Genomic DNA, 57,671 nt, shown 5'->3' with positions numbered 1-57,671 from the left:
GCACAGACAAGCTTTGACAACAAAATTGCTACACGCATGAACGAATGCGTACGACCCTAATGATCAAGAATATACTCTTGTGTTAAAGGAGATTGCGCATTTTCAAATATTTCTTGAGTGCTTCCAGATTCAACAACTTTGCCATTGTGAAAGAAAGCTACACTATCAGATAGCTTTTTAGCTTGTTTCATCGAGTGAGTTACCATAATTATGGTAAATCTTAATTTTAACTCTTGTATCAAATTTTCAATTGCACTGGTTGCCATTGGGTCAAGTGCAGAACATGGCTCATCCATTAGTAAAATAGTTGGCTTCACTGCAATTGCGCGTGCAATGCATAATCTCTGCTGTTGACCGCCGGATAAATCAAGTGCACTATCTTTGAGTCTATCTTTCAACTCTTCCCACAAGCCAACCTTGGTCAGGCTATTTTCCACAATTTCATCTAGTTTCTGTTTATTTTTTACCATACCATGCAGTTTTGGACCATAAGCAACGTTGTCGTATATTGATTTTGGAAAAGGATTTGGTTTTTGAAATACCATGCCCACTTTTGCTCTGAGCAAAACAACATCCATATCTCGTGCATATATATTACCAAGTCCATCAATATCTAGCTCACCTGTAACTTTGCACCCAGGCACATAGTCGTTCATGCGATTAAAACAGCGCAACAATGTCGATTTGCCACACCCAGATGGTCCTATGAAAGTAGTAACTTTTTTCTTATAAATATCTAAGCTTATATCGAATAAAACTTGTTTAGCGCCATACCAAAGGTTAAGCTCTTTAACGAAAGCGTGTATATCGCTCATACTACGTCCTGCATTGAGTATAGTCCTAGCGTTTCTCTTTTATTTTCATATAGCCATATTGCTGCTTGAATAGCGCCACTGGCAAATATTTTACGATCAATTGCTTTATGATTTAATTCTATTCGCTCACCTGAATTCACAAACATTACACTATGATCTCCTATCACTCCACCTCCGCGGGATACTGCAAAACCTATACTATTTTTTTCTCTTGTAGTTGAATTACTGTTCGAGTGGTGGTTAATGTGAAAATCCATTTTAAAAGTATCAGCTATCGTTTTACCAAGCTCTATAGCCGTCCCAGATGGAGAGTCCTTTTTTAAATTGTGATGCATTTCCCAAATTTCAATATCATATTCACTCCCTAAAAGTTCAGCAGCCTTTTTTACCAATTTTAATAATGCATTAACTCCAACACTCATGTTTGCTGACCACAATATCGGAGCTTTAGCAGCATACTCTTTTAAATCTATACCTTCTATTCCAGTTGTGCCACTAACCAACGGTTTCTTAAACTGCGCAGCTGCTATAAGGCATTCTAACATACATTCTTTAGTTGTAAAATCTATCACTACGTCAGATGATTTAAATACATCGTTAATAGAATTTGTAATTTTTACTCCTATACCAGAGTTACAACTTAAAATAAAGCCAATGTCTGAACCGATATGTGTACGTGCCGCTACACTTGCTATTTCTACTTTATCATTTGTAATCAATTCATTTATGATTGTCCTACCCATTTTACCAAGGCAGCCTATAACTCCAATTCTGATTTTCATAAAGCTTTTTGTACTCATTAAACATATTAGGTCTTTTTGTAATAAGGCTGCAAGAGAAGTTTGATAGCCAAATACATTTTTCTTTGATATAATCTTAAAAAACTTTCTACATAAGATGAAAATCAAAAGAGCTTTAATATCGGTTTATGATAAAACAAATATAATCGACCTTGCCTCCTTTCTGGTGCAGCAACAAATAGAGATTCTCTCAACAGGTAATACATATAAAGTTTTGTCTGATGCTGGAATAAAAGCGCAGGAAGTTTCAGATTATACACAATTTCCAGAGATATTGGGCGGTAGGGTTAAAACTTTACATCCTAAAATTCATAGCGGAATACTTTGTGATAGAGAAAAACATAAAACCGAAATGCAGGATCTAAATATTGAACCGATAGACCTGCTTATAACTAACTTATATCCATTCTTTGATACGGTAAATAGCGGTGCAAGTGAAGAGCAAATCATAGAGCAAATTGACATTGGCGGAGTGGCGCTAATCAGAGCTGCAGCGAAAAATTTTCGTTTTACTCTAGTTGTCTCTAGCATTCAAGACTATGAAACATTAAAAGCTGAGATGATAAAAAATAACAATGAAACAACGCTAGAATATAGAAAGCACCTAGCAACTAAAGCATTTGCTCTTACCGCACACTACGATTCTAATATCTATAGTTGGTTTTTATCTCAGAATGAAAGTAATGAGTTGCCAGAGTTTTTTACGCTTTATGGCAATAAAGCGCAAGAGTTAAGATATGGTGAAAATCCAAACCAAAAAGCTGCATTTTATAGTAATCAATCCACCCAATACCCGCTCAAAAAAATACATGGAAAAGAGTTAAGTTATAATAATACAGTAGATATAGAGTCTGCACTTAACATAATTTCTGAATTTGAAGAATGTGCAGCGGTAATAATAAAACACAATAACCCGTGCGGAGCTGCAATTGGTAATAATGCGTTGGAAGCATATCAAAAAGCTTTATCATGTGATGAAGTAAGCAGTTTTGGTGGCATTGTTGCCTTTAACCAAGAAATAGATTTAAAACTCGCGGAAGAATTAAATAAGATATTTTTAGAAGTAGTAATAGCGTCATCAGTAAATGATGAGGCGCTAAAGATTTTGCAAAAAAAGAAGAACTTAAGAGTAATTATTTGCAAATCTTTTCGGCAAAATGCGGAATATCAAATTAAAAATGTTATTGGGGGATTTTTGATACAAGAAAATAATAATTACAAGATAAAATCAGAAGAAATTACCCAAGCAACAGAATGTGCTGCAACAGAAAAAGAAAAAGCAGACCTTATTTTTGCCTGGAAAATATGTAAATATGTAAAATCCAATGCAATAGTCATAGCAAAAGATGGGTGTGCTGTTGGCATTGGTGCAGGGCAAACAAGTAGAATAGATAGCGTAAATATTGCAATAAAAAAAGCAGGTGAGAAATGCAAAGGCGCAGTGCTCGCATCAGATGCATTTTTTCCTTTTGTAGATAGCATAATAGAAAGTGCAAAGCATGGAATTACAGCAATAATACAACCTGGCGGTTCATTGAAGGATCAAGAAGTAACAGCAACTGCAAATGAAAGTAAAATTGCTATGTTTTTTACTGGTATTCGTACTTTTTTTCATTAGAGTACCATAGAGCATTCATTTGAGGTGAGTGGCAAAAAGTACGTGACAACTTCAACCACGCTAATCCTATTCCATGGTGAGTTATGCTGGCCTTCTTACTGAGCTCTGCTCTAATACCCATGGTGCATTCTGTGATAGCCACTCTGCAGCAGATAATTTTTTCTGTGTGCGTTGTTCAGGATTAGAATTCATATTAATACAAGTGCTTGGACTATCTGCTTGTACCTTATTATGAGGAAGTTTATTACCAAATACATCCATACTGTCAGGTAGAGATTCCATTGGTACGTAACTAGCTTGCTTGGGTTTTTGACTTCCAAGTACAAGATGACTGTTTTCAGTGCATATAACTTGATCAGGAAGTTCATTGCCGTACAAATCCATACTATCAGGTAGAGATTTCATAACAATTTTTGCGGGAATTTCATTGCTTGGCCCACTAATAATCGGATCACCAAGCGCATTTATGGAGCCACCAAGTGATCCTTCCTCCATTCGTTTACATTCTCTTGCGTTTGCTAAATCTTCTTGTCTTTGAAATTCAGTCTCTTTCTGTTCTTTTGCAGATATTACAGTGTTTTCTTTTTCTTCTTCTTCAGGATCATCTTCAGTGCCATATCCTGGGTCTATACCATCTTCCGAAATGTCAGGTTGCTCTTCAGTTTTAGCGGAAACATCATTCTTCTCAGCTCGAAATTTCTTAATAAATGAAGGTATTGAAAGTCCCAGGTAAGTAAATATAACAGCAGCAACAACAACAGCGATAATGGCTATTTTCATAACAATACTAATGGCTGTTAACATCACCAGAGCTGAAAAACCTGTAACTACTAAAGCGATAGCAATAGCAACAGCAATAACTTTGCCCTTACCTTGTATCATATTGTTTAAAACCTTCACCATAATAACCTACCCAACACTATACCTAGTATTATTATACGTAAATTTTCTTATGATTGCAACTTTGTGGAAATATTAATTTCTTTACGTGAAATTTTAAAGATTATATAAGGGTTAATTAATATGCAATGTATCTCAACTATAATATTGTACAAACGCGCATATTCAGTTAACATTCAACATGCAGAGCTTACTTATAGAGCGAAACAGGGCGGTGATATTATTGCTTATAGTAATTTTTATCTTCGGTTCGTACGCTTATGTAAAAATGCCAAGGGAAAGCAACCCTGACATACAAATTCCTATAATCAGCGTGTTCGTTGGACTTTCTGGGATTTCTGCTCAAGATAGTGAAAAGCTATTAGTGCTTCCAATAGAAAATGAACTAAGGTCTATCGAAGGTGTAAAAGAATTGAAAGCTTTTGCAACTAATGATGGCGCTCATATGATACTCGAATTTGGAACAGAGTACGATAATAAAGAAGTGCTCGATAACGTTCGTTCAAAGCTTTCAAACATAAAGGCAAAGTTACCTGTTGAAGCAGAATCTCCGATAATAAATGAAATAAATTTGAGTCTATTTCCCATACTAAATGTTGGCTTAATTGGTAGTCTGCCAGAAAGAGCTTTAACTGAAATAGCGCGTAAGTTGAAGAAAGAAATTGAATCATTACCTAATGTTTTAAAAGTTGAAGTAGCAGGCGTTCGTAAAGAGACAGTGGAAGTAATAGTTGAACCTGCAGTCCTAACAAAATACAACATTCAATCAAGCGAAATATTTCACGCTATATCAAACAATAATAGGTTAGTGGGAGCTGGATCACTAGAAAATGATACAGGTAAATATTCAATTAAAATATCAGGGTTATTGAAAAACATAGAAGAGATCATGAGCATCCCTATCAGATCTCAAGGTGATGCTGTTCTGAGAATAAAAGATGTAGCAAAAGTGTACCCTAGGTTTGAGGATCACGAAGGATTTGCGCGCATTAATCGACTATCTAGTGTCGTGTTAGAAATTTCAAAACGCAACGGAAAAAACATAATAGATACAGTAAATCAAGTAAAATATTTAATGAATCAGGCAAAAGATCAATTACCTGAAAATTTAAAAGTGGTGTACTTAAATGACCAGTCAAAAAACGTACGTGATGTGCTCGATGACCTGGAAAATGGAATAATATTCGCTGTGCTATTAATATTGGTCATAATAATGTTCTCCATGGGAACAAGAATAGCTATTCTTGTGGCACTTTCGATACCTGGTTCTTTTCTAATTGGCATAATAGCTCTTTATTTTTTGGATATTACTTTAAATATAGTTGTTCTCTTTAGTTTGATTATGGCTGTTGGCATGCTGGTTGATGACGCAATTGTAATCAGCGAATACGCTGATAGAAAGATGATTGCTGGCATGGATAAAGTGAAAGCCTTTCATACTTCAGTGCATGATATGTTCTACCCAGTCCTATCGTCAACGTTGACTAAATTGGCAGTGTTTTTTCCTCTGTTGTTCTGGCCTGATACTGTGGGAAAATTCATGCAATATATACCAATTACAATAATTTTAACTTTAACTGGGTCGCTCATTATGGCTTTGGTTTTTATACCAACACTTGGTGCAATCTTTGGTAAGCCATCAGTAACCTCAAAAGAAGAAATTGAAAAAATGAATGCCATAGAGAGTGGTGAGATAAAAAATGCTGGACCAGTAATAAGAGCTTACGTACGCATGCTAGAGAAGGTCTTAAATCATCCTAAAAAATTTGTATGTGTTGTCATATCTGTTTTGTTTTCATTTAGTGTATTATATTTTAGCTTCGGTCCCGGTGTAGAATTTTTTCCGAAAGTGGACCCGGATAATATCCTAGTTAGTGTTAGAGCAAAGGAAAGCCTTTCGGTTGAAGAGAAAGATAAAATACTCAAAGAAGTAGAAGAGCGTATTTTAAACGTTGAAAAAGAAATTGATGTTTCTTATTCCAGATCAGGAGCATTTTCAGATAATGTTATTGCCAAAATTCAATTAGAACTTACGGATTGGCGTTTCAGACGCAAAGCCAAGCACATATTAAACGATATAAGAAGTAGCATGCAGGATATAAAAGGAATAATAATTGATGTTCAGGAAGAAAAGGCAGGGCCGTCGGCTAACAAGCCAATACAAATTAACCTCAGTGGCAATGCATCCAGCTTGGATTTAGCAGTAGAAAAGATGCTAAAAATTATGAATCAACCTTCATCTGGATTTATAAACATTCAAGATAGCAGATCATCATCTGAAATTGAGTGGAATGTGAGTGTTGATAAGAACAAGGCTATAAACACAGGAATAAATATTTCAACTATAGGTGATTTTATAAGAATGGTCACAAGCGGAGTACTCATTGGAAAATATAGGCCAAATCATCTTGATGAAGAAATTGATATTGTACTGCGTTTTCCTGGAAAGGATCGTAATATGAAAACCATAGATAGTCTCTTCATTAATACAATAAATGGTCCTTACCCCATGAGCAGCGTAGTAAAATATGCTCCAGAAAAAAAGATAAATAAATTAAGTAGGATTGATGGATCACGTACAGTGACAATTTCAGCTGATGTAGATACTGGCTATCTTGTTGATGAAAGAATTAAATTCATTCAGAGTAGGGTTGCACAGGACTGGGATAAAGGAGTAAAGATTGATTTTAAAGGCGATAAAGAAGGTCAACAGAAATCAGGAGCATTTTTATTACAAGCTTTTATATTGGCAATTACGTTAATGGTATTGATATTAATAACACAATTTAATAGTGTATATCATACATTCATTGTAATGACAGCAGTGTTTTTATCAACCACATGTGTGTTTTTTGTTTTCTTTCTTACTCAACAAGTTTTTGTAGTCGTCATGTGCGGCGTGGGAATAATTGCACTTGCTGGGATTATAGTAAACAATAATATACTATTACTTGATGCCTTTCATCACCAAGTTAAGGTACACAAAAATGACATTAAGCGATGTGTAATAAACGCTTCAATTTCACGTGTCAGACCAATATTACTTACAGTTGCAACTACAGTTCTTGGTTTAATCCCTATGATCACCAGACTCAATATCAATTTTTTTACGCTGCAAATCACGTATGATGCACCATCAAGCCAGTGGTGGGTTGACATTTCAACAACTATCTCAAGCGGAATATTGGTTGCAACAGCTCTAACTCTATTTTTCACACCTGCACTGCTTGTGATGCAAAGACATGAAAAAACTTGACTTTAATTAGCAATTATTTAATATTTAAGATAGCGTTATTCGCTCATTGAAGCTATAACTATAAACTAATTAGATTGGATTTATTTATATGATTGCTAATCGCAAAAGCAGTGTTAAGCAAAAAAGTAACAAGAATAATATGGTTGGAAGTCCTGGAATAATAAGTACAGCAAGGGAGCTTTCAGAGCAAAAAGGTTTAGATTTTGAGGTGATAATAAAAGCATTAGAGAGCTCTATAGAAGCCGTAGCTCACCAAAAATATGGTAACAGAAGTAAAATTATAGTGAATATTGATAGGAATACAGGCAAGATTGCTGCGCACAGAAAATTAGAAGTTATTGATGATGAGTCAGGCGAAGATAATGAATCAAATGACAGTTACTCTGGTGGGAGAAGAAATTCAAGCGATGCAAAATGTGAATTAATCACGCTTTCCCAGGCTAGATTAATTAAAAAAGAGGATGTAAGAGTTGGTGACATTATTCATGAACCACTTTCTCTTAACACTGATCTTGCTTCAGCAAGGATTGCCCAGCAAAAGATTGCTCAAATAATGAAAGATGAAGAGTTAAAAAAGCAATATGAAGAGTTTAAAGATAAAGTAGGAGAAGTAAGGTATGGCATTGTAAAACAAGTAGAATATATAGATCTGATTATAGACATAAATGGCACTAGGGCATGCCTTCCATTGCGTAATTTAATTGGTAATGAGTTGTTTCGCGAAGGCGATAAAGTTAAAGCTTATATAGAGAGTGTTAAACGCTCTGACGATGGACGTCAGATTATTCTTTCTAGAACTCATGAAGGCTTTTTAGAAGCTTTACTAAAGCAGGAAGTACCAGAAATTTCTGATGGTTTAGTGATAATTAAAGCTATAGCCAGAGATGCTGGTTCAAGATCTAAAGTTGCTGTTTTCTCTCCTGATAGAAATATTGATCCAGTAGGTGCTTGCGTTGGAATTAAAGGCGATAGAATAAAAACCATCATACACGAATTAAATGGCGAAAAAATTGATGTTATAAATTACTCTTCAGATTTGGGTCAATTCGTTATTAAAGCCATTACTCCTGCAGAAGTATCAAAAGTTATTATTGATGAAGATGAAAATTGTATAGAATTAATAGTTGCTGAAGATCAATTGAGTTTAGCTATAGGTAAAAAAGGTCAGAATGTAAGGTTAGCTTCAGCGCTTGTCGGGTGGAAAATTGAGATATTAGGTGCTCAGCAAGAATCAGAAAGACGAGGTAAACAACTTAGTCAATGTTCAGCTTTATTTGCTGAGGCTTTAAATTTAGAAGAGATTATGGGTCAACTGTTAGTGACCGAGGGCTTCTCAACTGTAGAAGATATAGCTAATGCTTCAATTAAAGAACTTGCTTCAATAGAAGGTTTTAATGAAGATATCGCAAATGAATTGCGCAGTAGAGCAAATAAATATCTGAAAGAAGAAAATGATAGAAAGATTGAAGAGCTAAAAAGCTTAGGTATGGAAGATGATGTAATAGATTTGCCTTTATCAATAGATAATAAAATTGCCCTTAGCAAGCATGGTATTAAAACGCTAGAAGATGTAGCAGATTTATCAAGTTATGAACTTTGCAGCATAATTTCTTCTTTAGCCGATAGTAAAGAAAATTTAAAAGATACAGCAAACTCAATAATCATGGAAGCTCGTAAAAAGCTTGGGGTAATATAATAAAATCATATGAATAATGAAGACATTAGCAGTAAAAAATTAACGCTTCAAGGCTTGAGCAAGTTTAAATTGAGTCTGGATTTAAGTGCTTCAACTAGTTCAAGTGCTGGAGCCACAATAGTAAAAAAAAGAAGAAAAAAGTCCCATGATACAGAAGAACATGATTTTTTTGATAGTAGTAAATTAGGTTCTTTAACAGAAAAAGAACAAATTTCCCGAATCAATGCTGTACAAAATGCTGCTTTACTCAAAGGAAAAAGTAGTAAATTAGAAGAAGATATAGTAGTCGAAAAAAATGATGAAGATGAGAATAGTGATTCAGATACTATCCTCGAAGAAATTGGTAAGGAAGTTTTAGAAGATTCTGATTTAATTAAACAAAAAGAAGATGATCAAGATGTCAAGAAAAAATCCTTAAAAGTTAGTAAAGATACATATTCTAAACATTCAAAACTGGTAATTGCACAGGCAATAGATGAAAAAGCTGAGCAACCTCCTGTGTTTAGGCAAAGATTTGGTATCAGAAATAGGAAATCAAAGTTCGCCAAAGGTAGCAACATATCAAGGGAAGTGATTATACCAGACGAAATTACAGTCAGGGAGTTATCTATTCGCATGGCAGAAGATAGCAAGCGTGTATTAAAGATGTTAAAGGAAGAAGTGGGTGAAAGCTACAGGGTAAACGATTTAGTGGATCCAGATATAGCATGTGAAATAGTAAAAAAGTTCAATCATACAGTCAAGCGAGTGAGTGATTCTGATAAGGAAAAGGATTTATTTTTTGTAGAAGGCAGGGAAAACTTGCCTAAAAAGCCCAAACCACCAGTTGTTACTTTTATGGGCCATGTGGATCATGGTAAAACTTCATTGCTTGACGCATTTCGTGAATCTAATGTTGCAGAAAGAGAGTCAGGTGGCATAACTCAGCACATAGGCGCTTATCAAATAATGACAAAAGGTAAGCAAAAAATCACTTTTATTGATACACCAGGGCATGAAGCATTTACTGCAATGCGTGCATGCGGTGCTAACATAACTAATATAGTTGTGATAGTAGTAGCAGCTGATGATGGGATAATGAAACAAACAGTTGAAGCAATAAATCATGCAAAAGCAGCAAATGTTTCTATTATAGTTGCTATTAATAAGATTGATAAATCTGAGCCTGGTGATGTAGAGAAAATAATGGGTAGCTTACCTCAATATGACCTAATCCCTGAGGACTTGGGTGGTGATGTAATGATTGTACCAGTATCAGCAAAAAAGAGAATCAATTTAGATAAGCTGGAAGAAACGATTTTGTTAGTCGCTGAATTTCTGGAGCTAGAAGCAGTAGAGGATTGTCGAGCACTCGGATGGGGAATAGAGTCTAAAATAGATAAAACAAAAGGGATATCAGCAACATTGATAGTTGAAGAAGGAACGTTAAAAATCGGTGATATGTTGGTGGTTGGTACAACATATGGTAAAGTACGCAACATGGTCAATCATCTTGGTCAAAGGGAAAAATTTGCTCTGCCATCCACTCCAATTGAAGTTACTGGTTTAAATGGTGCACCAAATGCTGGTGATAAATTTGTTGTTGTAAATTCTGAAAAACAGGCACGCGAAATTATTGAACACAGATTAGAGTTAATTAAGAAAAAAGAAGAAAATTTAGATGAGGATAATTTAGATATATTTAGCCGTAATAACAATGAAATAGAAGAGTTATCTGTAGTTTTAAAGTGTGATGTAACTGGATCTATTGAAGCAATATCAAGTTCAATTGATAAGCTCGGTAAAGATCAGGTAAAATTAAATATTCTACACAAAGCTGTAGGAGGAATAACAGATTCTGATGTGTTGCTTGCAGAAGCATCTGGTGCAGTAATTTTAGCTTTTAATGTCAAAGTAGATTCAAAAATAAGGGATTTGGCGAAACAGAAAGGTGTAGAAATACATACTTATAACATAATATATGAACTTATTGATGATATGAAAATGTACTTAACTAAAATGTTAAAGCCTATTACACGTGAAGTCCGTGTTGGTTCTGTATCTGTAAGGCAAATATTTAATGTATCTAAAGCAGGCAATATTATTGGATGTTATGTAAGTGATGGAGTTATCAAAAAAGACTCTTTGATCAAGGTGATGCGCAGTGATAAATTGATATATGAAGGAAAATTAAAGGCTCTACGTAGATTTAAAGATGACGTTAAAGAAGTAGGTGTAAACTTTGAATGTGGAGTATCGCTTGATGGTAATGTCGATGTTAAAGTTGGTGATATATTAGAGGCTTATCAATTAGTACAAGAAGAAAGGGTGCTCTAGTGCAGAATACGAGAAAAGAAATTAGAAGTCTTAAGATAGCATCAGTATTACATAGAGCAATATCTAAAATCTTCATGGAAGGTAAAATTTTTAATAAAAACGTAGTAGTATCTGATGTAAAGTTAAGTAAAGATCTAACTAAAGCAGATGTCTATATTGTTTTATCTTCGTTGAATGAGCCTCTTCCTATCATCCAAGTAGCCGACTACTTGGATCCAGAAAGAAATATGCAGTCACACGCTGGAGTGACATCAGAGGAGCCCCAAGATGATTATGATATTCATTATATTGTTAACGAAATGAACAAGTCTGCATGGTCAATACGTAAGTCTATACTTCGTTATGTTGATTTGCGTTTTATACCTGAATTAGTTTTCAAACATGATCTAGGATTCGATAATTTTGTTAATGTAAATGAGATATTGCATAATTATAATGATTAAGAACCAATGCATCTAAACTCTTACTTTTCATTGATGAGAATGCATAGTTTAACAGGTTTGTGGCTTGTGCTATTTCCTAGCTTGAGCGGCATTCTTTTAGCTTCAACTTCTTTGTCGTGGCATACTTTTTTTTACCTTATTTTATTTACTGTAGGTGCATTTTTAATGAGACCTGCTGGATGTATAATCAATGATATTTTTGATAAAGAAATAGATGCACACGTTGAGCGAACAAAATTTAGGCCACTTGCAAGTGGTGCACTAAACGTAAAGCAGGCCTTGATTTTGCTTTTATTATTACTGTCTATTGCTTTTGTAATCTTATTACTAACTAATAAAACTACGCTTATACTTGGAATCATTTCAATGTGTATGATAGCTATTTACCCTTTATTAAAACGTTATGTTTGGTGGACACAATTGTTTTTAGGGTTTACTTTCAATATGGGGTCGCTAATGGGTTCAGCAGCAATAAAGAACCAGATTACTATAGAATCTATACTCTTTTATGCAGGATGGATTTTTTGGACACTTAGTTACGACACTATATACGCCCATCAGGACAAAAAAGATGATGAAAAGCTTGGTATGAAATCGACTGCATTATATTTTGGTGATACAACAAAATCTTGGTTGAAAAGATTTTATTTAATAACTCTTATGTTATGGCTATACGCTGGCATCTTATCATCATTAAACAACATTTTTTACATTGCCTTACTTGCTGTAGGATTTATATTTCACCGTCAATACAAAAATTTTAATCCTGACGATCCCACTCAATGTATGTCCATATTTAAAAATAATTCCTATGTTGGATTACTAATTTTTTTCAGCATTCTTTTCGATAGAATCTTAATGTGATAATGCTTTCATGGTCTATTTTAGCGATTTTTTCACAAATTTTTACCGTAACCGTTCACACAATGGCATCAATTTAAGAGAAAATATCAGCAATTCACGGAGTGTTTCCCAACTAAGCAGGAAAATAGTAATAAACTCTGTAGTTTGTGGAAAGGATTCTGGCCATTGACGGCAAATGCCGTGGCTCAATATTTAAGCCATGGAACTTATTGTGTAAATTAGGGGGTTGTAGGAGCAGCGCCGATTTTAGCGTCTTTAGCTGGTTCAGGCGCTTGTGTTTTGCTAAGCTTACTTGCTACTTTCTCACCAGCCCAAATAAATGGTGTTATAAGCGATGCAATGGTCCAAATAACAAAAGCGAAAGCATAACTTAAAGTTTTGTTAATAAATTCACCAACTTTTCTGCTATGCGTTTCTGCCTTGTTTGATAACATGTTTGAATAATTTACCAGTGATTCTGTTTTATCTTTAAGATCAAACTTATCTGTTATTTTTGCTAGCCCCTTTGCTAGCCAATATGACAAGCATGCAAAAGCAAGATACAAAGGCTGTAAAGCTATATTAGTCAATGCAAAAACAGCTGGTCTAATTATACCAGTAATGGTATGAGTCCTGCTATTTATACCATAATCGCTTCTGTTAACGCCAAACACTACATCCTTTACTCGACCTACAACACTGTCAACATAATGCACAGATTTAAAAAAGCAATTTTTTGGGGCAAATTCTTTGTTGTTGAATGAAAAGCTTGGTTCTTTAACGCCTTCTCTCAACTTAGCAGGAACAACTCCATACTCAGCATGATTCGTAAAATTTTCTAATATATTTAACATATTATCTCCTTTGATTAATGATTATTTAACTATTGTAATTTAATTTATAAATAATGTCAACACTTTACACTCACTGATAAGTATTGCTTAAGGTATTTACCCGTTACACTCTCTGATATATCTGTTACTTCTTCTGGTGTTCCAGTTGCAACTACCCTTCCACCTTTGACGCCACCTTCTGGGCCGATATCTATTATGTAATCTGCAATTTTTATAACATGCAAATTGTGCTCAATCACTATGACAGTGTTTCCCAAATCAACCAATTTATGGAGTATTTTTAGCAAATTATTTATATCTTCAAAATGTAACCCAGTTGTCGGTTCATCAAGAATATATAATGTTCTTCCGGTAGATCGCTTTGATAGCTCTTTGGAGAGCTTTATTCGTTGTGCCTCGCCACCGGAAAGCGTTGTTGATGATTGGCCAAGTTTTATATATCCAAGTCCCACTTCTTGCAAAGAAACCAACTTTTCTTTTATTAGTGGAAGATTCTCAAAAAAATCACTAGCTTGGTCGATCGTCATATCAAGTACATCAGATATAGACTTTCCTTCATAAAGAACCTCAAGTGTTTCTCGGTTATATCTTCGCCCTTTACAATGTTCACATTTCACATAAACGTCAGGAAGAAAATGCATCTCTATTTTTAAATGCCCATCACCTTTACAGGTCTCACACCTTCCTCCTTTGGTATTAAACGAGAATCTACCTATATTATATCCTCGTGCTTTTGACTCTGGAAGACCAGCAAACCAATTTCTTATGTGAGTGAAAATGCCAACATACGTTGCAGGATTTGATGCAGGCGTTCTGCCGATTGGTGATTGATCAACTTCGATCACTTTATCCATATATTCCAGCCCTTCTATTTGATTACATCGTCCATATCTCGCAGATACACCATGTATCTTATATGCTGAATATTTATATAACGTTTCTATAACTAGACTTGACTTTCCTCCCCCTGATATTCCAGTGACGCAAATAAAATTCCCTATAGGAAATTCAACGTCTATATTTTTTAAATTATTTTCATGCGCATTAAATATCTTTATTAGCTCAGTTGATCGCTTTCTTCTGTTTGGAACAGAAATTTCTTTTTTCCCGCTTAAATATTGCCCTGTTATGCTTTTCAAGTTTTTTTGTACTTGATCTGGCGTTCCTTCTGTCACTACTTTTCCACCATTTACACCAGCCCCTGGTCCGATATCTATTACATAATCAGCAGCCATTATTGTATCCTCATCATGCTCAACAACAATCACCGTGTTTCCCATGTCTCTTAAGTTTTTAAGTGTAGTAATTAATCGATCATTATCACATTGATGAAGACCAATTGAAGGCTCATCCAAGACATATAAAACTCCTGTGAGTCCCGAACCAATTTGTGATGCAAGCCTAATCCTTTGGCTCTCACCGCCAGAAAGAGTGCTAGATTCACGATCAATTGTTAAATAATCAAGTCCTACATCTTTTAAAAAGGTTAGCCTTTTTATTATTTCACTTAATATTTTATCTGAAATTTGCTTCTGTTGCTCCGTAAGGTTTTTCGGTAAATTCTTAAACCATTCAAGAGATTCATCGATACTTAAGGCCGATATTTCGCCTATATGTTTACCATTAATTTTCACTGTAAGCGCTTCTTTCCTTAATCTAAAACCATTACATTCTTTACAATTGGCTATAGAGCAGTACCGCTCAATGAGTGTTTCATCATAATCCATCTGGTTTTCTAATATATTGACCAAACCTTGAAATTTACCAGAGCCAAAAAGTATTATCTTCCTTACTTCTTGATCTATGTTCTTCCATGGAACATCAAGATTAAATTTGTGTTCTTCAGCCAATGATAAGATTGCATTTTTTAAAAGTCCATGAGTTGTTTGCATTTGGCGTGCTGCTTGCCCCACTGGCTTTAAAGCTCCACCCGATATTGAAAGCGCTTCGTCTGGCACTATAAGTTTTACATCAATACCTAGTTTTTTACCCAGTCCATTACACGGATTACACGCACCATAAGGACTGTTAAAAGAAAATAACCTTGGCTCTATCTCCTCAAGCGTAAACCCGGTTTCAGGACATGCAAAATTCTCTGAAAAAGTCAGAATTTGGCCATTTTTATACTCAGAATTATGACCATCTGGTAGCTCAACTATTTCTACATATATTAGTCCATGACCAAGTCTTAATGCGGATTCTATACTACTTGGTAAGCGATTTCCTATATCGTCTGTTATTGACACTCTATCTGCAATCACAAAAATATCATGTTTTTTATTCTTATCAATCTTAGGTAAGTCATCTATATTATACACTTTACCATCTATTTTTAGCCTTACGTAACCCTGCTTTTTAATTTCCAATATCTCTTTGTAATGTTCACCTTTTCTGCCACGCACAATAGGGGCAAGTATATATATTTTAGTGTCTAAAGGTAATGCCACTATAGTATCCACAATTTGAGACACAGTTTGCTTTGTTATCGGTAATCCAGTTGCAGGTGAATAAGGAATTCCTATTCGTGCATATATTAACCGCAGGTAATCATAAATTTCAGTAACGGTTCCAACTGTTGACCTTGGATTTTTTGAGATCGATTTTTGATTAATGGATATTGCAGGAGAGAGCCCAGTAATCGATTCAACATCCGGTTTATCCTGAATGTTGAGGAATTGTCGTGCGTAAGCTGAAAGACTTTCTACATATCGGCGTTGACCTTCAGCATAAATTGTATCAAATGCGAGGCTTGACTTCCCAGAACCACTAAGCCCAGTTATAACAACTAGCTTGTTTTTTGGAATATTCACATCTATGCCTTGCAAATTATGCTCTCTTGCACCCTTAACTCTTATAAAATCATCCATATTATGTCATATTAAGTATACTCAACCATTATACTCTTAAAATACGTGAATTTACAGTGATATGTTGATTTTTTGTTAATTCTATTTAGTAAAGCAAAATCTACAGAGTATCCTTTACAACATTTTTGCAGGGTAGTAAGCTAAAATACCACGGTTTAATCGCGATATCTTAGCTTTATAATATTTATCTTTCTTAATTTGCATCAGGCTCTGCTAAGGGAGTAAGATAAGGCACAAATTCTATTTTATCGAGAAAATCGTCCATTGATATTTCGTGATTCTTCAAATTAAATTTCTGTAGACTGTTAAAAACATTTTTAAAATACTCTCCCAATGAAGAAGTTATGTGCTTACAATTAAAAAACAAATTATCTACTGTATCTCTTAAATTCTTTACCTGACCATCTATTGATGGTATTTGATCAGGATGCCTTTCCCATAACACCCGCTCCTGATGCATAGAGAAGAACTGATCACTAAACTTGCCCTGATATGCCACTAAATCTTCCAGAACATCTTTTGAGCTTGTTGTTAATTCATTAGATAAACTATTTACTTTATATTCTCTATCATTTAGCTCTCTAAATAGATTATTTACATCAGTACGTAATTCATCCAAGCTACTCGCGAGATCATTTCCAAGTATATCTACCATATGATAACCCTCTTTGATAATTGTTAAAATCATACACTAAATGAAATTTATGCAATTTTAATGAATACTAAATTAAGCTATTTAATTAATTTATTATAAAAAGACTTGTCCTAGAAAGCTACCAGTCGAATTTTTTATCTTGTGGTTTTATTTGCAATATTGCCACTAGGCTAATCAACAGGCAAAATATTATATAAAGCCCAGCTGCAAAATTGATTTGAGGAAATTGAATGGTAAACCAAATGCATATCATAGAAGTAAACCCTCCATGTAGTGCAAAAGAGATGTTGCGCGATAAGCTAACACCACTAAATCTAACACTCGTAGGAAATAGCTCAGATGCTACTATTCCTATAGGATTGATGCCCCTTTCCAACATTGAAAGAGCCATTACACTTAACATAATCACAAGGTAACTTTTGTAGTAGTACGCAATAGATAGCATAGGGCAGCATAGTATCATTGTAACTACTATAAATATGATTGAAGTGCGCTCTTTTCCTACTTTATCAGCTAGCATGCCAAGCGCTATTGAAGATATAGGCATTAATATGCTGGTTATAATAGACACAATTTCGTTGATATATGTTGTGACGTATACTTCCATTGATACTATTTCTTTCGCAAATGTTCGCAGGAATATAGTAAATCCAACAACAACGTTTACAGGTACAGATATCAAAATAGCAAGCACAAGAGCCCTCTTGTAGTGCTTTACGAGTTCTATTATTGGCAAATTAGATTTTTTTTCCTTTTGACTTGCTTCATATGCTGGAGTTTCACCTAATATATAAATACTATATGCACTAATAAGTCCCAAAACAGCTGAAAAAACAAACGGTAGTCTCCAACCCCATACGTTAAAATCAGTAGTTTTTTTGCAGATGATTACTATCACTGCAGCAAGCAAAATACCAATAGAGCGACCAAAACCTATTATTCCAAAAAACATTCCCAGCTTTTTTTTCCTGTTTGGTAAATGTTCTATGAGATAAACGGAACTGCCTCCTTGTTCAGCGCCAAGTGCAATCCCTTGTGTAACATGAATTGCAAGAAGTAATATAGTAGAAACGACACCTATCTGATCATAACTTGGAATAAATGCAACTAGGCTGGATGGAATCGATATTAGTAAAATGGCAATCGGCAACGCTATTCTTCTCCCATACCTGTCCCCAACATGACCAAATATGAAAGCACCAAGGGGCCTTGCCATAGCACCCAGTCCTGCTATGCCGAATAATTGCAGTATATTATAGTAAACACTATTTTCTCCAGAAAGAAACTCTCTGCTGATTATGTTAACCAGGTCAATAAAGAGCATATGGTCATACCATATTGCGATCCTGCAGAATATGTTTGAGATCAACACCCTTGTTTGGTGATTCAGCACGACTATCTTAATTTATAAACAAACATTATATAGAGTAATACGAAAATTGAAAGAGTTAGAGTAATAGTTTAAATAAATATGAACTTATCGCGTATAAGTTTTATAGAGATTGACAATTGCTAAGATGTTAGGTAGAATTGAGATATATAGTAATAACATTAAGGAGATAATGATATGATTTCTACAGATATTGACATAGAAAAGTTACGAAAGATTGTAGAACTATTTAAAGCATATGATGAAATAAGAAATAGAACTCCGCTTGAAGGAATATTAGTACAAGAAGAAAAGAAATTTTCTGAAGTATATCCAGAAATTAATCTGGAAAGAAGTAATGAGATCAATCCACTCACTGCTTGTGCAACTGGAACCACTGCTGCTGTAGTGCTTTCTGAAATTATGTTTTCAGGTGGACAATTATCGCCTTTAAGTAGAGTAAGGCAAGACAAAGTGCTTGATGTGATTGATTGTGTAGTTGCAAACAAGAACTTCGTTTCAACTGTACATTTCAAAAATGCGCAAGTTTTTCATAATGAACATCACACAACTGAGCAGAGGAGCAAAGATGACGAAATTAAACTTCTACTTAATTTTGCACAAAACTCTCAATCATGTTTGATTAGAAAGATCTTCTTAGACAAGGTTAAAAAAAGCTGTATCGATAATGAAAATATTTATCATGATATGTCTGGTGCTTTGGATAATGACGTATTGAAGTACTTTGAAAAATTGTCAAAAATTCCTGCACTAATTTTCGGAGATGGGATTGGCCAATATGAAGGGAATGATTGGTCAACTTTCTATCGGGTACAAGTGACACTTTTTGAAAAATTTAATATAAGGTTTATAGCAGTTGAAAAAGAATACATCGAACTAGTTGAACCTTTAAAAAAAATAAACCCTGACCTTAATATAGCAATAATTGATCAAGAAGAGCTTTTAAAATTTACAAAGAAGTACAATAATACTGAGTGTGATAACGCTACTCGTGAATCCTTTATGGAAGCACTTGTAAAGCATTTTAATCTATCTCTAACATTACAAGTGCTTCCATTTCTAAAAAAGATAAACCAGTTACTATTACAAAAAAGTCAGTACATAATGAAAGCTGTATTGAAGAAAATAAAAATAGTTTACGTTATCGTCTTGTCAAGGTTAGCTATTGTGCTGAAGGTTTAGAGCAAAAGCAAAATTTTTATGATGAAAATCAAATAAAAAATGTAATAAAGCAAGGAGAAAAAATAGATGATTATGATCCAATTGTATATGCACTACGTCATGGCATATTGCTTGAAAATAAATTCCCGATACTTTATGCAATGGAAAACACCATCAAGATAGAAGATACGGATCCAACATTATGGGCAAAAGAAAATAAATATGATGTAGAAGAAAAGGAGCCAATAGTCTATGCAATAGAACATGCTATAAGAATAGAAGGTAAAGATCCAACGCTATGGGCACATGGGAATGGGTATAAAATAGGAGAAGAAAGTGTAGACCCAATAGTTTATGCAATGGAGCAACACTTTGTAAAAAGATATGAAAAAGGAGAACATAAATATGAACCTTTCACAATAGCAATTGAAGGTAAGAACGCAAAAGAATGGATAAGTAACGCAATCAACAATAGTCAAAAAATAGGAGATAAAGACGCAAGGGAATGGTTAACTGATGCAATAAAAGAAGCTACAGAAAAAGAGGGATTTAATTCAGTAGCTTGGAGAATTTACCCATCTGAATTGGTAAATTGTGCAGAGGAAAATAATATAATATTAGAAGGTAAACCTGTACGAGAGTGGTTACGTGATAAAAAAGCCGAGAGAGAAAATCCTAATGAACATACAACAAAAGACACTCCAAGCCCTACTGTTGGCACACCAACAACTGATCCTACTTCTATAGTACTTTCCAAAGCAAATGATAACTGTATAATGACCATTTAGGCATGTAGGAAAAGTGATGGTATACAGTGTTGATTTAAGAGAGAAAGCAGTATCTTTGGTTAAAAAAGGAAAGCCAAAGGAAGAGGTTGCAGAACTTTTGGAGATAGGAATAGCAACGTTATACAGATGGCTAAAAAAGAAGGCTGCAGGTGAGAGCTTAAAACCAGCAAAAATGAGTGGTTTTATAAGAAAAATAGATCCAAAAATGCTGAAAGAGTATGTTAAAAAACACCCAGATCAGACGCTAATGGAGATGAAACAAAACCTAGGATTTGGGATAAATTCGATCTGGTATAGGCTGAAGCAGTTAAAAATCACAAGAAAAAAAAGACCACGCTTTACCGAGAGCGGAACCACGAAGATAGGCAAAAATTTGTCGAAAAAGTTGCCAAAATAGACCATGAAAGCATTGTGTATATAGATGAAGCAGGAGTCGATAATAGGCTATACCCAGAATATGGAAGAGCTCCACGAGGGGGAGAAAATTTATGCAGACATTACGGGCAAAAAACGCGAGAGAATCAGTATGACAGGTGGGTGGATTAAGAAAAATTTTATTGCGCCCATGACCTTCACTGGAGGGTGCGATAAGGATGTATTCAATGCGTAGCTGGAGCAAATATTGCTACCAAAGTTGCCTGTTGGTACAACTATAATTATGGATAATGCTGCTTTTCATAAAACCGCTAAAACAAGGGAATTAATAGAATCTATAGGTTGCTATTTGCTCTATCTTCCTACGTACTCACCAGATCTGAATCCAATTGAGCATTGCTGGCATACGATTAAAAGCTGGCTCAGGACTCGCATGCATCAGCAGGATAATCTACACCTTTTGGTTGGTAAGGCGATTATGGAAGTTTATCACTTGTATTAGAAAGTACTATAATCAGCAACCTCCACAAACTTGCCTTCACAAACTTAATTGGCATCTTAATTGGTTTTATATAGCAATTTGTGTAAATGCTTGTGTAAGTTTAACCATGGTTACACTAGGTGCTGTAGGAGGCAATAGACCCCCTGCGAAACAACGTGAAGCAAGTTGCTGATAAAATCTGGTAAGAAATCCCCAGCCTAAAAATTATTAAAAACTATGCCTCAAATTCACAATTCCTGCTATAATATTAAATCTCATGTTGTATTTCTTCTGAAAATTGCGGTAAACATTTGACATTATTTTGAAGATTTTTATCTCGCGAATCTTATTTTCCACACGCATCCTGAACGATGCCAGCTTCCGATTATGCTCCTTTTGCTCCTCCGTTAGTGGCTTTTTACGGTGTTTTTTGTACGGAATCACAACGTTTTTCTGCAGTTTTTGCCAACCTTGATACCCAGAATCGGCATATTTTATGCTATCTTTGGCCAACAATTTTTCCTGTTTCCTTATGCGAAAATCATGCATTCGACCTCTATGCGACTTCGAAATCGACAGAATTTGCCCATTTCCCTCGATCACAATTTCGGTTTTTATTGTGGTTGCTTTCTTTTTTCCGGAATAACTTTTCTTACGTTTTTTGCTGTCTTTCGGCCGCTGTATCGGTTGCTCCGTGACGTCTGCTAAAATTTTTAAAATCCTTTCTGGCGTCAGCGTTCTATCCTTTTTTATAGTAATTTTTTTGGCCAATAATGGCTACATTTTCTTAAAAAGTCGGCAAATATTTGAGTTGTGCAAATTAAACAAAAACCCTAAAAATGGATGCGTTATGTACGTTCTGTAATAAATTAGAACACATAAAATCCTGTCTTCTAGCTCCTCAACATGCGATTTTCTTCCGTGACATTTCTTTTTCGCCTCCATTTTTTCCCACTCTGGACGCACTTTTGCCACAATTTTTTCAAATTCAGATGTTGTGAGCCCTGTCAATTGTCTAAAAATATATGGTGTTCTTGCTATTTTTACGTAACTTATTGCCATCTTCCCTCTTCTAAAACTTTCATTTTACATGCTTTTTAATGTTTTTCATCTGTTTTTTACCTTTTCGCAGGGGGTCTAATGATTTAACTTGGGGCGTTGCTATAGAAGCAATTGTTGGAGCTGCTATTTTTGGTGCAGTTCTTGGTGGGCTTATAGGAAAATGTGTATCCGATCCTGAAGTTAGCCAACTCAATGGATTAAAAAGATAGTAATAGAAAAGCCAAGAAAATAGGGTAACTCAGAAAATATTTGAAAATCAGATGAGGTTACCCAATTTTTTGAAAAACACTTTGTACTTTAAGTTATTCAGATTTTTTTCTCTCTGCGCACATCTTACCTGCTACAAATAGCACTGCCAATAAATAGATTAAATTCCATGTTGCCAGAGAAATACCTAAAATATGATAGGGTCTATCGCAAGATGGAGAGTAATTAGGATTTAATAGGTTATTTTTTAGTTCTTCTACGCTAGCATTCCCACCTATTTGTTCAGTGCACCCGAGGACGTCGTGAAACCAGTGAAACTCAAGGCCAATATGATAAAAAGATATTACAGCGCCTATGGTGTAACTGCAAAATATTATATAAGTTAGAATTTTATTGTTTTTAAGCATACATGTCATTGCGACTAGTCCAGCAGTGTAATAGACTATTCTTTCATATATACATAACCTACATGGCAACATGTTGAAAAAGTACTGCAATATATATGCAACAATTAGAGCAGCAGCGCTGGATACTAAAAAAATTATAGGAGTTCTAGAATTTTCAGACATAGCAAACATAGCAGATAAATAACCATAAAAACTTCTGAAAGTCAACCAATTATTAAAAATAACTTGATGACGTTACCAGTGTTTTGCTCAGCAGCATACTAGGTATTGCTTAACAAATCATGATGAGAAGTATTTTTTACTGATAAAATCAGTCCAATATCAAATAAATAGAGAGCGGGAGAAGGGGTTCGAACCCTCGACCTCAACCTTGGCAAGGTTGCGCTCTACCAACTGAGCTACTCCCGCAGTTAAACCTTAAGAAAAAACAATCTAAATTACTTTTTAATTATAGGCGCATATAACAATTTGTAAACCCCAATACACAGCAGTCAAGAAATTAGCAGCCCAAGCAGCTTTTATTATTAGACTTCTTTCCAACCCATAATCGAAGTTAAAAACAGCTAATGTCCAGCTTTAAGCTTATCTATTGTTAATTTATGCTGATTGAGCCAATGATCATTAACAGAATATAACTCGCATGAAACACTCTCATTGTTCTTTGTACATGGACTTTTCAACTTGCGTTGACCACCGCAACCCACTTGTAATGTAAGTGCAGCTAAAACAGATAATAATAACAATTTCTTAAACATGATAAATCCTTTTATTTATATTATTATGCTCATTTCCCTTATTTGTAAAGGTTAAGCATATTCTTTTACTCTCATTTCATTTTTAACTTTTTGAGATGAAGTGGCTGTATTATTTAAACGCAGTTTTATGTAATCATCTATGATTTGAGCTACTTCTTCCTCTTTATCACGTAGAAAGTGATTAGTATCGTCTATTACGTGATACTCCATATGATGACTTTTTACTGAATTTATTAACCTATTTGCTAGCTCTGTTACATCGCTTTCCTCTGAAATTGTGTCGTTACTACTTTGTATTATAAGCCCAGGCACCGGGCAAGGAGAGAGAAAAGAAAAATCATACTTAGTTGCTGGAGGAGAAAGAGCAACGAAACCAACCACCTCTGGGCGACGCATCGTCAATTGCATAGCTACCCATGCTCCAAAAGAAAAACCGACTACCCAAATTGGAACATTGCTAGAATTATGTTCTTGAATCCAATCAATAGCTACTGCAGCATCAGTTAATTCTCCTATACCTTTGTCAAAAGTACCAGTTGACTTTCCTACGCCGCGAAAGTTAATTTTCAATACAGAGAAGTCATTATCAATAAAAGACGCACATATACTGTGTATCATTTTATGATCCATATTACCGCCATATTGAGGATGATGATGCAAAACCAATGCAACCGGTGCATCAGCATTTTTGCTCTGGCTATACTCGCCTTCTATCTTCTCTGTTGTGTTATTCAAAAAAACTTCTACCATGGCTATCCCTTAATTAAAAACCTATTTGACATGCTATATATAATTAGCTAGCGTAACTTATACGTACAGTTGTTTATTAATTATGTATTAATTTCACTGTTTTTGCAATAATTTTTTTGTTCCAGCAAATGCACTGATGGTTATCATTGATGGTAAAGTAGCAGATAAACCCTTAACATCCCCTCCAAAATGTCAAGATAGTGATTATGTATACGCTGATTACAATGCAACTGCTCCAGTGAGTAGCAATGCAGAAAAAAGGGTATTAGAAGTCTTGTCAAAGCAAATCCTGAACCCATCTTCACTTCACAAGAAGGGGCAGGAAGCGAGAAAAATCCTTCAAGATGCAAGAGATGATGTTCATCGCTTTATCGGTGTTTCAAACGATAAAGAAATAGTTTTTACTTCTGGTGCAACTGAAGCAAATAACCTTGTTATGAGGGGGATAAAAGGATATAAGCACGTAATTTCAGCTATAGAGCATCCTTCGATTCTTAGTTCGGCGCGCAATTCTTATATAATACCGGTAAATCAGGATGGAGTGGTTGATCTTGTAGAACTAGAAAAGACTCTCAGTGTACTTAAAGATAATAAAGTACTGATCTCAGTGATGATGGCCAATAATGAAACTGGAGTTGTACAGCCAATTAGAAAGATAACTGAAATAGCTCATAAATTTGGTGCAATATGCCACACTGATGCTGCTCAAAGCGTTGGAAAAATTGAAGTGAACATAGAAGATTTAGGAGTCGATTTGCTAACTTTATCTGCACATAAATTTGGTGGTATAGCGGGTAGCGGAGTTTTGATATTCGATAAAAAGTTAAAAATAGAACCTATAATTTCCGGTGGTGGGCAAGAAAAAGGGTTGCGTGGAGGTACAGAGAGTGTTGTTGCAATTGCAGGTCTTTCTGCTGCACTTTGGGATATTCCAGATCTTCTCTTAAAAATGAATAAGATAAAAGAGCTACGCGACCAGTTAGAATGTGAGTTATTAAGTGCTGTTGCTAACATAAAAATCTTTGGTAAAAATTCTGAAAGATTGCCAAATACTAGTTTCATCTGTATGCCAGGAGTAAAGAGCGATGTGCAGCTAATGCACTTTGATTTAAATAACATTGCCGTCAGCAATGGCTCCGCGTGCTCTTCTGGCTCAATTAAACCCTCACATGTGTTACTTGCAATGGGAGCCACAAAGAGGCAAGCAGAGTGTTCAATTCGAGTTAGTATAGGCTATGAAACTAAGCCGCAAGATATAAAAAAAATAGTAGATTGTTGGTGCTCAATTTATAAGAAAAATATCGTATCTGTTCAGCCAATGACGTCAACTTAAGGAAAAATATCAGCGAGAGATAGGACTACGATTTCTACCGGACCAGGACCATATAGCTAACTCAGGTAGGATTTGCCAATTAGATCTACAGTCCCAGGGTATAATGGCATAATATATGAGAATGTACCCCCTGCGAAAAGTAAAAAAACGTCTTTAACTCTATTGTAGAGCAGATAAGAGCGAACAAGACACTCTTGCTTATGAAGTAAAGCTCCTATTTCACAATGACATGAAATAGGAAGTAGTTATGCTTGATCCTATGCATTATTCCAATTGATAAAAAATTAGCAAGGTTTTTTTTAACAAAATTATTTTTCAACATCATATATAAAATTACTCCTTGCTTTTAGATACGAGAGCTCACGAGAAATGATTTTTTGAATACTAACTAAATGAATTTTGAAAAGGACTAACGATTTTAGCTATAGCGGCGTGCTTCAGAAGAAGATATAATTTTTCTTCACTTGAAAATATTCTAAAGTATAATTTAGTGGCATAGTATTCAAAAACATGTCCAATAAAACTATCTTAGCTGTTGAAACAAGCTGTGACGAAACTGCTGTAGCAATTGTAAATAGTGATAAACAAGTTCTTGCTCACGAAATCCTGTCTCAAACGGAACATAAAACATGTGGTGGTGTGATTCCTGAAGTGGCGTCACGTGCTCATATGAATCATTTAAGTAATTTAATAAAGAATGCCATAGAAAAATCTAATCTTAATTTTTGTGAGCTGGATGCAATTGCAGCAACGTCAGGACCTGGGCTCATTGGCGGATTAATAGTTGGCACAATGATGGCTAAAGCAATCGCGCATGTAGCAAAAAAACCATTTATTGCGGTTAATCACTTAGAAGCACATGCACTCGTTATTAGGTTGATCTGTGAAGTAAAGTTTCCTTTTTTAGTCCTATTGATATCAGGCGGTCATTGTCAATTCTTGATTGCACAGAATGTAGGTAACTATATTAAACTTGGAGAAACACTCGACGATTCACTAGGGGAAGCATTCGATAAGGTTGCTAAGATGCTAGGTTTAAGCTACCCTGGTGGTCCGTTAATTGAAAAGCTTGCTAAAAAAGGAGATGATACAAGGTTTAAATTTCCAAGAGCAATGATAAAGCGTTCTGGATGTAACTTTTCATTTTCTGGAATTAAAACAGCAGTAAAAAATTTAGTACAAAAAATTGAAATGAGTGAGCAAGATGTATGGGATGTATGTGCTTCATTTCAAGGGTGTATTAGCGATATATTACTGGATAGGGTGAGCAATGCAATTATCATGGCTGAATCTTTAAATATCAAAATTCATGATTTTGTAATTACCGGAGGAGTTGCGGCAAATAATTTTTTAAGAGAAAAATTGAAAAAGCACATGACCTTAAATGTATTTTTCCCCCCTAGCAACTTGTGCACAGACAATGCAGTAATGGTCGGATGGGCAGGGATTGAAAACTTGCAGAAGAATTATATAGATTCACTGAATTTTGCACCAAGATCAAAATGGGAATTAGAAAATTGTTAAAAAACAAAGAAGTTCATTAGCAAACTCTCCTAAAAACATGATGACGTTTAGGCTTATCGACTTTATTGCGGCTATACAATCACCCTGGTCAGATTTTAACTTTAGCATGTATACTTGCTCTATCAAAAAGGCTTGAAAGTTTTTTATGGTTACGTAGACTTATCAATAAGATTAGAGTAGCTTTAGCTTCCCAGTGCAATATACAACCTATCGGCTCTCAGCCCCGATAGTAGTTGACTCTGCAGCAGTGGTCATATCATCTATCTTTCAAATATTTTATTATAAAATCTGTAAGTTTATCAAAATGTTGAAAACATAACAAATTCTCATAACCATTTATTGATTGACCATATATAATGGGTAAACAATTGGCACTTTGTGCACAAAAAATATCTGTTATGCTATCGCCAATAAAAAGTACATTCTCTTTATTTATAGGTAACACGCTTTCTTCCAGTGCAAATAACAGCGGTGTTGCAGATGGTTTATCTTCTGCGGTATCACCGGACCCAACTACTCTGTCAAAATAAGAATCTAACTTAAAATATGCAACTTCTTCGCGTAAATTAGTATTTTTCTTATTACTCACTATTGCTAGATAAACATTGCGGCTTTTCAACGTTTGTAACATTTCTTCTACCCATGGGTTCAGAGTAATATTTTGCAAAAGTGCTTTATCCAAATATTGTTGATATATCCGGTTTGCTTTTTTCCACTGATCACCAAATAAATTGACCATGTAACTCTTTCTTGATTCATGAGAGTTCCTATCTGCAGTTGTATTGCTGTATCCCATTAAGTCTATGGTATGCTTAATAGCATTAAAAATGTTGTCTTGAGTATCAACTAAGGTGTTATCCCAGTCAAATACTACTGCTAATGGGCTGGTTTTCATCTTTAATATTATTATACATTACAAATTAATAAGTAAATAGCATTTTAATAAAAAAAATGTAAACAGAGCTTAACTGTACAGTTCATCAGTGTCGAAAATGTCAGAAATGGATATAGTCTATTGAACTTGAAGCTTATCTTAGCTATACTTTATGATGAAGTTAATAAAAATTTTAATAAGATCAGTAAAACTAATTTCTGGCCAAGATAAACGAAGTGGGATTTTTTGATATAAATAGTATTAGACTAATTGGCAGGTATTTCATCAACCTCTTGTTGAGACTTGGCAGCGCATTTATATTTTTCATTCAATCTCTATATAACTGCTTTGCACCACCTTATTATTTTAGTAACATAGCAAGGCAAATTATAGAGATAGGATTTTTTTCTTTGCCGATTGTAGGGCTAACTGGGGTCTTTATAGGAGCAGTAATAGTTTTACAAACAGGCTTGAATAGCATGTTAATTAACCCAGAACAAGTAGTTCCTAAAATTGTTACGATTACAATTATAAAAGAATTGGGACCAGTTTTGATTGGTTTGATAATGGTAGGAAAGGCTGGATCGTCAATTGCAGCAGAAATTGGCACAATGCGAATTACTGAGCAAATAGATGCGCTTAAGACCTTGAATATCAATCCTTTTAAATATTTAATTGCTCCAAAGATTTTAGCATCAATTATAGTATTTCCAATACTTACAGTATGTGCAGATCTAATAGGAATATTTGGAGGTTATATCACCGCTGTCTTTGAATTTAATCATAATTTAAACATATATATCAAATATACGGCTCAATTTTTTAATATGTATGATCTTATAACTGGATTAGTAAAAGCAACTGTATTTGGAGCTATCATCTCCGTCACAAGCTGCTATTATGGCTACCATTGCCGAGAAGGTGCTCGAGGAGTTGGTGTGGCTACAACATCAACTGTTGTCGTATCATCTATATTTATCATTTTAACAAATTATATGCTTACTTTGATCTATGCATAGCCCCATAATATCGATATCAAATTTAAACTTGTCTTTTAATGATAAGACAATATTAAACGACCTAAACTTTGATATATTAAAAGGGGAATCATTAGTGATACTTGGCGGTTCAGGAAGTGGCAAATCAGTGCTCACAAAAATGATTATCGGCTTGCTGGCACCAGACTCAGGATCGATTAAAATAAATAGTAAAAGAAAAAATAAATTTGGGGTTTTATTTCAAAATTCTGCTTTATTTGATTACGCCACAGTATGGGAAAATATATCTTTTAATTATAAAAAACGCTTTAATATTAGCAAAAAAGAGGCAAAGTTGTTAGCAATTGAAAAGCTGAGTGATGTTGGGCTGGAAGAAAATATAGCAGACATGTTTCCAATAGAGCTATCAGGTGGAATGAAAAAAAGGGTAGCGCTTGCAAGGGCAATAGCACACAATCCTGAAATTATTATTCTGGATGAACCAACTTCAGGGCTAGATCCAATTATGTCGGATATAGTAAATGAAATAATAATAAAATTATCTAATGATCTTAATCCGACAATCATTACAATCACACATGATATTCATAGCGCATTTAAAATAGCTGATAAAATAGCTGTGTTATATGAGGGAGATATCATCTTTCATGGAACTGTTCAGGAAATACAGAGAACTAACAGCGAATACATACAAAAATTTATTCGCTGTATGCGAACAGAGTGACAAATTCTATTTACTACCTTGATACTTGCGGGGCATATAGTTCTCATCATGCTTGGCAAACACTGTATCTGCAAGAAAAGTCTCACCATCTACTATTTTACCTTGCACAACAACACCACTCTTTTCCGAAAACATCGGTGGAAGTATTCCTTGATATTTCACTACAACACTTTTGTTAAAATCTGTTATTTGAAAAACTACTTCACTTTCATTCCGTATCACACTATCTTCAACAACCATACCACCAACACGGATTGGCTTTTGATTATTTGGCAAAACTACGGCTTCACTAACTGTATAGAAGAATGAAATGTTTTCCTTGAGTGTTGTTAAAATAAAAAAGACTACACAACTTAAAAAGCATAAAATTCCTGAGGTTATAAGTAACCGCTTATGTTTCTTCTTCATTATTATTTTTCAGGCTCTTTAAAATTTTTTTGCTTTTTGTGTAACAAGAAATGGTAAAAATCAATTCTCCTATAATCAATGTAAAGCTAATAAGATAAGCAAAAAACACATACGTATTCATTATGTCTCACCAATAAATAGTTCACCTGCATCAAAATAAATTAAGCTTCCATCTTTTTGTTGCAATATTAATCTACCACTTTTATCTATATCAGTAAAAGCTCCTTCATACAATTTGTCAGCTAATTTTATACTGATTTGCTTATTTAGCTTAAATGCTCTTTGTAACCACATTTCTCTTATAGCATCAAATCCGCTAAGTAGCCACTCCTTTCTTAGTTTATTAGAATTTATTATTAATTCTTTTAATAAGTCTAAAGGTGTCATTCCAGCGCGTGACGCTGGAATCCAGGAAAAAGAAGAATGGATCCCAGTGTCAAGCACTGGGATAACAGGATGGGATTCTGAGATGTCAGTAGATTGTGCAAAAAACCTACTGATGCACGTTGCCTCTGGTAGTGGCGCATGATTAATGTTAATTCCAATTCCTATCACCAGCCAATTCGAATTGGATTTTCTTTCAAGCAATATTCCACTTATTTTTTTGTTATCTATTAGGATGTCATTTGGCCATTTGTATTGAATGTTACTATCATTTATGAATGACAGTAAAGTGTTTCCTACAGCAAGAGCTGCAATAAAAGTCAATTCCGTTAATGTGCTGATATCCGTTGCTTGGTTAATTATCAAACTCCCATAAAAATTACCCTCAGGAGAAACCCAGCTTTTCCCAGTGCGTCCCCTGCCCTTTGTTTGTTTGTCAGCAATGATGACAGTTTCAGTTGATATCCCTTTATCAATTAAATCCAGTGCTTCTTCATTCGTACTTGAAACCTCTTTGTAGTGGTGAATATTAAATCCTTCAAATGTTTCAGAAACCATTATTACGGTTAAGAGAACCTGACGGTTGTATACCACTAAGGTGTTGTTGATTATTTACGCTCCACAACATTGCACTAGGACCACTTTCGATATCCTTACTAACTTGTGCGCTACATTCTAATACAACAGACCTGGGTAATTTTACATGACTGCGAACTATTTGATCATTAGTAGAAGATATAATAAATGCTGGATAATTATCAAAGCTTTCATAATTTTGATCTGAATCATTCATAGTATTAGGATCAGCACTAATACCTACAAATGCATTATTTAGTAAACGAGCTGGTACAGCTTGATCCTCTGTAGGTGTTGAATCACAGTACATATTAGGAATTGGTACATTTTTCTCTGGAGATCTAAGCCACAGATTAAAATAGCTGGTCGATCGGTTATCCATGCTGTCAAAAGTCTTTTCACCTACACATAGCCTGGTAGATTAGATCGTATTACTTGATCCATTCTAGGTTGTTGTAAAACGCTTCCTTCTACTATCATAGAGTCAGATATGGATGATGATAAATCACTCTCATCAAGATGACTTTGTCTATAACTCATTATATCATGCACATTATTGAAGTATATCATAGGTGAAACAGAAAATGGTTGAGATTGATTGAAGCTATTTGAAGGAGAAGATGCATACATAGGAACAGATGATAGTTCGTTTAGCGATATTTCTGAAGTCATGCTAGAGTAACTATCACTCAAAGAAGAATCACTAGTTGTATTTAAGAAATTAGGAAATTTTAAACTAAAAAACGTGGGTTCCCCTTGATCATTACGCAATATATTATACACACTCTTATTAAGTGGTTGAAATTGCAATGAGCCCCTTTTTTCAGTTTGCGGTACTTCTACCTCTATTACTAAATCACCAACTGGTTGTTGTTGTGAAACAGGAGCAACTAACTTTTCGGGCTCTTGTGGAAGCAATGGTGTAGCAGGCACAATTTTCTCTTCTTCTTGTACTAAACTTCTTTCTTCATCTTGATTTTTACTTCTTAATTCTTCATCAACTTCATTAGGCTTACCCTTACTGTGCACGGCAGAAACAGTAAGTACTGCTAATGTGATTAACGAAGCCAATGCAACCATTACAGAAATAGTAAAAATTGCCAGAGAAGCTATAGAAACTACCATACCAAATTTAATTGCTAAAGCAACATAAGGGAAATATAAAACAGCTACAGTGCTAGATCCACCTAGCAAGACAGCGGCAATTGCAAACTTTAAAACAGTTTTTCTTTTACTCATTTTTGCCTCACACAAAATATTAAAAATCAATTAATTATAAACACTAAATCACTAATTTGTCAATACATTGATTAATGAATAAAGATCTTCCACATATAAGAAAAGGATGAGATTGACCAATGAGGCTACTATAGTAACCACAAGTAAACCTTTCGAACAATCAATTTTACTACTGCTGGCCTTATCAAAATACATAGCCTTCATGATATTTAGATAGTAGTAACACGATATTACGCTCGCTACTACCAAGACTAAAGATAAAGTAATAAAGCCAGATTTTATTAAGCTTTTGAATATAAAAAATTTAGCAAAAAAACCTGCAAGCGGAGGTATTCCTGACATCGAAAGTAATAGTAAAGAAAGATGAAAAGCTAAAATCGGCTGTTTTTTGCCGACACCAGATAAATTCGCAATGTTGCAATCATCGTCATCAATTTGTATTAAATATGAAAATAATCCTATGCTTGTGATGATATATATTACCAAATACATCAATGCACTACTTGTTCCCGCTTGTGTGAAAATAGAAAGTGCAGCAAATATAAAACCAACGTGACCGATTGAACTGTAAGCAAACAATCTTTTCAAATTTTTCTGGCGCAAAGCCCCAAAAGCTGAGATAAGGACGGATAATACTGATACATATATAAGGATAGGCTGAACGTATTTTTGTATACCAACTAGCTCTTCATTGATGAAACGAATTAAAAATGCTAAAAGTGTAGCCTTTGGAGCTGTAGAAAAGAATGCAGTTACTATAGTTGGAGCACCTTGGTAGACATCTGGAGCCCACATATGAAAAGGAGCAGTAGCTAATTTAAAACACAAGCCAATCAGAATAAAGACCAATCCGAAAACTATTCCATAAGTTATTTGATTATTTTGCAAAAATGAACTGAGCTCGGAAAAATTGGTTTGCTCTGTGTATCCATAAAGTAATGACATACCATACAGCATAATACACGAGGATAAAGCGCTAAGCGTGAAATATTTTATACCTGCTTCACATGAATAAACTGAATCTCTATTAAAGCTCGCAAGCACATACAAAGATATACTCATGAGCTCAAAAGCTAAATAAAAAGAAATCAGACTATTTGCTGACACTAAAGTTATCATGCCAAACAGTGCAAAAAGGATCAATATGGAAAATTCATATTTATAGTTGTATTTTGATAGATTTAGCAGTAAAAGTACTAAAATTCCAGTGCTAAGAATTAACCCTTGCGCTGATCTGATGTATAAATTGAGTTTTAATAACGAATTAAAGAGAAAAATTTCATTAGTTTCTACCGAAAAAATTAAAATAATCAAAGTAACCACTGTGCAGCCAAGCGCTAGTAAGTGAGTGGTGCGGCGGTTAAATATAATCCCAAGCATCAGCAGTATTAATGAGGAGATAATCGAGAAAGTTTCTGGCAATATCTGTAGATAACTCATAGCGTATTATATTTGATTAACAAATTCGCCATGCACGGCTTCAAATAACTAAGTACAAGCGTTGGGTAGAATCCAAGAAAAATAACAAACACCGCAAGCAGAACTAGAACAGATAACTCTATTTTATCCAAACGATTACTTAATAAGTTAGAATAGCTAACTCCCCATATTGCCTGCTTACACAAATTCAGCATATATACAGCGCTTAAAATAGTGCCAAGCGCAATGAAACCTGTGAAAAATTTGATGCTCTTAAATATTCCAATCATAGCCAAAAACTCACCAATGAATCCAGATGTGCCAGGCAGACCTATTGAAGCCATTGAAAACAAAATAAACATGAATCCAAACCTTGGCATTGTGTTTACTATGCCAAAATATTTTGCAATTTTCAAAGTTCCAGTTCGAGTATATAGCATTCCAACACATAAGAATAATGCAGCGGAGATAAAACCGTGATTAATCATTTGAAATACAGCCCCAAGCACCCCCTCTTCATTAAAAGAGAAGAGTCCGGCGGTAACAATTCCCATATGAGCTATTGAAGAATAGGCTATTAATTTTTTTATGTCATCCTGGGCAAACGCAACTAGAGAAGCATATATTACCGCAATAGTGCTTAGCACAATAACGAAATTTGCAAAGTGTAAACTCGCATCAGGAAGCATCGGAATAGAGAATCTTAAAAATCCATATCCTCCCATTTTTATAAGCAAACCAGCTAAAATCACAGATCCAGAAGTTGGTGACTGCACATGCGCATCAGGAAGCCAAGTGTGAAATGGAAACATCGGCACTTTTATTGCAAAAGAAACAAAAAATGCAATCCATAGCAATGACTGCACTTTAAGGTCGAGACTCGGCATTAATGTAGCTAATTTTTGTATATTAAGTGTCCCAAAGATACTGTAAATGTATACCAACCCAAGCAGAAATAATAACGAGCCAGTGAACGTATAGAGAAATAATTTAAATGTTGCATACACTCTTTGTTTCCCACCCCAAATGCCAATAATAAAGAACATTGGTATTAAAACAGCTTCAAAAAATACATAAAAGCTTATGGCATTCAGGGAAATAAAGAACCCAATTACAAAATTCTCAAGGAGCAGAAATAAAGCCATGTATGGCTTTAGATTTGTATCACTCATTTTACAATTGTAGAGTATACAAATGACAAACAAAAAAGTTGTAAGCAAAAGGAAAAGCAGAGATATTCCATCCACCCCTATCCCGACATCCTTGATAGGATAACTTACAAATTGAAAGTCCGCATTGTTATAATCAAACTCTATAAAAACTATAACACTGAGCAAAAGCGGAAGAATAGCAAAAAGTAAGGATATAAGCTTTAAGTGTATAGATTTATAATCAACTTTGATTAAAGATAAAATTAACGCTCCGATCAGCGGAAGCAAAAATATACTAAGTAACAACACCTTCTATTTCATTCCAATAATATATAAAGCACCAATTATTAAACTAACAAACATAATAAACGCATAATCAAATATATAGCCAGTTTGCAATTTTATAGAGTTTTGCGAACATCTGTTAACCACTCTTACAATACCATTTGGTCCGAATGAATCAATAATTTTAACATCAAACTTCCATAAGAGCCTAGATATAAGCCTTATCGGTGCAATTATTACAAACTCATACACCTCATCAAAATACCATTTATTCTGTAAAAACTTAAGCAAAAATTTGCTCTTAATTTGTTTGACTATTTGATAGTGATAAACAAGATACGCAAGTGCTATTCCACTTAGGCTCACTAAAGTTGGTAACAGTTTTATAAAAAAGTTGTGAACTTCATGCTCATCAACAACCACTAGACTTGATTTCCAAAACTCATTATTAGTGATGTTCAAAATATTTGCTCCCCATATTCCAGAAAACACCGACCCAAACGCAAGGATTAGTAGCGGTATAAGGATAATTTTTGGTGCTTCATGCGCTTTCCAGTTACCTTGTGCTTTACCGTGGAACACGAGAAATAATAATCTCCAAGAATAAAATGCTGTAAAGAATGCAACGATTAAGCTTATCACAAAAGCAAAACTATCAGTACTATAAGCATGTTCAATTATTAAATCCTTTGAGTAAAAACCTGCAAATGGAAATATCCCTGAAAGCGCAAGAGATCCAATCCACATTAAAGTATACGTATAAGGAATTTTCTTCCAGCAATTTCCCATTTTCTGAATATTTTGCTCATGATGCATCGCATGAATAACATTGCCTGCACCAAGAAATAGCAGTGCTTTAAAAAAAGCATGAGTCATTAAGTGGAAGATAGCGATATTATAAGCAGAAAGCCCACACGCCATGAACATATAACCAAGTTGGCTGCAGGTTGAATAAGCAATTATTTTCTTTATGTCATTCTGAGTAATCGCAACTGTAGCTGCAAAAAAAGCAGTGAGTGCTCCAACAATAACTATTAATTCCCTTGCAACACTTGATAATTCAAAGAGTGGTGAACATTTTGCTACTAAAAATATACCTGCTGTTACCATAGTTGCAGCATGAATAAGCGCAGACACAGGAGTTGGCCCTTCCATTGCATCTGGTAACCAAACATGTAGACCAAGCTGCGCAGACTTTCCCATACAGCCAATAAAAAGTAATATGCATATTATGTGAATAGTTTTGAATTCACAGCAGAACGCTTTAATGTTCTGAGTGCCAAGAAAATCAGCTGTGCCAAATACTTCATTAAATTCCAAAGAATGAAATGTGTAATAAATAAGAAAAATTCCAATCAACAGTGCAAAGTCCCCTACCCTATTTACAATAAAAGCCTTGATCGCTGCATTATTGGCAGAATATTTTTGAAACCAAAACCCTATGAGTAAATAAGAACATAAACCAACTCCTTCCCAGCCGAAAAAAAGTTGTACAAAATTGTCACTTACTACAAGCACAATCATGCAAAACGTAAACAGTGACAAGTATGAGAAAAACCTCGCTTTTCCCTTATCATGTTCCATATACCCGATGGAATAGAGATGCACCACCAACGAAACTGTCGTAATAACAATCAGCATTAAGGACGAAAGAGCATCAACATTAATTGCCCAATTTAACTTTAATATGCTTAATGAAAATAGAGGAAATAAACTCAAGTGATAATTTTCAGAAAAATTAAGAAAAACGTACCAAGATAAAGCCGCAGATATTCCAATCCCCGCAGTTGTAATTAACTGACTAAAAATATCCTTTCTAAAAAAAGCTGCAAACAATGAACTGAGCAGTGGCAAAAATACTATTAATTTCAGTACATCCGTCATACTTTTATTCTTTCATTAAGTTTGCTTGTTCAACATCTATGTTGCCACGACTCCTATAATATACAACTAGTATCGCAAGTCCAACTCCCGACTCTGCTGCAGCAACAGTTAAAACAAACATGACAAAAATTTGCCCAGCTATATCATTCATAAATGCAGAAAAAGCAACCAAATTTATGTTAATTGCCAGCAATAATATTTCTATTGATAATAATATATTGATTATACTCTTGCGGTTGATAAAAATACCGCACACTCCGACAGTGAATAAAATAGCAGCAACTATCAAAAAATGATTTAATCCTATTTCCATTCTACTCCCTTTCCAAATCGAGCCTTAACTAATTTTACAGATGAAGATTGCGTCAATTGTTTCAATACATTCTGTTTTTTAACCCCTTTTTTCTTATCTTGTAAAGTGAGAGCAATTGCACCAACAATCGCAACAAGGAGCAAAATACCAGAAAGATGGAAAGCATACATGTAGTCAGTATATAGCAAATTACCAATAGCTTTCACGTTGTTGGTATTATAATTTATAACATTACTTATATCCGCCGATGAGCTACGAATGACAAAGCCAATAATTAAAAAAAATGCAACACAGAGCACAGCACCAAGTGTGTAATGCTTTGAAAAACCCTGACGCAATCTTATGTAGTCAATATCAAGCATCATAACTACAAAAAGAAATAACACTGCAACTGCGCCGATATAGACTATCAGCACCATCATAGCAATGAACTCAGCTCCAAGAAGAATAAAAAGCACTGCAGAATTAACGAAGGTAAAAATTAAAAATAACACTGCATGTACGGGATTTCTCACGCTGATTACACAAACAGCAGATAAAATGCTAAGAATTGAAAAAAAATAAAAGAAAAAAGACATCAACGTACGACTTTCAACGCTACTTATCTAATTAAAGCACTATTGCAATAAAGTCAATGTTATATTAAATATTTGGGACTCTATCCTTACTCAACCATTGAGGAGTAAGCGCTTCTCTCAAGGCAGACCACATATCCATCGGAAATGTTTAACAAATTGGCCAGATATTAACGCTGCTATCGATTTTATATTTCAAAAATTTGGGAAAGCTTATCTTGAATTACCCATATAAGCGTTATCTATCCCATATTTCTATCACATCATCACTACAATCTATTATTTCTGCCTTTTTGAATTTATAACACTCATTAATGGATTGAATACCTAAATTTGCTATAAAAGGGGTGGCATCGTTGCCTAAAATCTTACCACTACGGCATATTATCAATCTGTCAATTAAGTTATGTTTTAACAATTCGGTAATCAATTCCCCTCCTCCTTCAACTAATAGTCTGGTTATTCCAATCTCTGAAACAAGTTTTGGCATAGTAGTTTTTAAACAGACTTTACCTGAATTATTTGAATCAACTATCAAATAATTAATATTCTTTATCTTTTCTTTTGCTTCTTTATTTGTGATTATCCAAGTTGCTACTTTATTTCCTGCTCTCACACATGTCATCCCAGTGTTCCCCCCTATTGTCATCCCAGTGCCCCGACACTGGGATCCAGATTCCAGCGTCACGCTCTGGAATGACATGGAATGGTGTTTTGGACCTGCAGTTTTTGCAATATTATGCTTTTCCTTCAACTTGGCTTGGCTATCTATAATTAGCCTTATTGGTGATCTGTCTTCAAGCCCTGGTAATCTGCAAGTGAGTAGTGGATCATCATTAACAAGGGTGTTGCTTCCTATCATAATCGCATCATATTTTGCTCTAAGCTTGTGCACCCAATTTCTCGTGTCCTCACTTGTTATCCACTTACTTTCGCCTGTAAATGTTGCGATTTTTCCGTCAAGAGTTGTTGCAATTTTACAGGTTATAAATGGTCTATGTAGTGTTTTAGTAAGAAAAAACCCGATATTTAGTTTTTCTGCCTCCTTTTGCATAATTCCATATGTAACCTCAATTCCTGCTTCTTTCAAAGTTTTAATTCCTTTGCCTGAAACCCTCTCATCAGGGTCAATAGTTGCAATTACTACTCTTTTTATTCCAGCATTAATGATTTCTGAGACGCAAGGCCCTGTAACTCCATGATGGCAGCATGGCTCAAGAGTTACATACATAGTTGCACCACAAACTGAATCTTTCACATTTTTTAAAGCAACTATTTCTGCATGTGGGCGTCCACCGATTCCTGTATATCCTTCACCGATCAGTATGCTATTTTTTACAATGACACACCCAACAGCAGGATTTGGTGCAACATTTCCAAGATTCTTTTCTGCAAGCTTCAATGCAACTGACATGAATTGATCATCAAGCATCAGAAAGAAGTCATTTCGTATGAGGTATCAAAAATTCGTCTGTGCTCATGTATAGCAAATCTATCTGTCATGCCCGAGATGTAGTCACATATTATTAATGAACGCTCGGACCAATAAGCAAGCTTGCTCCACTCAGTTGGAAGTAGATCAGGATTTGCATAAAAACATTGAAAAAGCTCTTGTATTATACGTTTTGCCTTATTCATTGTTCTATTCAGTTTGTAGTGCCTATATATTTTTTCCATATTAAATTTTTTCATCTCTTTTGTGGCGTTTTCAATTTCTAGTGAAAATGTAACTAATGGTTTATCCATTTTTCTTATATCTTCAATATCCTTTATTCTATAATTTTCAATATTCTTTTCAGTCTGAGAAACAACATCACTTATCATAATACCTATAATTCTACTCAGAGATTCATGTATAAGTTTGCTTTGAGGCAGTTTTGCATATTTACCTTTTATATCTTTAAACGCTGTCCCGATTAACGGAACATCCAGCAAATCTTCAACTACAATTAAATTCGCCCTCAATGCATCGTCAAGATCGTGAACGCTATAAGCAATATCATCAGCAATTGAAGCAACTTGCGCTTCACCACTGGAAAACTCCTCAAATTTTAGGTCATATTTTTCATTATATTCAAGCATCAATTTATTATTGGTTTTAGATTTTGCATGTTTTCCAAGCAAAGGTCCATTATGCTTTGCAACCCCTTCAACAACTTCCCAACTTAAGTTCATACCATCAAAATCAGCATGTTTTTGCTCAAGATAAGTTAAAATCCTTATAGCCTGAACATTGTGATCAAACTCATACTTTTCATTATGAAGATTTAAATCTAGAACTGATTTCTTCAAAGCATCCTCACCTGCATGACCAAATGGCGGGTGACCAAGATCATGTGCAAGCGCTATACATTCGGTAATATCTTCATTTAAACCAACTCTACGTGCAATTGATCTTGCAACTTGTGCAACTTCAAGACTATGAGTGAGTCGTGTACGATAGTAATCATGCTCATAATTAATAAAGACTTGTGTTTTGTACCCTAACTTTCTAAATGCATTAGAGTGGATAATACGGTCTCGATCACGCTGAAAACAACTGCGACTTTCATCTTCTGATTCTTTAAAGTACCTTCCTCTTGTTCTATTTAGTAGGCATGCATAATTTAATAGAAAATTATTGTTTGACATGTAGAATTTCCACTATAATAAAATGATCAATAATAAACGGTGGTGACTATGTCAACAAATTACAACATTAACCTAACTGACAATGCATTAAAAAAAATTCACTCTCTTGTAGAGAAGGAAGAGGATAAGAGTTCTGTTTTGCGAATTGCAGTTTCAGGTGGCGGATGTTCTGGTTTTAAATATAATTTTCTTATCGATCAAATGGACAAAAGTCTATCTTTGAGCGATGACGATGATGATTACGATGAATTTGATGATGAAGATGATGATGATTTTGATGACGACGAGGAGGGAGAAGATTATAAAGGCCATTCAAGTTTTAGCAAAACTGGGAGAGATATAGTAATTAACGATAAAAATGGAAACCCTGTACTTATGGTTGATAATTGCTCAGTGAAGTTTTTGAATAACTCAATTATAGATTATACTGAGGATCTAAGTGGTTCTGGTTTCCAAATAAAAAACGTTCTTGCTAAGTCTCAATGTGGGTGTGGTAGCAGCTTCTCTGTTTAGTAAAAAAATTGGTCATTCCAATGTTCGTTTCTTGTCGTCCAAGTAGCTCTCCTCTTGTTATACCAGTACTTTTTTTCCTGTCATCCCAGTGCATGACACTGGGATGACAGATGATAATGTAGCGCTAAAGCTGACTTCTGTAGATAAAAGCTTTAAGGATAGCTCTACTGTTATAAAAGATATCAATTTAAGTGTTGCAAAAGGACAGGTAGTTGCATTAATCGGCAGTTCAGGTACCGGGAAAACAACTATATTGCAGATTGCAGGCTTATTGGATAAGCCAACTTCTGGTGTAGTTGCAATAAATGGGGTTAATTGTACACAAGCCAGCAATAAACAGAAAACACACATAAGAAGAAATTTCCTTAGCTTTGTCTATCAATTTCATTATCTACAGCAAGAATTGTCGGTCCTCGAAAATATCATGCTTCCTCAACTCATTGCAGGCAAAAGCAAAGCTGAAGCAAGGAAAAATTCACAAATGATATTAGAAAAATTTGGCCTGGAAAATAAAGCAAATAGTATGATATCTGAGATTTCTGGTGGAGAGAGGCAAAGGATTGCAATAACAAGAAGTATTGTCAATTCCCCCAAGCTTTTACTTGCAGATGAGCCGACAGGAAATTTAGATCCAACAAATTCTTTAGACGTATTTTTGCTATTATATTCATATATAAAGGAAAATAATCACTCTATGCTCATAGTGACTCATAACCACCAACTTGCAGAAAAGGCAGACTGTATTTTTCAATTGAAGGATCAGACATTAGTGAAATTATAGTACTTCTACCATTACCATTTGCTTTGGAAAGTATTATACAATTAACTGCATATGCCATGAATTCTTGAGCACTACCAAAAGCTGAATATTTTAACAGCTTTTATTTGCTTAACTCGACTGATCATAATGTGGCACTACTACGCTCTCTTCTTCACCAGAGTGTGAATGACAACTGTCACCCCTTAACCATTTTTCGTCATAAGTTTCAATATCAAAATATTCCTCACATTTATTTACATTATCACTAAGTGAAAGTGCTCTAATCTTACTCATAATTAAACCTGTACCAGCAGGAATTAACCTTCCCACTATAACATTTTCTTTTAATCCAGTTAAAGGATCATCCTTTCCACAGAATGCTGCTTCTGTAAGCACTTTTGTTGTTTCTTGGAAAGAGGCAGCAGAAATAAAGGAGTTGGTTTCAAGGCTTGCTCTAGTAATCCCCTGCAAAATAGGAAGATACTCAGCAGGTCGTTTGCCAGAGTTATTCATAGCCTCATTTTCTTTATCAATTTCCAGCTTATCGATAGTTTCACCGATTAAGTACATAGTATCGCCAGGGTCAGTAATTTCTACTTTCTGTAGCATTTGTTTTAATATCACTTCTAAGTGCTTATTATCTATACGTACACCCTGCAATCTATAAACTTGCTGTATTTCAGAAATCATATAGTGCGCTAAAGCTTCTAATCCAAGTACGCGTAAAATATCATGAAGATCAGGATCACCATCCATTAATAGATCACCTTTACGGACAAAATCACCTTCATTGACTATTACATGCTTACTTCTTGATACCAGATATTCAACTGGAGAAATCTGTTCATCTGTAGGCCTAATCAATATACTACGTTTTCCTCTTCGATCTTTCTCAGAGAATACTATATGTCCATCTATTTCACTAACGATAGCATGCTCTTTAGGACGGCGTGCTTCAAATAATTCTATAACTCTCGGTAAACCACCAGTAATATCACGAGTTTTTACTGACTCTCTTGGTGTTCTTGTAATAACATCACCAGCATAAACTTTCTGACCATCTTGTACATTAAGTACTGCACCAAGTGGTATAAAGTAACACGCTTCAACGCCACTTGCAAGTGTCATTATTTCACCATTATCATCCAGTAGGACTATACGAGGACGGAAATTAGCTCCGCCTGAATGCAATTTCCAATCTTTTACTACTTTGCTTGATATCCCAGTAGATTCATCCATAACCTCTGTGATTGAAACTCCATCTTTTAAATCCTGGTAAGATACAGTACCAGTCTTTTCCGTGATAATAGGTAATGTATAAGGATCCCACTCTGCCACTTTATCACCAAGTTTCACAGACTCACCTTCACCTACTACATAAAGCTTAGCACCATAAGGTACACTGTGCCTTAATTTCTCACTACCCAAACTATCAACTAATACAACTTCACAAGAACGGCTTATTACAATTTTATTTTCGTTTTTATCTATAATTATATTACTATTGTTTAGTTTTATTTTAGCATTAATAGAGGCTATAATATTTGAGGATTCAACACCTCTTGTCATTACTCCACCTATATGGAAAGTACGCATTGTTAGCTGAGTACCTGGCTCTCCAACAGATTGTGCGGCTATCACACCAACTGCTTCACCTATTGAAACAATTTTACCAGTTGCAAGATCTCTTCCATAACATAGAGCACATAAACCAGGGCTCATTTCACAAGTCAAAGCTGACCTGATTTTCACGGCATCAAGCCCTGCAATATTAATTTGTTTTACTTTATCCTCATCAATTAATTCCCCTGCTGTGACTAATAGTTCTTTTGTTACTGGGTTATATATATCATTTGCAGCTGTTCTGCCAAGCACAACACTCTCTAAAGATGCAACTATAGTACTTCCTTCAACCGTAGCTCTAACAACAAGACCATTTTTTGTTCCACAATCATGCTTTGTAACTATGCAATTTTGAGATACATCAACCAAACGACGAGTTAAATATCCAGAATTTGCAGTTTTAAGTGCAGTATCAGCCAAACCTTTACGTGCACCGTGGGTAGAATTAAAGTACTCAAACACGTTTAATCCTTCACGGAAATTAGAAATTATAGGCGTTTCTATAATTTCACCTGAAGGTTTCGTCATAAGCCCTCGCATCCCTGCTAGCTGTTTCATTTGTGAAGTAGAACCCCTTGCACCAGAATTAACCATCATATATACAGAGTTATATTTTCCGTTTGTGCTATATATAGACATTGCTTTTAACATGTCACTAGCTATCACATCTGTACACTTAGACCATTCGTCTATAACCTTGTTATACCTCTCACTTCTTGTAATTAGCCCGTCCTGGTATTGCGCAGAAAATTTCTTAATTTCACCTCTCGCGTGATCAACATGCATAGCTTTAGTATCGGGTATTACCATATCATGACGACCAAAGGATGCTCCAGAAAATGTAGCATATTCAAAGCCAAGAACCATTAATTTATCAGAAAAAGCCACTGTAGCACTTTGACCACAGTTACGATATACTAAATCGACTATATTGGTTATTTCCTTAACTGTTAATATCTGATTTATTAGATCAAAGCTTAAATTCTCATGTTGAGGGAAAATCTGCCATAATATTAAGCGACCAGGGGTTGTACAAACAGTCCTATAGCTTGCCTCGCCATTATCTTTAATATACTCCATTCTATATTTTACATTAGAATGGATATGCAAAGATCCATCACTTAAGGAATGCTCAACGTCACAAAAAGCACCAAAAAATGGTAAATCATCTGCTGCGTCAGTTAACTCTTGTAAAGTTAGATAATATATACCAAGTACTATATCTTTACTTGGAACTATAATTGGTCGGCCATTAGAAGGACTTAAAACGTTATTAGTAGACATCATTAAGACCCTAGCTTCCAGCTGAGCTTCTAGCGAAATCGGTACATGCACCGCCATTTGATCACCATCAAAATCAGCGTTAAATGCTGTACAGACAAGCGGATGCAATTGTATTGCTTTACCCTCAATAAGGATCGGCTCAAAAGCTTGAATACCAAGTCTATGTAACGTAGGTGCCCTATTCAATAAAACAGGATGTTCCTTTATTACTTCTTCTAGCATATCCCAAACTTCTGGTTTTTCTGCTCTTATCAATTTACTAGCAAATTTAATAGTTGGAGCCATGCCATACATCTTAAGCTTTGAATAAACAAAAGGTTTGAACAATTCAAGAGCCATTCTTTTTGGCAGACCACATTGATTCAGTTTCAAAGTTGGACCAACAACTATTACAGAACGTCCAGAATAATCTACCCTCTTACCCAGTAGATTTTGACGGAAACGACCTTGTTTTCCTTTTAACATATCACTAATGGACTTTTTATATCCAACAGCACCAGCTTTATTTGTAAGAGTATTACGACGGCTATTATCAAAAAGAGAATCAACAGCCTCTTGTAACATCCTTTTTTCATTACGAATCATAATCTCAGGAGGATTTAAGCTTAATAACTTCCTCAGCCTATTATTTCTATTAATAATAGTTCTATAGTGATGATTCAGATCAGAAACTGCAGGACGACCACTTTCCAGTGACACTAAAGGACGTAAATCAGGTGGTAAAATAGGAATAGTTGTAAGTATCATCCATTCAGGTCTGTTCCCAGATTTAATAAAGTTTTCAACAATACGTAATCTCTTTATAATTTTCTTTCTTTTTATTTCAGAAGTAATAGATTCTAACTCTAACCTTAAATCCCTTCTGATTGCATGTAAATCGAGGCGTGATAATAATTCTCTTATGGCCTCAACGCCTTGCATAGCTATAAAGCTATCAACTCCATAGCTATCCTTAGCTTCATTATAAGTTTTTTCACTAATGATCTCGCTTTTCTCAAAAGGAGAAACAAGAGGATCTATTACAATATAATTATCGCTATATAAGATATTCTCAATATCTCTCAGAGATATATCTAGCAATGCTCCAATTCTTGATGGGAGTGATTTCAAAAACCATATATGAGCAACAGGAGACGCAAGCTCTATATGACCCATCCTTTCTCTTCTTACTTTAGAAGATGTAACCTCCACTCCACATTTTTCACATATGCGACCTCTGTGTCTTCTTTTTTTGTATTTTCCACATAAACATTCATCATCATTAACAGGACCAAAAATCTTAGGGCAAAACAATCCACCTTTCTCAACTTTGAATGTACGATAATTTGCAGTTGAAACATCTTTTATCTCGCCATAAGACATAGATGTAATGCTTTCAGGGCTAGCAACTGATATGCTTATCTTATCAAAAGACTGTGCAATGTTAGTGTGAGATATATCACCAATAACTACATCATTTTGCTTTAAAACTACATTCAAACATAAAGAACGTAATTCTTTTATCATCACATTGAAGGACTCAGGAATTCCACACTCAAAATTACTGTCGCCTTTTATTATCGATTCGTAAATTTTAACCCTACCGTTAATATCATCAGACTTCACAGTTAACATTTCCTGTAAAGTATAAGCAGCACCATAAGCTTGCAATGCCCAACATTCCATTTCACCAAAACGCTGGCCACCAAAGTGAGACTTTCCTCCAAGCGGCTGTTGAGTCACTAGACTATAAGGACCTACTGAACGCGCATGAATTTTATCATCAACTAAGTGATGCAGCTTAAGCATGTACATGTAACCGACAGTAACCTTACGGTCAAATTTCTCTCCAGTGCAACCGTCATATAATACAGACTGACCAGAGTTATCTAAGCCAGCGATTTCAAATAATTTTGTTATTTGTTCATCCTTTGGACCTTCAAACACAGGCGCAGCAACAGGTACACCATCACGTAATTTGTGTGCAAATTCAATGAGATTATCATTGCTAATATCACGGATATTATTACAGATAGATACATTATTACCGCAGCTATAAACTTCAATAAGGAAGTTCCGTAAATTACTGTACAAGCTTTTACAAGAATTCAAGCAATTTTCTACTAATTCATTCAACTCATCATTTAGAGCACTTTTATTTACTACATTTAAGATAGAAGCAGTTATTTCATTGTCACTCAGATCTTCAATTTTCCTATTATCAAGATATATTACTGCAAACTTTGCAAAATTATCATCGTCAAGAGATCTGATTGCGTTACAAAAAACATTTTTGATTTTACTGATCTCGTCGAGAATATTGCCTACCTTTTCTCCCAATTTTTTGCAAGCCCAACCAACATGAGTTTCCAGTATTTGCCCAACATTCATTCGTGAAGGTACACCAAGAGGGTTAAGAATAATATCAACAGGAGTACCATCTTCTAAATATGGCATATCTTCAACTGGTACAACTCGCGATATAACTCCTTTATTCCCATGTCTACCAGCCATTTTATCGCCAGGCTGCAAGCTATGCTTCACAGCAATGAAAACCTTAACTGCCATCGACACACCTTGAGGCAAGTCATAACCTTCATTCAATTTTTCTACTTTTCGCTTAAACTGCACTATTGCAGTGGATACTTTTTCATCAAAATCTTTTTTGAGATTCTTAACTTGTTCTAAAATAGGTGTACATTCAAGCCCTATGCCCCACCATTGTTCACGATCAATAGAATCCAATTTCTCTTGATCACTTGAACCAGAGTGAATAATGAGTTTTTGTAGTTCATCATAAAAATATTCACTAGTAACATTTATTATATAATCCCGCTCTTTTTCAAAATCATTAATTTCTTTCTGTTTAATAAGTAATGCTCTTTCATTTTCCTCAACTCCCCTACGTGTAAAAACTTGTACATCAATTACTGTGCCTTCAACATCTGGGGATGTATATAAAGAGGAATCAGAGCAATCAAATGACTTTTCACCAAAAATTGTCATTAATAGCTTTGTTTCAGGGGGCAATGAAAGAGAAGGCTTAGGAGTCACTTTTCCGACAAGAATATAACCCGGTCCAACTCTTGTACCAACTTTCACTATACCACTATCATCCAAGTGATATAAATTTTCTTCATTAACATCAGGTATAGCACGAGTTATTTTCTCTGACCCGAGTGGAGTGTCATGCACAACACACTCAAATTCTTCTATATGGATAGAAGTAAAAAGATCTTTTTTAACAACTTCACTGGAAATAATAATAGAATCTTCAAAATTATAGCCTTGCCAAGACATAAAAGCGACTAGCAAATTTTTACCAAGAGCCAGTTCTCCATTGTTAATCGCAGAACCATCAGCAATAACATCACCCTCTTTAACATAATCACCTACACGCACAAGAGGCCTTTGATTGATACAAGTATTATGATTTGAACGTTGAAATTTTCTTAAATGATAAATATCCACATCCAGGTAATTGATTTTTTCTTTATCAAAAGCACGTATGACTATAGAGTTACTATCTGAACTATCAACTATGCCATCACGTTTTGCTAAAACTACAGCACCAGAACCAGAAGCTGCAAAAGATTCCATACCAGTAGCAACCAAAGGAGCAGTAGGTTTCAATAAAGGTACAGCTTGACGTTGCATGTTTGAACCCATCAACGCTCTATTGGCATCATCATTTTCTAAAAATGGAATTAAAGAAGCTGCAACTGATATCACCTGTTTAGGAGACACATCAATGTAACCAACTTGATCACTACTTACCATAACAAAACTACCAGCATACCTACAGTATAGCATGTCATCGACAAAGCAATTATTTTCATCAAGCTTTACGCTAGTATCAGCTATATGATGTGAGCCTTCATCTATAGCAGAAAGATACTCAATTTGATCAGTTACAACCCTATTGACTACTTTTCTATAAGGGCTTTCAATAAAACCGTATTTATTAATGCGTGCATATATAGCTAAGCTATTAATTAATCCTATATTTTGTCCTTCAGGAGTCTCAATAGGGCAAATTCTTCCATAATGAGTTGGATGAACATCACGCACTTCAAATCCTGCACGTTCTCTCGTTAACCCACCAGGACCGAGTGCCGATAACCTTCTTTTATGGGTTATTTCAGACAATGGATTAGTCTGATCCATAAATTGAGCTAATTGAGAAGAATTAAAAAAATCTCTTAAAACATTAGTTAACACCTTTGGATTAATAAAATCAGAAGGGGAAACTTTATCTAAACTAGAAGTGGATATAGAATCAACTATTACACGCTCTAATTTTAACAATCCAGTTCTAAACTGGTTTTCTATAAACTCTCCAACTGATCTTACTCTTCTATTACCTAAATGATCAATATCGTCTACAGTTCCTTGTCCATCACGTAATAATACTATTTTCCTTACAACCTCAATGATATCATCATATGTTAAAACAGTTAACTTTTCATCATAATGCAATCCAAGATAAGAGTTAAGTTTTAACCTACCAATGTTAGATAAATCATAATACTCCGGGCTAAAGAAAAGGTTACGGAAAAATTCTTCTACTATCTCCAAAACAGGAACTTCGCCAGGACGCAAAACTCTATATATTTCATACAGCGCATCCTGATAAGACATGTTTTTATCTAAGAACAGGGTATTTAATATATAAGGCCCAACAGACATATTATCTATATTGAGTACTGAGATTTCACCTACAGATAAGAGCTCAAGTTTTTTCACATCCTCTAATTTTATAGGTTCACCAGCAGATAAAATTTTTGTAGAGCTAGCACTATCCATTAAATCTTCTGCAAGGAATAACCCGCATATAGAATCAAAAGGTACAAGATACTCTTTCAATCCATCTTCATGTAGCTTTTTCGCAAGCCTTGAAGTAATACGAACATTAGCTTTAAGTAGCACATTGCCTGCAACATTCATTAAGTCAAAAGGCAGCCTAATTCCCTTAAACTTATCAGGGGTAAAAGGTACTTTCCAACCATTTTTATGTTTTATGTGCTTTATTTTCTCATAAAATTTATTGAGTATGTCATTATTTGAGAGACCTAATGCTTTTAATAAAACCGAAATTGGTAATTTTCTTTTTCTATCGATGCGGAAATGTAAATGATCTTTAACATCAAATTCAATATCAAGCCAAGAACCTCTATAAGGAATAATTCTAGCAGAGTAGATCAATTTACCAGAATTATAAGTTTTTCCCTTATCGCTATCAAAAAACACACCAGGAGACCTGTGCATTTGTGAAACGATAACTTTTTCTACACCATTAATAATAAAAGTGCCCTTATCAGTCATCATCGGCAAGCCACAAAAATGGACTTCTTGCTCTTCTATAGATTTCACAACAGTTGCAAGCTTAGATTGATCCTCGCTCTCTTTAATCGATTTATATTCATCAAGAGAAACACCATCTTGCATAATAACAAGACGTATAGAGGCAACAACTTGAGCAGAAAAAGTTATACCACGTTTTACACATTCAGATTCATCATATTTAGGATCATCTATCTTGCAGCTTATAAACTCAATAGTTGCCCTGTGCAAAGGATCATTTATTGGAAAGATTGCATGAAAAATAGCCTCAAGTCTTTCATTACCCTTATTCTCAGGAGTAAATGAGTCATATGATTCTTTTTGAACCTTAACTAAATCCAACAAGGAATCTTTTAAATCAATCGACCTAGAATAAGAAATTCTAGGAACAAAAGCACCAGAAGCATACATATAAGAAGAATCAACCATTAAAAATACCCCAAACTAACCAAAAGAGCTATACCAATATAACTAATACATTTAAATATAAACGTGCTATTCAAGGTCCACTTTGGTTGCTCCTGCTTCAATAAGTTTTTGCTTTATTTTTTCTGCTTCCTCTTTAGGAACATTAGCAATCAAATCTTTAGGTAAGGATTCAACTAATTCTTTAGCTTCTTTTAGACCTAACGCAGAATCAACCTCTCTAACAGCTTTAATGACTGCTATTTTTTTGCTAGCATCAATTTCTTTAATTACGACCTTATATTCAGTCTTTTCTTGAGCAGCAGGAGCAGCTGCAACATTACCTCCAGCAGGCGCACCAGCACCGCCAATAAAAGAACCAGCAGGCAACCCTATTTTCTCTTCTAACACTTTCACAAGCTCAGAAGCCTCTAATAGATTTAAAGATAATATTTTATCAACTAAATCATTTGTTACATTACTCATAATTACCACCTTATTTAACAACAAATTTATTTTTTAGAACTATAATAACCCAACGCTCTCATAAGTCTCATAGAAGATGCATTAATAGACAATGCCAATCGAGCAGGGATATTATAAGATATTAAACGCATAATTTTAATATGGAGCTCTTCCAGAGAAGGCAACTTAGCCAACTTATCAACATCCTCTGTTGTGAGCAATTGATTCGAATGAGCCGCGCAAATCACAGACATCTTTTCTTTGTTAATATTAGCAAAATCAACTATTAATTTTGCAGCTTCTACCATGCCGCTAGAGTATATAATAGCAACAGGACCAGAAAAACTATCTGATAAATAAGAAAATCTACCAGTTCTTTCCAAAGCCAAGCGAGCTAAAGTGTTTTTAACCACCAAAACTCCACCAGCTATAGACTTTAAGCTATTCCTAAGAGTTAATGAATCACTGGCATTTATAGATTTAAAATTTACCAATATCAAGAAATCATTATTTACAAACACATCGGCTATATTCTGTATAAACTCATCCTTATTTTCACGCTTCACGGCATTACTCCCCTAAATTATATCTTCTACTTTGCTTAATTTATAAGCTTTACCCATAGTCGAATTTAAAAAAACACTCTTAAAATAAACTCCTTTTGCAGAAATAGGTCTGCTATCTTTAATCACTTTAAGAAAGGCTTTCAAATTTTCCAGCAAATCATCAATGCCAAATTTTATATTTCCTAATTTACCATGAATAATACCATTTTTATCTGTTCTAAATTTTATTTGACCAGACTTAATAATTTTAATAGCTTCTGCCACATTAGGTGTTACAGTGCCAAACTTAGGATTAGGCATAAGCCCTTTAGCACCCAATATCTTTGCAATAGGAGTGACTTTTGCCATAAAATCAGGAGTAGTGATGCACCAATCAACATCAAGCTTCTTACCTTTTTTTATCTCTTCAATTAAATCCTCTCCTCCAACAATATCAGCACTAGCTTTTTCAGCTTCTGATAAATGCTTATCTTGAGCAAAAACAGCTACTTTAATATCCCTTCCAATACCTTTAGGCAGGACCACTGTACCACGCACCTGCTCCTCAGATTTACGTGAATCTACGCCTAAATTAACCGCAACATCAATTGATTCGTCAAACTTTGCTGAAGCAAACTCAATGATTTTTTCCAAACATTGTTTAGGATTATAAATTTCATCATTATATGTATTCATGTATTTAACCTTCTACAACTTCTATACCCATAGATTTAGCAGCACCTAAAACCATTTTTACTGCTGAATCTTCATTATCCACTTTCATGTCAACCATCTTATACCGTGCTATCTTAATTATAGCAGACATAGGCAATTTGGCTACCATCTCTTTACCTGGATTACTAGAAGTTTTGCTTAACTTAGCTTCCTGCTTAAGCAAATAAGACACAGGTGGACTGCTAACAGTGAAATCATGAGAGCGATCATCCTTTATGAAAAATCGCACAGTCACTACGTCACCTACTTTATAATTAGCACTAGCAGAGTTAGTAATCTTATTAAAAGCTTCACAAAACTTAGGAACATTTATGGCGCGTGGTCCAAGCACCGAAGCAATTTTCGGTCCAGGGACTGCTTTTCCAGCTTCCATCAGTAAATTAATCTTAGCAACTACATTACTCATAATTAATCCTCTATTTTCTCTACTTGAGTTAGATCAAGTTCTATTATTGTAGGCTTACCTAAAATTGATACTTCTACACTAATAATTTGTTTCTTATCGTCTATCATATGTACTTTACCAGTAAAATTTTGAAAAAGGCCGTCGTTAATTTTTATTTTCTCACCTTTTTCATAACCATAACTCAATTTTTTCGTCTCTTGAGCAGTGTAAAGTGCGCTACACATTGAGCTAATCTCACTATCAGAAATCACTTTTGGTACATTACCATTTTTTAAAAACCCATAAACCTTAAGAGATTTTGGTATATTATTAATAAAATTTAACACTTCATCACACAAATTCACATATAAAAAAACATAACCAGGAAAACACTTTCTTCGTGTAGCAACTTTTTTAGACCTGAGTTCCGCTTCATTTAACTCTTCATATGGAATAAAAACTTCCTTAAAATAACTATTAACACCGAGTCTAATAGAATTTTCCAGTACATGTTGACGCACTTTCTCTTCATAATTAGAAGCAACTCTCAAAATATACCACTTATACCTATTAAACTCCTTACATTTTAAACTTACCTCGTCATTTGAAATTACTTCAAAATTATCAGACTCACTACTACAAAAACCAGGCACTTGACTCAAAATATTTTTACTTTCATCACAGAGGTGCATACAAACATATACTTCGCATATCTCCTTTATATCAGGTTTTGTATTATACACAGTCTGATACGGAATAAATACTTCCTTAAAATAAACAGCATTACTCACCAGTTCGCGTATATCTCTCTCACACCCATAATCAACTTTAATGATATACCACCTATATTCATGCGTCATAAACAATTCCAAATAAAGCCTTAATTGTGCAAAGAGATATAAAATCTACCAAACAAAAGAAAATAGAAAAGCACAATATTACAATTATTACAACAAATAGAGATGATAATACCTCCTGTTTTTTTACCCAGGCAATTCTTCGTATTTCTTGCTTTATATCACAAAAAAAACCACATAAATTTTTTAACATTTCTACCACAATATCAATGCAGGAGCGATAGGAATTGAACCCACAACCTCTGGTTTTGGAGACCAGCGCTCTACCAATTGAGCTACACTCCTATAACTCAAACTTTCTACTCTAAAATCTCAGAAACAACACCAGAACCAACAGTTCTACCGCCTTCTCTTATTGCAAAACGCAAGCCCTTATCCATCGCTATTGGCACATGCAACTCTACCTCTATACTCACATTATCACCCGGAATCACCATCTCTTTTCCATCCAGCAACTTTATACTTCCTGTTACATCGGTCGTTCTTAAATAAAATTGCGGCTGGTAATTCGCAAAAAATGGCGTGTGCCTGCCTCCCTCCTCTTTCTTCAATATATAAACCTCCGCCTTGAATTTCTTATGCGGCGTTATCGTCCCTGGTTTTGCGAGCACCTGCCCTCGCTCCACTTCTTCTCTTTTTGTTCCTCTGAGCAATATTCCCACATTCAGTCCCGCACTGCCTTTATCCAGCAATTTCTTGAACATTTCCACGCCCGTACATATCGTCTTTTGGGTCGCTTTTAAACCTATTATCTCTACTTCATCGCCAGTCTTTATTTCTCCACGCTCTATTCTTCCTGTTACCACCGTTCCGCGGCCTGATATAGAAAATACATCCTCAATCGGCAATATAAATGGCAACTCTACAGGTCTTGGTGGAATTGGCACATATTCATCTAATTTCTGCATCAATTTATCTATTGATTTTTTGCCATATTCGCTATCCTCATTCTCCAGCGCCTTGAGTGCCGAACCAACTATCACAGGAACATCATCGCCTGGAAATCCATATTTACTCAACAATTCCCTGATTTCCATTTCCACTAAATCTATCATATCACGGTCAGCAACATCCGCTTTGTTTATATATACCACAATATACCCAACTCCAACCTGCTTTGCGAGCAATATATGCTCTCTCGTTTGTGGCATCGGCCCGTCAACACCTGACACCACCAATATCGCCGCATCGATCTGCGCCGCTCCCACAATCATATTTTTCACATAATCAGCATGACCAGGACAGTCAACATGCGCATAATGGCGTGTCTCAGTCTGATATTCAACATGCGCCGTTGATATTGTTATCCCACGCTTCTTCTCTTCTGGCGCCTTATCTATCTGATCATACGCTACAAAATTTCCATAATGCTTTGTTATCGCCGCCGTTAACGTCGTCTTCCCATGATCCACATGTCCTATCGTCCCCACATTTATGTGCGGCTTTCCAAATGCTTCTACTACTGTTGTCATAATTATTACCCTTAATTATACTTTAGCTTTAATTCATCAACCACATATTGTGGTACTTGCTCATAACAAGAAAAATGCATACTATACTGCGCTCTTCCCTGAGACATAGAACGCAAAACGTTGATATAACCAAACATATTTGCAAGAGGTGCCGAAGCAGTAATTATTTTACTATTATTACCTAAATCCAGCATATCAGCAACATTTCCTCTTCTACTATTTATATCACCCATCACATCACCCATATATTCTTCAGGAGTTATGATTTCAACTTTCATTACAGGTTCCAGCATTTTCGGACCAGCTTTATTCCCCATTTCCTTAAAAGCACCCTTAGCAGCAAGTTCAAAAGCTAAAGGACTAGAATCAACCTGATGAAAAGCACCATCAAGAAGAGTAGCCTTAAAATCAATTAATGGGAAGCCAGAAATAATTCCACCTTCTTTTATCAACTCCAAGCCATTTTGTACCCCAGGTATATACTCTTTTGGAATAGCACCACCTACAATTTTACTCTCAAATTGAAACCCAGAGCCAGGCTCAAGAGGCTCAAATTTTATTTTAACCTTAGCAAACTGACCAGCACCACCTGATTGTTTTTTATGAGTGTAATCAATTTCAACAGATTTAGTGATAGTTTCACGATATGCAACCTGAGGAGCACCAACATTAGCTTCAACATTAAATTCGCGCTTCATTCTATCAACAATAATCTCAAGATGCAATTCCCCCATACCTTTTAATATAGTCTGACCGCTTTCCGCATTTACTGACATCCTCAAAGAAGGATCTTCTGCAACCAACCTATTCAAAGCAACACCTAATTTTTCCTGATCTGAAGTGGTTTTAGGTTCCACAGCAATTTCAATAACAGGCTCAGGAAATTCCATACGCTCCAGTAATATAGGAGAATCAACAGAACATAAAGTATCCCCAGTGGTTGTTTTCTTTAGCCCAACTAAAGCAACTATATCCCCAGCCCTAGCTTCAGTGATATCTTCACGATTATTTGCATGCATAAGTAGCATTCTACCAATCCCTTCAGTTTCGTTTTTTAATGCATTTAAAACAGTAGATTTAGATTTTAATTTGCCAGAATAAATACGAATAAACGTCAAGCTACCAACGAATTTATCTGTCATCACTTTAAACGCAAGAGCTACAAACTTTTCTTTTTCCGAAGGCTTAATCTCAATTTTCTTTTCTGAATCTTTAGGATCACTTCCAGTAATTACATCAACATCAATAGGAGAAGGTAAAAAATCAACCACAGCATCAAGAAGAGGCTGAACACCTTTGTTTTTAAAAGCCGATCCGCATAATACAGGAACAAACTTACCTTTTATAGCCCCAATCCTTACACATTTTTTTAATAAATCCACTGGAATATCATTACTTTCAAAGTAAATATTCATTACTTCATCGTCCATCTCAGCTGCTGCTTCCAATAAAGCCTTCCTAAATTCTTGAGCTTTATCGAGCAAATCAGAAGGAATATCACCATAAGAAAACTTCGCACCTAGTGTCTCTTCTTCCCATACGATAGATCTCATATCAATAAGATCAATAACACCTTTGAAATCTTTCTCACTTCCTATCGGCAATTGAGTGACTAAAGGTACTGCACCAAGCTTGCTTTTTATCATATCAACACAGCGATAAAAATTCGCCCCTATTCTATCCATTTTATTAACAAAACAAATACGAGGAACATTATATTTATCAGCTTGACACCAAACAGTCTCAGATTGAGGTTCAACCCCGGCAACACCATCAAATACAGCAACTGCACCATCTAAAACTCTTAAAGATCTTTCAACTTCAATAGTAAAATCAACGTGACCAGGTGTATCTATTATATTAATTCTATGATCATTCCAAAAACATGTTGTTGCAGCAGATGTGATCGTAATTCCGCGCTCTTTTTCTTGCTCCATCCAATCCATAGATGCCGCACCATCGTGCACTTCACCGATTCTATTTTCTTTACCAGTATAAAATAAAACACGCTCTGTTGTGGTGGTTTTACCAGCATCTATATGAGCCATTATTCCTATATTTCTGTATTTAGATATTTCAATTTCCATATTACAATTAACTAGCTAACTTAAAAACGAAGATGAGAAAATGCCTTGTTAGCCTCAGCCATTTTATACTTTTCTTCACACATCTTGAACGCACCACCACGCTTGTTATATGCATCCAATATTTCAGACTGCAGACAATCAGCAGAACTTTTTCCACTTTTTTTTCGAGCAGCAGAAAATGCTTTAGCAATCCACCTTAACGCTAAAGAGACTGCTCTATCTTTTCGAACTTCTACAGGCACTTGATAAGTTGCACCACCAATACGCCGAGAACGCACTTCTATAGAAGGTGTAACGTTTTCCACAGCCGTTTCAAAAATTGACAATCCACCTTCATCTATTTTCTTTTCAACTGAAGACAAAGCGTCATAAATGATTCTTTCTGCAACAGATTTTTTGCCACATTTCATAATTGTATTAATAAAACGCATCAACAAAACGCTGCCATAACGCGAATCAGG

Annotated in this window: 50 protein-coding genes, 2 tRNA genes and 1 pseudogene (1 of these 53 running past the window's edge); 18 read left to right on the top strand and 35 right to left on the bottom strand. The window is 35.0% G+C overall.

Annotation, left to right across the window (positions count from 1 at the left end):
* Window positions 1–56 precede the first annotated feature (56 nt).
* The gene (pstB, locus tag AAGD89_RS02710) at window positions 57–815 is read right to left on the bottom strand and encodes a phosphate ABC transporter ATP-binding protein PstB (protein WP_341808738.1); all 759 of its coding nucleotides are present in this window, start codon (window positions 813–815) and stop codon (window positions 57–59) included.
* Complete coding sequence (gene dapB, locus AAGD89_RS02705; protein WP_341808900.1) at window positions 812–1,597, bottom strand: 4-hydroxy-tetrahydrodipicolinate reductase; 786 nt, start codon at window positions 1,595–1,597, stop codon at window positions 812–814. Before dapB ends, pstB begins: the two co-directional genes overlap by 4 nt.
* Before the next feature lie 115 nt (window positions 1,598–1,712).
* On the opposite strand from dapB, the gene purH reads away from it, so the two are divergent.
* Window positions 1,713–3,233: a bifunctional phosphoribosylaminoimidazolecarboxamide formyltransferase/IMP cyclohydrolase gene (gene purH, locus AAGD89_RS02700; RefSeq protein WP_341808737.1), complete on the top strand. Its 1,521-nt coding sequence runs from the start codon at window positions 1,713–1,715 to the stop codon at window positions 3,231–3,233.
* Window positions 3,234–3,314: 81 nt separating this feature from the next.
* Here purH and AAGD89_RS02695 read toward each other — a convergent pair whose 3' ends face one another.
* Window positions 3,315–4,136 carry a hypothetical protein gene (locus AAGD89_RS02695; protein ID WP_341808736.1) on the bottom strand — a complete coding sequence of 274 codons (822 nt, stop codon included), beginning with the start codon at window positions 4,134–4,136 and terminating at the stop codon, window positions 3,315–3,317.
* 178 nt (window positions 4,137–4,314) lie between these two features.
* Between AAGD89_RS02695 and AAGD89_RS02690 the strand changes: the two genes are divergently transcribed.
* From AAGD89_RS02690 to ubiA, 5 genes are all read left to right on the top strand, one after another.
* The gene (locus AAGD89_RS02690; protein ID WP_341808735.1) at window positions 4,315–7,389 is read left to right on the top strand and encodes an efflux RND transporter permease subunit; all 3,075 of its coding nucleotides are present in this window, start codon (window positions 4,315–4,317) and stop codon (window positions 7,387–7,389) included.
* Between the two features lie 88 nt (window positions 7,390–7,477).
* Window positions 7,478–9,085 (top strand): transcription termination factor NusA, encoded by a 1,608-nt coding sequence (gene nusA, locus AAGD89_RS02685; RefSeq protein WP_341808734.1) that lies wholly within the window; start codon window positions 7,478–7,480, stop codon window positions 9,083–9,085.
* 9 nt (window positions 9,086–9,094) lie between these two features.
* The gene (gene infB, locus AAGD89_RS02680) at window positions 9,095–11,401 is read left to right on the top strand and encodes a translation initiation factor IF-2 (RefSeq protein ID WP_341808733.1); all 2,307 of its coding nucleotides are present in this window, start codon (window positions 9,095–9,097) and stop codon (window positions 11,399–11,401) included.
* A complete protein-coding gene (locus AAGD89_RS02675; RefSeq protein ID WP_341808732.1) occupies window positions 11,401–11,844 on the top strand; it encodes a ribosome-binding factor A in 444 nt (147 codons plus the stop codon). The genes infB and AAGD89_RS02675 overlap by 1 nt, the downstream gene beginning before the upstream one ends.
* 6 nt (window positions 11,845–11,850) lie before the next feature.
* Window positions 11,851–12,708: a 4-hydroxybenzoate octaprenyltransferase gene (ubiA, locus tag AAGD89_RS02670; RefSeq protein WP_341808731.1), complete on the top strand. Its 858-nt coding sequence runs from the start codon at window positions 11,851–11,853 to the stop codon at window positions 12,706–12,708.
* Between the two features lie 218 nt (window positions 12,709–12,926).
* On the opposite strand, the gene AAGD89_RS02665 is transcribed toward ubiA, so the two are convergent.
* The 4 genes from AAGD89_RS02665 to AAGD89_RS02650 form a co-directional block, all read right to left on the bottom strand.
* Entirely contained in the window at window positions 12,927–13,541 is a 615-nt protein-coding gene (locus AAGD89_RS02665) for a hypothetical protein (protein WP_341808730.1), read from the bottom strand.
* Window positions 13,542–13,597: 56 nt separating this feature from the next.
* Complete coding sequence (gene uvrA / locus AAGD89_RS02660; protein WP_341808729.1) at window positions 13,598–16,408, bottom strand: excinuclease ABC subunit UvrA; 2,811 nt, start codon at window positions 16,406–16,408, stop codon at window positions 13,598–13,600.
* A 193-nt stretch (window positions 16,409–16,601) separates the two neighbouring features.
* Window positions 16,602–17,063: a hypothetical protein gene (locus tag AAGD89_RS02655; RefSeq protein ID WP_341808728.1), complete on the bottom strand. Its 462-nt coding sequence runs from the start codon at window positions 17,061–17,063 to the stop codon at window positions 16,602–16,604.
* A 118-nt stretch (window positions 17,064–17,181) separates the two neighbouring features.
* Window positions 17,182–18,387, bottom strand: coding sequence for an MFS transporter (locus tag AAGD89_RS02650; RefSeq protein ID WP_341808726.1), 1,206 nt, complete (start codon window positions 18,385–18,387; stop codon window positions 17,182–17,184).
* Window positions 18,388–18,630: 243 nt separating this feature from the next.
* On the opposite strand from AAGD89_RS02650, the gene AAGD89_RS02645 reads away from it, so the two are divergent.
* The 5 genes from AAGD89_RS02645 to AAGD89_RS07265 all read left to right on the top strand — a co-directional run bounded on the left by AAGD89_RS02645 (window position 18,631) and on the right by AAGD89_RS07265 (window position 21,279).
* On the top strand, window positions 18,631–19,635 hold the full coding sequence (locus tag AAGD89_RS02645) for a hypothetical protein (protein ID WP_341808725.1): 1,005 nt from the start codon (window positions 18,631–18,633) through the stop codon (window positions 19,633–19,635).
* Window positions 19,636–19,742: 107 nt separating this feature from the next.
* Entirely contained in the window at window positions 19,743–20,402 is a 660-nt protein-coding gene (locus tag AAGD89_RS02640) for a hypothetical protein (RefSeq protein ID WP_341808724.1), read from the top strand.
* A 16-nt stretch (window positions 20,403–20,418) separates the two neighbouring features.
* Window positions 20,419–20,799, top strand: coding sequence for an IS630 transposase-related protein (locus AAGD89_RS02635; protein ID WP_341808723.1), 381 nt, complete (start codon window positions 20,419–20,421; stop codon window positions 20,797–20,799).
* 24 nt (window positions 20,800–20,823) lie between these two features.
* Window positions 20,824–21,012, top strand: a complete 189-nt coding sequence (locus AAGD89_RS02630) for a hypothetical protein (protein ID WP_341807927.1) — start codon at window positions 20,824–20,826, stop codon at window positions 21,010–21,012.
* Window positions 21,013–21,060: 48 nt separating this feature from the next.
* Window positions 21,061–21,279 carry a transposase gene (locus tag AAGD89_RS07265; protein WP_410541844.1) on the top strand — a complete coding sequence of 73 codons (219 nt, stop codon included), beginning with the start codon at window positions 21,061–21,063 and terminating at the stop codon, window positions 21,277–21,279.
* A 207-nt stretch (window positions 21,280–21,486) separates the two neighbouring features.
* Here the strand turns inward: AAGD89_RS07265 and AAGD89_RS02625 are convergent.
* Window positions 21,487–22,320: pseudogene (locus AAGD89_RS02625) on the bottom strand (transposase).
* 38 nt (window positions 22,321–22,358) lie between these two features.
* Between AAGD89_RS02625 and AAGD89_RS02620 the strand changes: the two are divergent.
* Window positions 22,359–22,529, top strand: coding sequence for a hypothetical protein (locus tag AAGD89_RS02620; RefSeq protein ID WP_341808722.1), 171 nt, complete (start codon window positions 22,359–22,361; stop codon window positions 22,527–22,529).
* A gap of 93 nt (window positions 22,530–22,622) precedes the next feature.
* On the opposite strand, the gene AAGD89_RS02615 is transcribed toward AAGD89_RS02620, so the two are convergent.
* The 4 genes from AAGD89_RS02615 to AAGD89_RS02600 form a co-directional block, all read right to left on the bottom strand.
* Window positions 22,623–23,096 carry a disulfide bond formation protein B gene (locus tag AAGD89_RS02615; RefSeq protein WP_341808899.1) on the bottom strand — a complete coding sequence of 158 codons (474 nt, stop codon included), beginning with the start codon at window positions 23,094–23,096 and terminating at the stop codon, window positions 22,623–22,625.
* Between the two features lie 173 nt (window positions 23,097–23,269).
* Window positions 23,270–23,342 (bottom strand) — tRNA-Gly (locus tag AAGD89_RS02610).
* Between the two features lie 155 nt (window positions 23,343–23,497).
* A complete protein-coding gene (locus AAGD89_RS02605; RefSeq protein ID WP_341808721.1) occupies window positions 23,498–23,689 on the bottom strand; it encodes a type IV secretion system protein VirB7 in 192 nt (63 codons plus the stop codon).
* Window positions 23,690–23,740: 51 nt separating this feature from the next.
* Window positions 23,741–24,439, bottom strand: a complete 699-nt coding sequence (locus tag AAGD89_RS02600) for an alpha/beta hydrolase (protein ID WP_341808720.1) — start codon at window positions 24,437–24,439, stop codon at window positions 23,741–23,743.
* 136 nt (window positions 24,440–24,575) lie between these two features.
* Between AAGD89_RS02600 and AAGD89_RS02595 the strand changes: the two genes are divergently transcribed.
* Window positions 24,576–25,772 (top strand): cysteine desulfurase family protein, encoded by a 1,197-nt coding sequence (locus AAGD89_RS02595; protein ID WP_341808719.1) that lies wholly within the window; start codon window positions 24,576–24,578, stop codon window positions 25,770–25,772.
* Between the two features lie 510 nt (window positions 25,773–26,282).
* Entirely contained in the window at window positions 26,283–27,296 is a 1,014-nt protein-coding gene (gene tsaD / locus AAGD89_RS02590; RefSeq protein WP_341808718.1) for a tRNA (adenosine(37)-N6)-threonylcarbamoyltransferase complex transferase subunit TsaD, read from the top strand.
* Window positions 27,297–27,552: 256 nt separating this feature from the next.
* Here the strand turns inward: tsaD and AAGD89_RS02580 are convergent, their stop codons facing one another.
* On the bottom strand, window positions 27,553–28,191 hold the full coding sequence (locus AAGD89_RS02580) for an HAD-IA family hydrolase (RefSeq protein ID WP_341808717.1): 639 nt from the start codon (window positions 28,189–28,191) through the stop codon (window positions 27,553–27,555).
* Between the two features lie 215 nt (window positions 28,192–28,406).
* On the opposite strand from AAGD89_RS02580, the gene AAGD89_RS02575 reads away from it, so the two are divergent.
* Window positions 28,407–29,189 (top strand): ABC transporter permease, encoded by a 783-nt coding sequence (locus AAGD89_RS02575; RefSeq protein ID WP_341808716.1) that lies wholly within the window; start codon window positions 28,407–28,409, stop codon window positions 29,187–29,189.
* Complete coding sequence (locus tag AAGD89_RS02570) at window positions 29,182–29,892, top strand: ABC transporter ATP-binding protein (RefSeq protein WP_341808715.1); 711 nt, start codon at window positions 29,182–29,184, stop codon at window positions 29,890–29,892. Before AAGD89_RS02575 ends, AAGD89_RS02570 begins: the two co-directional genes overlap by 8 nt.
* A gap of 6 nt (window positions 29,893–29,898) precedes the next feature.
* Here AAGD89_RS02570 and ccmE read toward each other — a convergent pair whose 3' ends face one another.
* The 11 genes from ccmE to AAGD89_RS02515 all read right to left on the bottom strand — a co-directional run bounded on the left by ccmE (window position 29,899) and on the right by AAGD89_RS02515 (window position 40,757).
* Window positions 29,899–30,300 carry a cytochrome c maturation protein CcmE gene (gene ccmE, locus AAGD89_RS02565; RefSeq protein ID WP_341808714.1) on the bottom strand — a complete coding sequence of 134 codons (402 nt, stop codon included), beginning with the start codon at window positions 30,298–30,300 and terminating at the stop codon, window positions 29,899–29,901.
* 120 nt (window positions 30,301–30,420) lie between these two features.
* A complete protein-coding gene (locus tag AAGD89_RS02560) occupies window positions 30,421–31,242 on the bottom strand; it encodes a biotin--[acetyl-CoA-carboxylase] ligase (protein ID WP_341808713.1) in 822 nt (273 codons plus the stop codon).
* A complete protein-coding gene (locus tag AAGD89_RS02555; protein WP_341808712.1) occupies window positions 31,232–31,642 on the bottom strand; it encodes a hypothetical protein in 411 nt (136 codons plus the stop codon). Before AAGD89_RS02555 ends, AAGD89_RS02560 begins: the two co-directional genes overlap by 11 nt.
* Before the next feature lie 20 nt (window positions 31,643–31,662).
* A complete protein-coding gene (locus AAGD89_RS02550; protein ID WP_341808711.1) occupies window positions 31,663–32,499 on the bottom strand; it encodes a hypothetical protein in 837 nt (278 codons plus the stop codon).
* Between the two features lie 51 nt (window positions 32,500–32,550).
* Window positions 32,551–33,939, bottom strand: a complete 1,389-nt coding sequence (locus tag AAGD89_RS02545) for an NADH-quinone oxidoreductase subunit N (RefSeq protein WP_341808710.1) — start codon at window positions 33,937–33,939, stop codon at window positions 32,551–32,553.
* Window positions 33,936–35,378 carry an NADH-quinone oxidoreductase subunit M gene (locus tag AAGD89_RS02540; RefSeq protein ID WP_341808709.1) on the bottom strand — a complete coding sequence of 481 codons (1,443 nt, stop codon included), beginning with the start codon at window positions 35,376–35,378 and terminating at the stop codon, window positions 33,936–33,938. The genes AAGD89_RS02545 and AAGD89_RS02540 overlap by 4 nt, the downstream gene beginning before the upstream one ends.
* 3 nt (window positions 35,379–35,381) lie before the next feature.
* Entirely contained in the window at window positions 35,382–37,238 is a 1,857-nt protein-coding gene (nuoL, locus tag AAGD89_RS02535) for an NADH-quinone oxidoreductase subunit L (RefSeq protein WP_341808708.1), read from the bottom strand.
* 4 nt (window positions 37,239–37,242) lie between these two features.
* Window positions 37,243–37,551, bottom strand: coding sequence for an NADH-quinone oxidoreductase subunit NuoK (gene nuoK / locus AAGD89_RS02530; protein ID WP_341808707.1), 309 nt, complete (start codon window positions 37,549–37,551; stop codon window positions 37,243–37,245).
* Window positions 37,542–38,129 (bottom strand): NADH-quinone oxidoreductase subunit J, encoded by a 588-nt coding sequence (locus AAGD89_RS02525; RefSeq protein ID WP_341808706.1) that lies wholly within the window; start codon window positions 38,127–38,129, stop codon window positions 37,542–37,544. Before AAGD89_RS02525 ends, nuoK begins: the two co-directional genes overlap by 10 nt.
* 235 nt (window positions 38,130–38,364) lie before the next feature.
* Window positions 38,365–39,558 carry a bifunctional diaminohydroxyphosphoribosylaminopyrimidine deaminase/5-amino-6-(5-phosphoribosylamino)uracil reductase RibD gene (gene ribD / locus AAGD89_RS02520; protein WP_341808705.1) on the bottom strand — a complete coding sequence of 398 codons (1,194 nt, stop codon included), beginning with the start codon at window positions 39,556–39,558 and terminating at the stop codon, window positions 38,365–38,367.
* Window positions 39,558–40,757 (bottom strand): deoxyguanosinetriphosphate triphosphohydrolase, encoded by a 1,200-nt coding sequence (locus AAGD89_RS02515; protein WP_341808704.1) that lies wholly within the window; start codon window positions 40,755–40,757, stop codon window positions 39,558–39,560. Before AAGD89_RS02515 ends, ribD begins: the two co-directional genes overlap by 1 nt.
* A 48-nt stretch (window positions 40,758–40,805) precedes the next feature.
* Here AAGD89_RS02515 and AAGD89_RS02510 point away from each other — a divergent pair, with 48 nt between their 5' ends.
* Together AAGD89_RS02510 and AAGD89_RS02505 are read left to right on the top strand one after the other, a co-directional pair.
* The gene (locus tag AAGD89_RS02510; protein WP_341808703.1) at window positions 40,806–41,270 is read left to right on the top strand and encodes a heme biosynthesis protein HemY; all 465 of its coding nucleotides are present in this window, start codon (window positions 40,806–40,808) and stop codon (window positions 41,268–41,270) included.
* Window positions 41,271–41,373: 103 nt separating this feature from the next.
* Window positions 41,374–42,051, top strand: coding sequence for an ABC transporter ATP-binding protein (locus AAGD89_RS02505; RefSeq protein ID WP_341808702.1), 678 nt, complete (start codon window positions 41,374–41,376; stop codon window positions 42,049–42,051).
* Between the two features lie 108 nt (window positions 42,052–42,159).
* Here AAGD89_RS02505 and AAGD89_RS02500 read toward each other — a convergent pair whose 3' ends face one another.
* From AAGD89_RS02500 to rpsG, 11 genes are all read right to left on the bottom strand, one after another.
* Window positions 42,160–50,688 (bottom strand): DNA-directed RNA polymerase subunit beta/beta', encoded by an 8,529-nt coding sequence (locus AAGD89_RS02500; protein ID WP_341808701.1) that lies wholly within the window; start codon window positions 50,686–50,688, stop codon window positions 42,160–42,162.
* Window positions 50,689–50,754: 66 nt separating this feature from the next.
* Entirely contained in the window at window positions 50,755–51,150 is a 396-nt protein-coding gene (rplL, locus tag AAGD89_RS02495) for a 50S ribosomal protein L7/L12 (protein WP_341808700.1), read from the bottom strand.
* A 26-nt stretch (window positions 51,151–51,176) separates the two neighbouring features.
* Window positions 51,177–51,695 (bottom strand): 50S ribosomal protein L10, encoded by a 519-nt coding sequence (rplJ, locus tag AAGD89_RS02490; RefSeq protein ID WP_341808699.1) that lies wholly within the window; start codon window positions 51,693–51,695, stop codon window positions 51,177–51,179.
* 12 nt (window positions 51,696–51,707) lie between these two features.
* Window positions 51,708–52,370 carry a 50S ribosomal protein L1 gene (rplA, locus tag AAGD89_RS02485; RefSeq protein ID WP_341808698.1) on the bottom strand — a complete coding sequence of 221 codons (663 nt, stop codon included), beginning with the start codon at window positions 52,368–52,370 and terminating at the stop codon, window positions 51,708–51,710.
* Window positions 52,371–52,374: 4 nt separating this feature from the next.
* Window positions 52,375–52,815 (bottom strand): 50S ribosomal protein L11, encoded by a 441-nt coding sequence (locus AAGD89_RS02480; RefSeq protein ID WP_341808697.1) that lies wholly within the window; start codon window positions 52,813–52,815, stop codon window positions 52,375–52,377.
* Window positions 52,816–52,817: 2 nt separating this feature from the next.
* Complete coding sequence (gene nusG, locus AAGD89_RS02475; protein WP_341808696.1) at window positions 52,818–53,654, bottom strand: transcription termination/antitermination protein NusG; 837 nt, start codon at window positions 53,652–53,654, stop codon at window positions 52,818–52,820.
* Window positions 53,644–53,844: a preprotein translocase subunit SecE gene (secE, locus tag AAGD89_RS02470; protein ID WP_341808695.1), complete on the bottom strand. Its 201-nt coding sequence runs from the start codon at window positions 53,842–53,844 to the stop codon at window positions 53,644–53,646. Before secE ends, nusG begins: the two co-directional genes overlap by 11 nt.
* Window positions 53,845–53,863: 19 nt before the next feature.
* Window positions 53,864–53,936, bottom strand: a tRNA-Trp gene (locus AAGD89_RS02465).
* Window positions 53,937–53,950: 14 nt separating this feature from the next.
* Window positions 53,951–55,123, bottom strand: a complete 1,173-nt coding sequence (gene tuf / locus AAGD89_RS02460; RefSeq protein WP_341808635.1) for an elongation factor Tu — start codon at window positions 55,121–55,123, stop codon at window positions 53,951–53,953.
* Between the two features lie 11 nt (window positions 55,124–55,134).
* Window positions 55,135–57,210 (bottom strand): elongation factor G, encoded by a 2,076-nt coding sequence (fusA, locus tag AAGD89_RS02455; protein WP_341808694.1) that lies wholly within the window; start codon window positions 57,208–57,210, stop codon window positions 55,135–55,137.
* 20 nt (window positions 57,211–57,230) lie between these two features.
* Window positions 57,231–57,671, bottom strand: the 3' portion of a protein-coding gene (gene rpsG / locus AAGD89_RS02450) for a 30S ribosomal protein S7 (RefSeq protein ID WP_341808693.1). The gene runs 39 nt beyond the window's last position; only the last 441 of its 480 coding nucleotides appear in the window; its start codon lies beyond the right edge, outside the window; its stop codon occupies window positions 57,231–57,233.

Source organism: Wolbachia endosymbiont (group E) of Neria commutata, from assembly GCF_964026735.1.
In the GTDB taxonomy this organism is placed as follows: Bacteria; Pseudomonadota; Alphaproteobacteria; order Rickettsiales; family Anaplasmataceae; genus Wolbachia.
This window is presented reverse-complemented; position numbering and strand designations above follow the sequence as displayed.

What these genes read in the sequence shown, in the direction of transcription:
- pstB (WP_341808738.1), bottom strand. Translation starts at nt 815, where the DNA reads ATGAGCGATATACACGCTTTCGTTAAAGAGCTTAACCTTTGGTATGGC.
- dapB (WP_341808900.1), bottom strand. Translation starts at nt 1,597, where the DNA reads ATGAAAATCAGAATTGGAGTTATAGGCTGCCTTGGTAAAATGGGTAGG.
- purH (WP_341808737.1), top strand. Translation starts at nt 1,713, where the DNA reads ATGAAAATCAAAAGAGCTTTAATATCGGTTTATGATAAAACAAATATA.
- AAGD89_RS02695 (WP_341808736.1), bottom strand. Translation starts at nt 4,136, where the DNA reads ATGGTGAAGGTTTTAAACAATATGATACAAGGTAAGGGCAAAGTTATT.
- AAGD89_RS02690 (WP_341808735.1), top strand. Translation starts at nt 4,315, where the DNA reads ATGCAGAGCTTACTTATAGAGCGAAACAGGGCGGTGATATTATTGCTT.
- nusA (WP_341808734.1), top strand. Translation starts at nt 7,478, where the DNA reads ATGATTGCTAATCGCAAAAGCAGTGTTAAGCAAAAAAGTAACAAGAAT.
- infB (WP_341808733.1), top strand. Translation starts at nt 9,095, where the DNA reads ATGAATAATGAAGACATTAGCAGTAAAAAATTAACGCTTCAAGGCTTG.
- ubiA (WP_341808731.1), top strand. Translation starts at nt 11,851, where the DNA reads ATGCATCTAAACTCTTACTTTTCATTGATGAGAATGCATAGTTTAACA.
- AAGD89_RS02665 (WP_341808730.1), bottom strand. Translation starts at nt 13,541, where the DNA reads ATGTTAAATATATTAGAAAATTTTACGAATCATGCTGAGTATGGAGTT.
- uvrA (WP_341808729.1), bottom strand. Translation starts at nt 16,408, where the DNA reads ATGGATGATTTTATAAGAGTTAAGGGTGCAAGAGAGCATAATTTGCAA.
- AAGD89_RS02655 (WP_341808728.1), bottom strand. Translation starts at nt 17,063, where the DNA reads ATGGTAGATATACTTGGAAATGATCTCGCGAGTAGCTTGGATGAATTA.
- AAGD89_RS02650 (WP_341808726.1), bottom strand. Translation starts at nt 18,387, where the DNA reads ATGCTCTTTATTGACCTGGTTAACATAATCAGCAGAGAGTTTCTTTCT.
- AAGD89_RS02645 (WP_341808725.1), top strand. Translation starts at nt 18,631, where the DNA reads ATGATTTCTACAGATATTGACATAGAAAAGTTACGAAAGATTGTAGAA.
- AAGD89_RS02635 (WP_341808723.1), top strand. Translation starts at nt 20,419, where the DNA reads ATGGTATACAGTGTTGATTTAAGAGAGAAAGCAGTATCTTTGGTTAAA.
- AAGD89_RS02630 (WP_341807927.1), top strand. Translation starts at nt 20,824, where the DNA reads ATGAAGCAGGAGTCGATAATAGGCTATACCCAGAATATGGAAGAGCTC.
- AAGD89_RS07265 (WP_410541844.1), top strand. Translation starts at nt 21,061, where the DNA reads ATGGATAATGCTGCTTTTCATAAAACCGCTAAAACAAGGGAATTAATA.
- AAGD89_RS02620 (WP_341808722.1), top strand. Translation starts at nt 22,359, where the DNA reads ATGTTTTTCATCTGTTTTTTACCTTTTCGCAGGGGGTCTAATGATTTA.
- AAGD89_RS02615 (WP_341808899.1), bottom strand. Translation starts at nt 23,096, where the DNA reads ATGTCTGAAAATTCTAGAACTCCTATAATTTTTTTAGTATCCAGCGCT.
- AAGD89_RS02605 (WP_341808721.1), bottom strand. Translation starts at nt 23,689, where the DNA reads ATGTTTAAGAAATTGTTATTATTATCTGTTTTAGCTGCACTTACATTA.
- AAGD89_RS02600 (WP_341808720.1), bottom strand. Translation starts at nt 24,439, where the DNA reads ATGGTAGAAGTTTTTTTGAATAACACAACAGAGAAGATAGAAGGCGAG.
- AAGD89_RS02595 (WP_341808719.1), top strand. Translation starts at nt 24,576, where the DNA reads ATGGTTATCATTGATGGTAAAGTAGCAGATAAACCCTTAACATCCCCT.
- tsaD (WP_341808718.1), top strand. Translation starts at nt 26,283, where the DNA reads ATGTCCAATAAAACTATCTTAGCTGTTGAAACAAGCTGTGACGAAACT.
- AAGD89_RS02580 (WP_341808717.1), bottom strand. Translation starts at nt 28,191, where the DNA reads ATGAAAACCAGCCCATTAGCAGTAGTATTTGACTGGGATAACACCTTA.
- AAGD89_RS02570 (WP_341808715.1), top strand. Translation starts at nt 29,182, where the DNA reads ATGCATAGCCCCATAATATCGATATCAAATTTAAACTTGTCTTTTAAT.
- ccmE (WP_341808714.1), bottom strand. Translation starts at nt 30,300, where the DNA reads ATGAAGAAGAAACATAAGCGGTTACTTATAACCTCAGGAATTTTATGC.
- AAGD89_RS02560 (WP_341808713.1), bottom strand. Translation starts at nt 31,242, where the DNA reads ATGGTTTCTGAAACATTTGAAGGATTTAATATTCACCACTACAAAGAG.
- AAGD89_RS02555 (WP_341808712.1), bottom strand. Translation starts at nt 31,642, where the DNA reads ATGGATAACCGATCGACCAGCTATTTTAATCTGTGGCTTAGATCTCCA.
- AAGD89_RS02550 (WP_341808711.1), bottom strand. Translation starts at nt 32,499, where the DNA reads ATGAGTAAAAGAAAAACTGTTTTAAAGTTTGCAATTGCCGCTGTCTTG.
- AAGD89_RS02545 (WP_341808710.1), bottom strand. Translation starts at nt 33,939, where the DNA reads ATGAGTTATCTACAGATATTGCCAGAAACTTTCTCGATTATCTCCTCA.
- nuoL (WP_341808708.1), bottom strand. Translation starts at nt 37,238, where the DNA reads ATGACGGATGTACTGAAATTAATAGTATTTTTGCCACTGCTCAGTTCA.
- nuoK (WP_341808707.1), bottom strand. Translation starts at nt 37,551, where the DNA reads ATGGAAATAGGATTAAATCATTTTTTGATAGTTGCTGCTATTTTATTC.
- AAGD89_RS02525 (WP_341808706.1), bottom strand. Translation starts at nt 38,129, where the DNA reads ATGTCTTTTTTCTTTTATTTTTTTTCAATTCTTAGCATTTTATCTGCT.
- ribD (WP_341808705.1), bottom strand. Translation starts at nt 39,558, where the DNA reads ATGCTTGATGATCAATTCATGTCAGTTGCATTGAAGCTTGCAGAAAAG.
- AAGD89_RS02515 (WP_341808704.1), bottom strand. Translation starts at nt 40,757, where the DNA reads ATGTCAAACAATAATTTTCTATTAAATTATGCATGCCTACTAAATAGA.
- AAGD89_RS02510 (WP_341808703.1), top strand. Translation starts at nt 40,806, where the DNA reads ATGTCAACAAATTACAACATTAACCTAACTGACAATGCATTAAAAAAA.
- AAGD89_RS02505 (WP_341808702.1), top strand. Translation starts at nt 41,374, where the DNA reads ATGACAGATGATAATGTAGCGCTAAAGCTGACTTCTGTAGATAAAAGC.
- AAGD89_RS02500 (WP_341808701.1), bottom strand. Translation starts at nt 50,688, where the DNA reads ATGGTTGATTCTTCTTATATGTATGCTTCTGGTGCTTTTGTTCCTAGA.
- rplL (WP_341808700.1), bottom strand. Translation starts at nt 51,150, where the DNA reads ATGAGTAATGTAACAAATGATTTAGTTGATAAAATATTATCTTTAAAT.
- rplA (WP_341808698.1), bottom strand. Translation starts at nt 52,370, where the DNA reads ATGAATACATATAATGATGAAATTTATAATCCTAAACAATGTTTGGAA.
- AAGD89_RS02480 (WP_341808697.1), bottom strand. Translation starts at nt 52,815, where the DNA reads ATGAGTAATGTAGTTGCTAAGATTAATTTACTGATGGAAGCTGGAAAA.
- nusG (WP_341808696.1), bottom strand. Translation starts at nt 53,654, where the DNA reads ATGACGCATGAATATAGGTGGTATATCATTAAAGTTGATTATGGGTGT.
- secE (WP_341808695.1), bottom strand. Translation starts at nt 53,844, where the DNA reads ATGTTAAAAAATTTATGTGGTTTTTTTTGTGATATAAAGCAAGAAATA.
- tuf (WP_341808635.1), bottom strand. Translation starts at nt 55,123, where the DNA reads ATGACAACAGTAGTAGAAGCATTTGGAAAGCCGCACATAAATGTGGGG.
- fusA (WP_341808694.1), bottom strand. Translation starts at nt 57,210, where the DNA reads ATGGAAATTGAAATATCTAAATACAGAAATATAGGAATAATGGCTCAT.